We start from the raw sequence: 55,431 nt of genomic DNA on the forward strand, positions 1-55,431 counted from the left end.
CGCGTCCGGCTTATTGGCTCAGGGCAAACCGGAAGCTGGGCCGCCCACATTACTGTGGCGAGCGGGCTTGCTCGCGTTGGGCTGCGAAGCAGCCCCAAAGGTGGCCGATGCAGAGTGCCTGATACACCGCATTCGCCTTTACTGGGGGCGCTTCGCACCCCGACGCGAGCAAGCCCGCTCGCAACAAGCAGCTGCGCAAAAAACACGCAGCCTTACTTGAGTTCTTTCACCAGGTAACTTGCGGAGATCTGCGTGATGCCCGTCAGCGCGCGGCGCAAGGCCTCGGGGTCGGTGCGGTAAACGAGCGGCGTGTAGCCGTAAACATTCTGGCCGTTGAACGGCGTGATCGTCTCAAACGTGCGCCAGAGCATTTCGTCGCCACGGTCCATCTGCGCCAACACGCTGAGCGTCGGGTACACCACGCTGCTGAAACCCTGCGTCAAGCGAAAGCCCCACTCGCTCACCGTCAGTTGAATGTTCGCATCGGCCGGCTCATCGTCACCTACCACCTTGAGTGATGAGGTTTTGCCCAAGGCCTCCACAAAAGCCTGCTTGAGCAACACGCCCACGTCGATATTTTCGGCGTCCATCACGGTAAGGATCGCCGCAGGCGTCGACATCTCGGCCAGTTGCCCGACCTTCATGCCAGCGGCGAAACCCGCGCCGCTCAACGCCGCCGTGCCCAACTTCGACGCGCCGCTGGCCATGCCGACACCCGCGCCAAGCCCGGCGCCCAACGCTGCGCCCCATGCTTGTTCACGGCCCATGTAGACCATGTTTTTCGCCCATTTTACGGGCAGCACTTTGACCGTTTTGACCTGCGCGCGATGCTCGGGCGTGAGAGGGTGGCTGACGCAGCCGCCAAGGATGAGGGCGGAGAGGATAATCAGGAGGAGGTTTTTCACATCAGTCCTTTAATGATTGTGCTGGTTCAAAAAGCCAAGCGGCCGAGCCTGAAGCCCGGCTGCCGCAAGCGCTTTTAACTCACTTGCTTTCTTTGGTCACGGTGCCTAAAGACGCGTCCTTGACCAGGTAACGGCCTTCCAACTCGCTCAGCTTTTTGAGGCTGTTGCGCGCGATGGCGAAGCCCATGTCGACTTCCTGCTTGAGGTACACAACCTCACCGGCTTTGACGTTGATCGGCATGTCAGCCCAGTTTTCAGCTTTGGAGCTGATCACGTGTTGGCCCGGCGTGACGAAGAAATAAATGTACTGATTACCGCGGTTGTAACCCATCTCCGAGTCGGCTTCCTTGTCATCCAGGAACACGTTGAAGCGCACCATCATTCCGACGTTGCTTGGGCGTACGACATACACCAGGCCTTTATCGGCGACTGCAGCCTTGGGCAACGAATAGTTGGCCACGTCCGCCTGCATCTTCTCCACGGACGGCGTCGAGGAGCAGCCGAACAACGCGGCCAGGGACAACACCACAGCAGCTTTGCAGAACAGCTTGATCATGTACTTCTTCCTTGTGGGGTAACGGTAAAACGGGTTGAGAGCGGCGGCGAGTTACCGGCGCGGGTTATGTGATGCGTTTAATCACCGCCAACGTATCGGCAATAACGGTGAAGACATTAGGCAATATTATTATGCCAGCACTGATAGCCAAGGCTTTGAAAAGCTGATCATTCTGGCCGACTTGATCCGTGTGTCTCTTTTGGACGGTCCACTCAAAAATACAATTTATCATTTGCAAATAATGCCGTAATGTTACGTTATTACAATTCACAGGCCTCAGGGTGAGTGGCCTGCTCTCCTTCTCAATGGACTTATTTGATCGAGGAAAAGCAAATGGTGGTGTCACTCAGTCAGCTCTTCAAAACGTTCGATGCGTCCCACCCCTTCACTGTCCCTGCAAATTGGCTACAAGGCCGAACCATCTACGGCGGCTTGACGGCCGCCTTGTCACTGGAGGCTGTACGACAGAGCATCCCGCTTGATTTGCCGCCCCTTAAATCTGCGCACGTCACCTTCATCAGCCCTTCGACGCAAGAACAGGTGTTCTTTTCAAAAGTGTTGCGTCAGGGCAAATCCGTAACAACGGTAGCGGTTGAATGCTTATCGGCTGGCGAATTAACGCTGCAGATGACGATGGTATTTACCGCTCATCGCGAGAGTCCGCTTCAGCACAATTTTTTTCAGCCGCCCAACTTAGAAGCGCCACAGCACTTGGCGTCAGAGTTCGAAAGGCGAAAGGCGCCGCCCTGCGTTTACAACTTTGACATGAGGCCCGCAACCGGCAGTGCGGCGCCATTTTCCGGGGCAAATCATCCCGAACTGCAAGTGTGGGTAAAGCATCTCGACGCGGAGGGCGTTGATCCGGTGGTGGCGTTGATCGCTTTAGCCGATGCATTGCCACCGGCTGCGGTGACGGTTTTGACAGAGCCCGTGCCGCTGAGTACGGTTTCGTGGACATTCGATATCGTCAGCGCGCCCGAGGCCGGTGGCTGGTTTTTATTAAAGTCATCAAGTCAGCAGGCCGCTGGCGGCTATTCGCTGCAAGATATGGAAGTGTGGAGCGAAGCGGGAACGCTGGTACTGAGAGGGCGGCAAACGGTGGCGGTGTTTGCCTGATGCAAGGCGACTGGCCAAGAGACTGCCGCGCCTTCAAATGCAGAACATGGCCTGCCGCTGATTTTGCGGCGATAGGCGAGAAGACAGGGGCATTGTGATTGGGCCAGTAGTTTGATGCCTTGCGTGGGTTTGGGCGCGGGGCTTATAGTCCGGCCGTCGCCCAAATAGGGCGAACGGGTTTGGCGACCCGATAACGAGTGCAAAAACGTTCTGCGTTTTTTTGCAGGCTTTTTTGCACCTGCAGAGTCGCTGTTATGGCGGCTGTGCGCGGGAGACCTTCGGGTCTGCCGGTTTCTCGTTTCCGGTTCGCCAACCTGCGTACGGCTGCCACCCAATTCGTTTGGCGACGAACAGGTGATGGCTCTCATACCATCTAAACGAGGTTTCAAATGACCCAATACATGCCCCTCACGGGCCACGACTGCACCGTCCCCGCACTGCTCATCGACACCAAAGCGCCCCTCGACGTCCTCCACGATGCCGCTGTGTTCAGAATTCGGGCAGTCACTCAACTGCTGGAAAATCTGGCTTTCCGCGAGCAACTCAGCAGCGACGCTGTGGTGCTTCAAGACTTCGCCCATTTGCTGGCTATTCCGCTGCGCGACGGGTGTGATTTGCTGGACGTCATCAGTCGCAGGCTCAATGCCGATCCTTCCTGAGTAACAGCCCGGGCGGCCTGGTTGCCGCCCGATTTGAGCGGGAGAAATAGGCACAGCGAACCAACATTTGTCTTTGCATTAATCGTGTACTGAAGCCTATTTTTCTTATAACCCATACCGCTGTATGGGTCTGTCACTGAATCGCCCAACTCAGAAAGAGCAAGTGAAATCTCACCAAAAAATTCCGGCGACACATCTTTGGCGTGCAAGACCTTAGAATATATTTATTCTTTCAAGACCCAACCTCACCATAACGCTAACAACATTTTCAATTAGCTCTAGATCATAACCATTCCATGCAGACATCAGGCAATTGTAAATTCGCCCTTTGGTGCAGACATTTAAGACCCTATAGGTATGCCACTGCCTTTCACTTAAATCCGACAATAACTTTATAAAGTATTTATTACTAATTATTTGTAGGGCGAGCCCATCTAACAACTCTGCAAACTCAGTATTAAGTTCCTCAATAGTCATTGATTCTGGTAGCGCAAGTTAACCCTCCAGTTTCTTCTGCTCCATTTTAAATCAATAATTTCTCAATGATTTCTGGCAACCCGATAGATATAAAACCCCACTCATGATCATCAAACTCACCGACCTGCTTAAAAAGCAATCCATTTTCTTCGCAGACGTGACAAAAAAGACTAAAATCTTCAGCCACACTTCCAGACCACCCAACATCAAGAATGCGTTTAAATTCAAAAGTCTTGGGTGTTGCGGCAATATATGAACAGCGCTCTTCAATAATTACATCAATGACAGTCGCAATAGATAGTTCTGAAAGACGTACAGCACCGAAAAACTTTAACTTCTCATAAGCCTCTACGACAGATTCTTGCGAGTCACTACCACCCGAAATTTCACTTCCTCGAAACTTCAGCGCCCCCCACAATTTTCGATAGCGTACAATTCGAGTATCTGGCTGCCAAGCAGAGTTACCTAGGAGTAACCAAACATCATACCCGGGTAGTTTTTTATCAATCAGACTATAAATAAAACTCAGCACACCTACAAGTGACGTATTGGACGCATCAGCGACTAAAAAACTAGCTGCTGACAATACTGATCTAAAATCATCACTCGCCCAATGGGGATTAATCACATCGTTAGTAATTGAAATATCAGGCGTACTCACGACTTGAGTATCAATAGTCATAGTGATTTCCAGTTTCATCGTTAAAGTGGGACCCACGATTTTGGGAATTACCTGAACCGAAATCGTGACCTCCTGCATCATCACGGATCCTTACCGTTTTGAGACCCCCACCTGAAGCTGGAACCTCGAACTCATAAATTTTCCCCGGCTGAGGATTACCCCGTTTATCGACATTTGGTAGGATCCGGCTAGGTTGCTGGCTTGTGGGAATGCCTGATTGACGTTTAGCTTCATTAAAAGCTCCACTTCGTCCCGCACCTGTAGGGCTCATATTCTCAGGAATTGTGCCCTTTGTACCTCCGCTAACAACATCCGCCCCGACTGATCTGGGCTCATTACCCACGTAACGCTGCCAATCCGGATCGTAAGGATCAGCCTTCATCTCGTCCGTAATAGTGGTAATGCTAGCCGGTTTGGGAGCCTCCGCTGCCGCTTTCGCATCCAACCCATCACTATTGCTGGTCAGTGGTGGCCTGTCCGTCGAAGCTTTTGCCACCGCCTCGAACTCGGCCTTGGTGACCTTAGCAGTGACCTTTTCCGCCAGCAAGGCGCCGCCCTTCACGACTCCCCCGCCAACTGAAAGAACACCCGCCATATCACTCAACAGCTTTCCAGTTTCAACCCCAGCCAGGTATGAACCACTGGGACCGGCTTCTTCAAACTGTGCCTGCAATGTATCAATGCGGTCGATGTACGTCTGTTTGACCGAATCCCAAACGCCGCCGCTCTCAACCACGGCCTTGAGGGCCGCGTACGTTTCCCTAAGGTTGCCAGCGGTGTGCACGATGCTATCAACGGCGTCATTCAACCCCAACACAGCGCCAGCGGCAGTACCTGCTGTAAAACTGGCGTCTTGCGCGATGTCGATCGCCATCCACTTGGTCGCAGTACCTGTCCGGCAACCCGTGCCCTCGCAGCTGGCCATTTCCGCGTCACGCTGAGCTTTCTGCGCCTTGCTCAGGTAGTTGTTCTGAACAGCATTGCTACCCGCTTGCGCGCCCGTCACTGCGCCGCTCAGGTCACCACCTGCAATCCCTCCAGCCAGCCCGGCAGCCAAACCGGACAGCGCTGAAACCGTCTCTTTTTGCTTCTGCGTCAGGTCATCCGCGGCTATACCCGGATAAAGTTGATGGGCGATTAACTCGCCCGTCGCAGCCCCGGCGCCGCCTGCCAGCGCCGAGTTACCCTGTACCTGCGCAACCACCGCACCCAATACGGCATGCGCCATGGTGTTGAGTGCGAGGTTGTCTCCAGTAGTTTTCTTGATGACTTGCGCCAGGTACGGCGCCGATGCGCCCGCAATGGCTGAACCGATGTCGCCCCCAACCAGCCCCTGCAATGCCGCTGTCACGGCCTGAGCTACGCGCGGGTAGTTACCGCCGACGCCGTAGTCAACCATGACTTTTTTGTACGCAGCGCTGGCAGCGATCTGTTCACTCGTTGGCTTATCAACGCCTTGAGCGGCCAGTTCTTTACGGCCCGCCTCCTGGGCGTTGAGCTCTCCTTGCGTGTGCACAATGTCGACGGTTTGAGTACCAATATCCGCAATCAACTGCACCTGCCGCAGGCGTTTCTGCTCTTTCTCCTTATCGAAGATTGGGCTGATGGCGCCGTTGGCGTGTTCAACGTCGTGGCTCAGCGTCGCCACATCCTGCTGCTGTTTGGCAGGGTCGCGGAGGTCAAGGGTTCCGTTGGAGATCGCCGACGAGGTGGTGCCGCTGTCACTGTCGCCGTGATTGAAGGCGATCAAGGTGCCACTCGGCATATTGCTGATGAAACCTTCAGCGCCATCGCTGCCACTGCTGGCGCTGGCGCTCTGCAACTGGCTTGTGTAGTCAGCCTTGTTCTTTAAAACGCTCCAGCCAAGGGTGTTGGTGCTCAGGCGGTTTTTGTCCGGCGTGGCCGTGCTGGCGATCACACTGCCATCGAGCTGGGTATGGTTGCCCACATCAATTTGGTAGCCGCCTTTGCCGCCAAATAATCCGGTCTGCTCCTGCACACTTTGGTATTTGGAGTCGATTTTGCTTTTGCTGATGCTCAGATTTGCACTGCCACCGCTGCCGATGATGGCAAAACTGACGCCGCCGCTGACATCGGTCTGCTTGGACTTGTAGTTATCGGTGTCTTGCAGACTTTGCAGCGTGAGGTCGCGACCCACAGAGGCAGTAATGTTGTCTGCACTGACCTGCGCACCTTTGAGGGCCGTGTCGCGCCCGCTGATCAGGCTGACTTGCTTGCCTGCGTCCAGCGTCGTTTCTGTCCAGGTGGTGCCGGTACCCTTTTCGTTACCGGTTCCCTTGTTCGCATTGGCGAAGACGCTCAGGCCACTCTCTTGCGAACCTACGCCCACACTGATGCCTACGGCGCCGCCGCTGCTGCTGTTCTTGCCGTCGAGTTTTTGATTGTTAGCCGCAGCTTCCAGGCGAATATCACGCTCTGCCGCCAACTGCATCTCGTTGCCGGCTTGCAGCTTGCTGCCTTGAACACGGATGTCACCCGCAGCACCGGGCGTACCATTGCCGTGCGCGACGATGGTGATGTTGTTGCCCGCCGTCAGGCTGCTGCCCTGGCTGAGTGTCTGCTCCTGGGTTTGTTTGGAGTCGGACTTTTGCGAACCCAGCGAGAGGCTGATCCCCACAAATTGGCTGGCGTTGCCGCTGTTCATGCCGCCGTTCTGTTGCGCCGCTTGCCAGGCCTGCACGCCGGTCAAGCCCGCTTTCACACCTTGTAGCGCCGAGAGGCGGCTGTCGTCCTCGTTCTTGGCTTGCTTGGCGGTCTGGTAAGCGGAATTCACTGCGCTGCCCACGGTGCCGGACAGCGCCAGGGTCAAGCCACTGGATTTGCTCTTGGACGTTTGCTCGCTGCGGTTGTTGTTCTCGGAAGCCAGGATGCTGACATTTTGCCCAACCAGGCTGATGTCCTTACCGGCAACAACGTCGGAACCTCGAAGGGTCAGGTCGTTGCCGGCCTGGACGTTCACGCTGCCAACCACACTGCCGATGTTACTTGCGCGGGTGGTTTCGGTAGTGCTGGTGGAGGTGTTCTTGTTGCTGCTCGAACCCAGGGTGACGCCGATGCCGCCAGTGCTCAGCAGTCCCGATTTTTTGACCGAGGACGAATGGCTTTGCTCGACGGTTTCTGTCGCCCCGTCGATCAGCACATTGCGCCCGGCAATCAAGCTGGTGGCGTTGGTGGACACGACGTCGCTGGCGCGGGTGCCAATGTCACGGCCAGCACGCACGACCACGGTGTCGGCGCTGATGGAAGAACCTTGCTGGGTGACTGAGTTGCTGCTGTCGATGCGCGTCTTCTGGCTGCTGGAGAGCAACCCGCTGCTGGTTTTGGTTTTACGGTAATAGCTGTAGTCGGTGTTTTGTGCGGCGTTCAGCGCCAGGTCATTGCCTGCGTACAGGTAGGCTTCCTTGCCCGCACTCGCGCGGCTGGCACTGACGAGGAGGTCGTTGCCTGCACTCAGGGAAAGGTTGTCACCGGCCACTAATGATGTGCCCGCTTGCTGCACATGGTCTTCCTGACTGGTGACCTTTTTGGAGTTAAACGCCGCATGCTGTTCATTCGCCGCCGACGCCAAGACCACATTGCCCTTGGCCGCTATCGCCAAATCACGCGTTGCATTCAACTGGCTGCCAATCGCGCTGATGTCCCGCGCAGCCACAATTTGAAAGTCGCGCCCTGCCTCCACAACCGTGCCGTACTGCGCCACGCTGCTGCTGCGCGCGTAGGTGCTGACGGTATTGGCATTGCGCTGTTCAGCGGTGGCCAGGTTCACGTCACGCCCAGCTTGTATCTGCGTGTCGGCGCCGCTTTTAAGTGCGCCGCCGCTGCTGTTGACGTCGCGGCCGGCTTGCACGGTCAGGGTGTTGGCGGCTTCGATGCGCGCCGCGTTGTCGACGAAGTCGGTGCGTTCGGTGCGGTAGCCGCTGCTGCTCTGGTGGCGGGTGACACTGCGCTCGTTGAGCACGTCGCCATTCACTGCGCCTACGTTGACGTCGCGCCCGGCGATGATGCCGCCGGCGCGGTTGGTCAGGCTGTTGCCGGCGAGCAGATCAAGGCGGTTGCCCGCTTGGGTAAGGCCGCTGTTGACCATGTTGCGCCCAGCGCTGGCAGCGAGGTTATTGGTGGCGCGCAGGGTGCCGACGTTGTTCAGATCAGCGCCAGACACCAGGCTTAAGTCGCTGCCGGTGATCAGTGCACCGTTGGGCGCCAGGCGGTTGTTGGCCTGGGCCAGGTAGAGCACGGGCACCAGCACTTGCTGGCCGGCGACGGTGGCGTTTTCCATCCACACGATGTCGTGGGTCAGCGCCGCGACTTGTTCGGCGGTGAGGCTCACGCCTACCGACAGGTTGAGTGCCTGTTGGCTGCCGAGGGCGTTGTCCATCAGGTACTTGAACATCGCCGTATCGCTGGTCTGGCCATCAATGAAGCGCTGGCCGGTGCGAGCAATCACGGCCTGCTGGATCAGGCGTTGTTCATAGAGGCCGTCGCCGAGGCGTTTCTGTGCCTGGTCCGGGTCAAAACCCAGCTTGGACAGAATATAATCAGAACTCAAAAACTGGCTGAGGTTGGTCAGCGCCGGGTTGGTTTCGATCAGGTACTTTTGCGGGTTGGAGACGAACTGGCTGTCGGGCAGGCCTTGCACGCGGTTGATCACCACGCCATCGGCCGAAGTGCCGCTACCCGGCACGACTGGGCCGGTAGCCGCCGCGCGGTCGACGGTGCCGCCGCCCAAGGTCCAGGATTGAGGGCCGGTGCTGGCAGGCGCGCTGGCGCTTTCACCACTGAGGCGGAACAGGCCACCCTGCCCGCTCGGCAACGCAAAACCCGGCAAGCTCAGCGGGTTGATCTGCTGTTGGGCCAAGTCAGGCGGCAGTTGCTGATTGAGGGTCACGAGGGTCGAGTAACCGGCGGCGCCACTGGCACCGGTGGCCGCGGTCGCGGTTTTCGCACCCGCGCCAATGTAGTGATAACCCAGGCGTACAACGCTGTTGTCGATACCGGCTTGCGCCTTGACGTCCACCGCGCCAGCGGCCTGAATCACCGCGGCGTAGCGTTGGTCGTCGCTGGCGATTTTGGTGACTTTGCCGAATTGGGTCCTCTCGCTCTCCATCAAACCGATGAAGTTGGCGACGGCCGCTTGCAGGCCGCCGAGGTCATTGGGCGTGTAATCAGGGCTTTTGTACCAATACTTATCGGTCAGGGCGCTGGCGGCGCTGAACCAGCCATCCGGGTGCTTGGTGCGCTCGGAAGTAAACAGCCGATAGGTTTCGGTTTCGCCGGTTTCGATGCCGGTGTTAACCAGGCTGTTCAGGCGTGCGGTGAAGTTGCCACCGGCAGCAATGGAGCTGCTGCTGTTGAGCAAATCGCCGCCGGTCAGCGTCATGTTGCCGCCCGAGGTGATGCTGGAGCCCGCGCTGGCGGCCAATACTTCCAGCTTGTCGCGGGTCACCAGTTCCCATACGTAGTTGCGCGGCGTGCCGCCGGCTCTGCAGTCACCGGCGTTAACCGACTCGATGCAGGTGCCTTCAGTGGCGGAGGCGGTGTAGACGCCCGCGTCATTCACGGTCAGCACCGCACGTTGATTTTTGATCGAGCCCGCAGCGAGGCTCAGGTCGCCGTCACTTTGCAGACTCGACGAGCTGTTGATAATGCTGTCGGCCAAGCCGCCCTTGCCGTCGCGATCGACGCTCAGGTTGCCCATGCTGTAGACGTCGCCGTAGCTGTTGTTCAACGACGCCACACGCAGGCTCATGTCGGCGCCGCTGAAGATCAGGCCGTGGTCGTTGAGCAACGCGCCGGTGGTGGCGGTCAGTGTTTGCCCGCTGCCCAAGGTGGCGTAGTTGTTGAGCGTACCGGCGTTGATCAGCAAGTCGGTGGCCGAGGTCAGGCGGCCGCGGTTGTTCAGCACGCCGCTGATGGTTGCGCTTGTCACGCCACCACCGGCGATGCTGGCGGTGTCGCTCAAGCTCGCTTGGGCAGCCGTAAGGTTCAATTTGCCCAGGCTGCTGATGCGCCCGCTGCTGTTCAGCGCGCCGCTCAAGGTCAGGTCGAGGTCGCCGTCGCTGGCGATCAGGCCGTTGGTGGTCCAGTTGCCGCCGCTGCCGATAAAGCGCCGCGCGCCGAGCAGTTGCCCGGTCGCGGTCTGGTCGAGGGTGTTGACGTTGACCGTCAGTTGCCCGGCCTGGATGACGCTGCTGTTAGTCCAGGTGTCCTGGCTGATGGTCAGGTCACCCCGCGTGACCAGGCTGCCGCCCACGTCGTTGAGGTTGGCGGGGGCTATGCCGAAGTTGCCGGTGCCGACGTGCAGCACACTGCCGCCAAGGTTCTGCAAGCTGCCGGCAGTCAGGAGCAGGTCGTTGTTGGCGGTTTCGAGCACGCCGTTGCGGTTGTCGAACACGCCACCGATGGCGAATTCGGTCGTACCACCGGCGCCCAGCGCACGCAGGCGCCCGGTTTGGTTGTCGAGGCTGGCCGCGTGCACCTTGAGCGTGGATTCGCTTTCCACAATGCCCAAGCGGTTGTTCAGTGCACCGCTCAGGTCCAGATCGATCTGCTTGGCAGCTATCTGGCCATCGTTGTCGCCACTGTTATCGAAGTCGTGCCCGACCACGCGCATAAGGCCTTTGGCATAGAGCCCGCCGTTGCGGTTATCGAAATTGCCGGTGGTGACGAGGCCGTTGCCGCCCTGCGCGGAAATGCGCCCGCCGTAGTTGTCCACGGTGCCTGCTTGCAGGTCCAGGGTTTGCCCCTGCATCACGCCGCCCTGGCGATTGTTGTTGAGGTCGTAGCCGTTGCGCAGCACGCCGACGACTCGGGTCTGCAGCAAGGCTTTGAGGCTGGCGAGGGTGCCGCCCCGATTGTCGAGGCTGGCGGCGCTGACGTTCAGGTCGCCCGCTTGGGCGATCAGCTTGCCACTTTGGTTGTCGACGGCGTCGGCCACGTTCAGGGCCAGGCCAGTTTGGCTTTGCACTGCGCCTGCGCTGTTGTCCAGCCGGTTGGCAGTGAGCGTGAGGTCAGCGTTCTGGCTGTAGATCAAGCCATCGTTGCCGTTCTGCACCAGGCCGCTGGCGGTGATGCTCAGGCGGTCATTGGCGGCCAGTGTGCCGCGGTTGCGGTTATCCAGGCCGCCCGTCAATAAGGTCAGCAAACCCTGGCTGGCGAGTTGGCCACCCTGGTTGTTGACCTGCGCCGCACGGCTGATCAGCAGCGGGCCACCGCTGGCCAATTTGCCGTTGGTGTTGGTCAGGGTGGCAAGCAGGTCCAGACGCGTGGCGGTGCCGCCAGTGATACTGCCGGCGGTGTTATCCAGGTTCTGCGCGTTCAGTGTGAGCGCCGTACCGCTGTCGATCACGCCGCCTTGGGCGTTGTTGAGCAAACCGGCGACGGTGAGCGTCTGGCCGGCGGCGCTGGAAAGCACGCCGTTGGCGCTGTTGTCCAACTGCGCGGCGTTAACGGTCAGCGCTTTCTGGCTGACCAGTGCGCCCGCACCGCTGTTGAGCAGGTTGGCGGTCAGCGTGGCATTCAAGTCGCCATAGCGGCTCGACAGTGTGCCGTTGTTGCGGTTGTCCAGGTTAGCGCCGCTGACGCTCAGGCCTTGCCAGCCAGACATCAGGCCGTTCTGGTTGATCAGGTTTTCGGCAGTGAGTACCAGCAGGTTATTGCTGATCAACTTGCCGCCGCTGTTGTCCAGCGTGCGCCCGCTGAGGTTCACGGTTTGCGCGCTGGAAAGTTCGCCGCCCTGGTTGCTCAAGTCGCGCAAGTGGCTGATGGTCAGGTTGCCTGCGCTGGTGATCAGGCCACCGGCGTTATACAGGTCGCCCGTGGCGTTGCCAAAGTCTAGGGCAATCGCACTGCCCAGCAGTGAGCCGTTCTGGTTGTGCAACTCGGCGCTGTTAAGCGTCAACGTGGTGCCTGCGTTGAGCAGGCCCTGATCGCGATTGGTCAGGCGGCCATCAACGTTGAGCAGCGTGTCGCCACGGCTGGTGACGGTGCCGCCGCTGTTGTCCAGGCTGGCCGCGTGGGCGTCCAGCGAGGCGGCGGCGATCATGCCTTTGACGTTGGCCAGGGCCTGGCCGATGCGCAGGGTCAGCGCGGTGTTGCTGAGCAATTTGCCGTTGCTGTTGTCCAGGTTGTCTGCGGTCAGCGTGAACGCCTGGCTGCTGGAAATCTCGCCGCCCTGGTTATTCACATCCTTAAGCGTGTTGAGCATCAACAGCGGCGCGTTAATCAGCCCGCCCTGGTTATTGAACTGGCCACGGTTGAGTGCCAGGGTCAGGCTGTCGGCGCTGGTGATCTGGCCGCCCTGCTGGTTGTTCAGGTCTGCGGTGGTGAGGTTCGCGGCGTGTCGTGCGCTCAGGGTACCTTGCTGGCTGTTGTCGAGACTCGCGCTGTTCAGGTTCAAGGCGCCGTCGGTCACCAGGCGCCCGCCCTGATTGTCCAGGGCGCCACGCGTGCTGATGGTCAGCGGGCCAGCGCTTGAAAGCGTGCCCGCACGGTTGGCCAACGTGCCCGCCGTCACGCTCAACAGCCCTTCGCTGCTGATCAACCCTTGGTTGCGGTTGAGCAACTGATCCGCCGTCAGGTTCAAGCCGCTGCCGGCAATCACCAGCCCGCCGTCGCTGTTATCCAATTGCGTAGCGCTGACCTGCACGCCCGCCCGGCTCGACAGCTCGCCGTTGCGGTTGTCGATGTTCGCCACGTTCACCTGCACACCGCTGGTCCCGGCGATCAGGCCTTTCTGGCGGTTGTCCAGATTATTCCCGGCGAGGGCGACATTGCCCTGGCTGGTGAGCACCCCGTTCTGATTATTCAAGGCGCCGATGTTCAGGCTCAACGCTTTGCCGGCGGTAACCAGGCCCGCGACGTTATCCAGGGTATTCACTGTGAGTGCCGCAGTGTCCAGGCTCGACACTTCGCCGCCCTGGTTATGCACGTCGCCCACGGCGGCGGTCAGCGCGCCATTGCTGGTGACCAACCCACCTTGCGTGTTCAGTAGGGTGTCAGCCGTGACACTCAGGCTGTCGTTGCTGAGAATGCGCCCCTTGTTCTGGTTGTCGACGGTCGCAGCGGTAATCTGTGTGCGCTGTTTCGCGCTCAAGGTGCCGCCCTGATTGTTCAAGGCGGTGGCATCCACGGCCACTGTACGGCTTGCGATAACGCTGGCGCCGGTGTTGTTGACGGTGTTGGCGCGCAGGCTCACATCGCCGGCGGCGTTGCGGGTGTTATCGGTGTTGACGCCGGCTTCGATAATGTCGCCGTTGGTCAGCGTGCCACCGCTGGACAGCGCAATGCGGTCACGTGCGGCGAGGCTTTTGCGGTTAGTCAGGTCGCCTTGGGTGTGTAGGTCCAACGCGGTGCCCGCGTACACAGGGCCTTGGGCGTCGAGGCTGGCGGCTTTGACGTTGATTGCGCCGCTGGCCGCCGCCTGCGCCATGCTCAAATGCCCATTCGCATCAAGCTGAATATCTCCGCCACTGGCCGCCAGCGTGCCGTCGAGCTTCACGCCCACACCGGCCTCTGTGCCGACCAGTTTGATCGCGCCGGCGTACATGCCGCCCAGCGCCGACGAGTCAATCGCCAGCTCGGGCTTGGCACTGCCATCGTCGGCGCGCGGGGTGGCGGCCAGGGTGTTGGCGTCGACGTCGTTGCGCCCGGCGATTACCGCCAGTTGGCGGGCGTTGATTTGCGCGTTGATCTTGGCTGAGCGGGTGATGATTTCGAAGCGGTCGACGTTGCTCGCATTGAGGCCTTCGCCGTCGATAGTCACGGCGCCGCCGTCGACTTGGTAGCGTTGCAACTGGCCGCTGGCGTCGAGCACCGGTTTGCCGGTGGTCAGGGTAACGTTGGGGGTGTTGATGAAACCGCAGCCGCTGCAGGTGACGCCGTACGGGTTGGCGACGATGACTTTGGCCGACTGGCCGGCCACTTCGGTGTAGCCGCGCAATTGGCTGGGGCTGCCGCCGTTGACTTCGTTCAGGATGACGCTGGCGGCGCCGCCTTTGAGGTTGGGGTTGCCGACAATGTTGCCGCCCAACTGGGTGTTTTGTATTGCGCCGGTGGCGTTGTTGAGGATCACGCCGTTGGGGCCGACGTTGTAGTCCTTGAATTGGTTGTGCGACAAGCCACTGCCATTCGGGGTGGCGACGTTCACCACGGGCACGCCGTTGCCGGCCTGGCCGACGGTGGTGCCGGGCGCGCTGACCGCAATGCCGTCGGCCTGGGCGAGCAACGGCTGCCAGAACAGCGCGTTGGCCAGGATCAGCACCAGGCCGCGCTTGGGCAGGCCAAAGAACGAGTCCCGCGGCTTCAACGCAGCAGAAGGTTGGCGGGCCAGGAAGGCAAAGTGGCGAACATCCATTGTCGAACTCTCGATGTAACGGGGCGTTGATTACAGGAAGAAATCCATACGGAAGTAGATCGGCGCTTCGCGCTCGCTCATCACTGCCGGGCGTTCCAAAGAATGTGCAAAGGTCACGCTGGTGCTCACGTATTTGCCACGGGCGAACAGCTCCAGCGAGTTACTCGACACCCGGCCGTGCACGTCGCCGTTGTAGCGGCCGTTGCTGATCACGCCTTGGTCGTAACCGACGCTGGCGCCGTATTCGACGAACGCCGGGCGCATCCAGTCCAGGGTCACCGGGCGCGCCCAGCGCACCTCGTTGCGCCAGTAGCCGCCGCTGTCGCCGGTCAGTTCCTGGTCCTTGAAACCACGCACCGAGGCCGAGCCGCCGAGGCTGATGCGCTGCGGGCTGAACAGAATGTCTTCACTGCGCTGGCCGGTGGCCAAGCTGGAAAAACTTAACGCCTCGCCCAACAGGCTGAACGGTTGCAGGTAGCTGACGGTGGCCGTGTATTTGCGGTAGCGCGCGCTGGGCTGGCGGTTGCCGTCAGCATCGCGCTCGTGTTCAGACTGGGCGTCGAACGCGCCAATGCCGTTTTGCATGCCCAGGTCGAGGTTGACGAAGGCAGTGCCAATGCGACGGCCGTGGTTGACGCCTAATTGCAGCTCGCTGAGGCGGTTGCTGCTGGTCTGGAGCTGTTCGTCATTGATGTAGTTGTTGGTGCGCAGGTGCGCCACGCCGACGTTGAGCGAGGTTTTGCTGACGTCGTCGCGGTGGATCACGCGTTCGGCGCGCAACTGGTGGTTTTCATTGTCGCCCGACTGCTTGAACTTGAAGGTGTCGGCGTAACCCGGCGCGCGGTAATCGCTCTCGCTGTAGGTGTAACTGAAATTCCACCAACCCCATGGCACGTTGTAGTAAAGCATGCTGTTTTTCGAGGTTTTTTGATGGTCGCTGAGCGCATCGTGGCCGCCGCGCAGCACGAGCTGGTCGGCCAGGCCGAGCGGGCTGTCCCACTCAAGGCCAGCGCCCCATTGCTGTTCGCCGGTGCTTTTTTGCCCGTCGTTATTACGCGACAGGCTGGCGCGCCAAGGCTTTTGCGGGGTGTTTTTGACCACCACGTCGCTGCCGCCGATCTGGCTGCCGGGGGTCAGCTCCATTTGCGCCTGCTTGGACGGCAGACGGTTCAACTGGTCCACCAGTTGTTCCACTTCGCGCAGGTTCAGCGCCTCGCCGACCTTGCCGGGGAAGGCGATGGCCAGTTCACGGTCGGTTACCGTGCTGCCTTCGGCGCCTCTCACGGCTTCAAGTTTGCCCTCCACCACCAACACTTGCAGGTGGCCGGTGGAGAGGTCTTGTTGCGGCAAGTAGGCGCGGCTGGTGACGCGGCCTTTGGCGATGTAGTAATCGGTGATGTTCTTGAGCAGTTCATTCAGCTGCGAGACGCCCAGGCATTGGCCGATGTAGGGCTTGAGCAGGCGCTCGCGGTCAGCGCCCGGCAGGCTGTCGGCGCCTTGCAGTTGCACGTCTTTGATCGGGAAGCAGCGTGTGTCGGCAGGCGTGGCCGGGGCTTGCGGCTTGGCCTCTTTGCCGGGCAGGTCCTTGAGTTCTTCAAGGCGGCGCTGCTGTTCTTCGAGCAGGCGGTTTTGCCGGTCGCGGATCAGGTCCTGATCACCCGGTGTGGGGGCCGCTGCGGCAGTGTTCAGGCTCAAGCAGGCGAGCGTGAGCGTGCACAGCGCAGTCCGAATCCGTGGCAATAACGAAGGCATATCCGATCCATCGAAAATCAGGGGCTGGCAAATTAACACCCAACATGGGCAGATCCAAGAAGTTGGACCAGTGGCCCATTCGTCGGTTTTTAATCTGCAAGCTATTGATTAATAAGAATAATAAAATTATTAAAAAGTGTGACAGCTTGTTTCAGAAGCTTTTATTCCGACAAGCGGCCGCTGTTTTAATAACGATTCGACAAAGGGCGTCTGGGTGCCAGTATTTAGCCACCAAGTTCGCGTCGTGAGGGTTAGTACCGGGGCGTTCAAAAAAGTTCGCGGGTGTTTTGTGAAGAACGGGCTGTTGTGGCGAGCGGGCTTGCTCGCGTTGGGGCGCGAAGCGGCCCCCATCCTGAAGCCGCCGCGTTAGTTCAGACGGTATGCGGTGTTGGTTTTGGGGCTGCTACGCAGCCCAACGCGAGCAAGCCCGCTCGCCACAGGAGCCCGCTCGCCACAGGATGCGGCTGGCCACAGAAGCGCGCTGGGCACAACAGCCCGCTGGCCCTGCAGAAACCCGAGCCTTTAGCCAAGCCTGCCGGGGCGCTCAACGTCGCGGGAAACGTGTGACTTGACCCGCTCCACGCCGCCCTCATCGTCGTTGTGAATCAACAGCACGCCGGGTTTGCGAAACTGCTCAAGGTGGCCGACGCCCAGGTTGAAACTTTCACTCAGGCTTTTATCGCTGAGCGCATTGGCCGCAGCGCGGCGCTGGGCGAACTGACGGCCTCGGCGTTGTTGATAACGCGCCCAACTGATCAGGATCAGCGCATTGCACACGGCAATCCACAGGTAGGTTTGCAAGGTGTTGAGCGCTGCAAAAATCGGCGCTTCCAGGCGTGGGCCACCGTGGGTTTCGAGCATCGCGTTGATCCCGCGAGACAGCAGCCATAACAGCCCGGCCCAGGCCACCAGCGTCAACACCACATCGATAATCCACATCACCACGTTTTGGCGAGTTCTGACCAGTTTCATGACCGCGCTTCCTCTTCGCTGGGTTTGATACCGCGATCCGGGCTGACCCAGCGCGCGCGTTTTTGGTGCTGGTTGAACAGCACTTTGGGAAAGCTGACCAAGGTGGTGAACAAGCTGACCAGCCAGAACACCATCGGGTACCACACGGTCCAGAACAGGGTTTTCCACAGGTCTTTCTCGTAGCGCCGGTCGATCAAAATGCTCACCGCAAATTGCAGCAGGCAGACCATCGCCAACACCAGCCCGGTAAACGCCGGCGGCATCAGCGAGTCGACAGCGATGGCTTGCGGCAGCGGCACCCATTTGCCGACGCCCCAAAAGATCACCGAAAGCAGAAAGGTGAAGGCCCAACCGGTGGACAGGCAGTATTCGAACAGCAGCGGCCACAGGTAGCGATGCCGCCATTGCCAGATGCCCCGGATGTTTTTGAACAGCACTTCGGCGCCGCCTTGCGCCCAGCGCAGGCGCTGTTTCCACAGGCCGCCGACGGTCTCGGGCATCAGAATCCAGCACAGCGCGCGCGGCTCGTAAAAGATGCTCCAGTGATCGAGTTGCAGCTTCCAACTGACATCGATGTCTTCGGTGATCATGTCGGTGCTCCAGTAGTCGATGCGGTCCAGCGCCTTTTTACGGAACGCCACCACCACGCCCGACACCGTGAAGATCCGGCCGAACACCCGCTGGGTGCGCTTGATCAGCCCGATGATCGAGGAGAACTCGCCCACCTGCACACGCCCGATCAAGGTTGAGCGCGTGCGAATACGCGGGTTGCCGGTCACGGCGCCGAGGCGCGGGTTGTCGAGCATCGGCGCAACCATGTAGGCCGCCGCGTTGTTGTCGAGCAACGCATCACCGTCGATGCACACCAGGTATTCACTGCGCGCAGCCACGGCGCCCATGCGCAAGGCCACCGCCTTGCCCTGGTTCTGCGCCAGGTGCAGCACGCGCAGGCGTGGGTGCTGCAACGCCAAGGCATCGAGTACCGCCGCGGTGTTGTCTTTGGAGCCGTCGTTGACGGCGATCACTTCGATGTTCGGGTACAGCTGGCCCAATGCCGCGTGAATGGTTTCGGCGACGTTATCGCCCTCGTTGTAGCAAGGAATAAGGATCGACAGCAGCGGGTGGCCGGCCAGTGCGGGCGCCGGGGTGTCTTTTTCCCAGGGCCAGTGGCGCTCCCAGTGCAGCCAGAAGTACAGCCCGCCGGCTATCCACAGCGCCGACATGAACAGCGGGTAGAAAAACACGAAGTCCATCAGGAACTGCCCGGTGAGCAGGAAGATCAGCCCAAGGGGCACACCCAACACCAGTGCCAACACGAATAAAGCCAGGATTCTGTCGAACATGATCAAGGGTTCCATTGGTTGGAAAGGGCCGGACGCACCGTCTTCAGGTCCGGCGAGTTTTCCAGGAAGTTATCCGGGTAGTAGCCGAAGCTACTGACGCCCTGGCGTTTGAGTACACCCATCCATTCGGCCAGTTGCGCGCCACTGATGTCGGGCGCGTCTTGGGTACGCCAGTCTTTGGCTTGCAGTTCAAACACGCTGCGCTGCAAGGCGCCGGGGCGCGCCTTGAGCGTGGCCACGAGTTTTTCCAGCCAGGCATTCGAGTGCGCAAGCGTTTCGCCTTCCATCAGTGGCATCGCCATCGGCGCGGTCCAGTCATAGGTTTGGAGAAAGTCATCAAGGTTCTGCGCGAACCAGGTTTCGCTGGCCGGGTTGAGCATCGGCTCGGCAAAAATATTGCGCGCGGTCTGCACCTGCGGCCCACGTATCGCGCGCAGCTTGCCGGCCAGCTCCTGCGTGAAGTCGATCAGGTAGCGGCTCTTGAAACGCGTCCAGCGTTGCATCACTGCCGGGTCGGCGCGCAGTGCGGCAATGCTGTTCGGCAGGCCGTTGGCGGCATAGGCCTTGAGCGCTGCGGGGCTGGCATCCTCAAAGTCCGAGAGCACCGCGTCGTCGTGGAACAGCACGCCATCAATGGCGGTGTTGCGCGCCAGGTCTTCGTAGATTTCACCGATTTGCTCGCGCACGTTCGGGTCAAACGGCGACAGGCGTTGGTATTGGTCCGGGTCGACGCCGACCGCAACGGTTTTCGGGTTCATGCGGGTGACACGCGGCAGCGCCGGGTCCAGGGCAAAACTGAGCACCGGCATCCACGCGTAAATCGCCACATGACCCCGCGTGCGCAATTGCCAGGTCACGCGGTTGAACAGGTCGCGGCGCACCGGCAGGTGGCGGTTGGGGAAGTACAGCGAGTGCACCAGGCCGTCGCCTTTGGGGTCGGCGAAGGCTTGTAAAAATACCGTGTTGGCGCCCATGTCGACCACGCGCTGAATCAACTTATCGAGGTTGCGTGCCTCTTGCGCCGGGTCCGCGTCGTAGACGTTGTCCAGGTCGACGTGCAGTACGCGCATCGATTTCTGGGCCTGGGTGCCGACGATGGCGTTGGCGTAGTGCTCGCCATCCGGGTCGGAGGCCACCAGCAAACGCGGGCTGCTCTTGAGGTTGGCGAGGTCGTCGAGGCCGTCGTCCAGGGTCAAAGCCATCTGGTAGCCCTGCTCGCCGACGACCGCGAGCGCTGTGCCGTCGGCGGCGCCATACGGCCACACCCAAACGCGCGGGGCCTTGCCGGTGACGGCGCGCAGTTTGTTCGAGATGGCGGCCACGTCGGCGCGCATCCGCGCCTGAAACTGAGCCTCGGTTTCATACGTGCCGGTGGCCGCATCATAGCGTCGCGTCGCAGCGGCCGGCTCCACGTTGCCCTGCGGGTTAGCCAAAATACCGGTATGGCTGGCATTGGTATGCGCGGCGATTTCAACCAGGCCGGAGTTGGAAATCTCGCGCACCTGCTGCCAGGTCAGGAAGTCGGAACGCGCCCGCGGTGTACCGGCAAAATCCACCGGCTGGTTCAACGGGGTGTCGATCCAATAGCCCACCGGGGCCAATATTGCTGGCCAGTGATAAGCCCGCAGGATCGGCAGCACGCGGGTGTAAAAGCTCGAATAACCGTCGTCGAAGCTGAGCATCACGGCTTTGGGCGGCAGCTCACGCCCACCGCTGCGCGCGGCCAGAATCTGATCGACGCTGACCGGCTGGTAGCCGTTCTCGCGCAGCCAGGCTAACTGGTCGATCAAACGCTCGGTGCGCACCGCCACCACCGCCTGATCGGGGTCGCGGTCTGCAACGTCGTGGTAGGCGATGCCCAGAAAATGGTTCTTCGGCCACGGCGCTTCACGCGCCGGTGTCGGCCGCTCGGCGGGCGGTGTATAGGGCGCGGGTTGCTGGGCGCAGGCGGTGGCCAGCAAAACACACAGGACCCACAAGCAACGGCTGAGAACGGTCATGGTCAGGCTCTTTTAAAAACGGTAAGTGAGGTCGACGAGCAGGCGCAGATCGCGTTCGCGATTGCCGTCATACGTGCGGCTGATCAGGCTCAGGTTGGCGCCGGTTTCCAGCACGTCGTTCCAGCGAAAGCGTTGGCCATAGCCGATCAGGCCGACACCACTGGTGGAATAATCGCGCTGGCTGTACGTACCCGCACCGACCTGGAACTGCTGACTCCACTGGGTCTCGTAGCGGTGATAAAGCACGTGATTGACGGTGAGGGTGGGCAACACGCCGAGTTCCGACTTCGGGTTGAAATACACCGCGTCGTCTTTGGTGTTACGGCTGGCGCCGACTTCCAGGCCCAGGTCCACTTGCACGTGTGGCGAGCTGTAAAGGCCTTCGCGGCCAGTGAGCAAGGCTTCGAGCCGGTCGTTGCCGTCGCTGAAATGCGACGGGCTCAGCGAGAGTTTCCATTCGCGGCTTTCATTCGCGCGCCAGCGGATAAAACCACTGCCGCCGTTGGCCGTAACATCGGCATTCAAAGCCCGCAGCGGCGTGCTGGCCAACAAGTAGCCGAAACTGCCGCCGTATTGCCAGTTATCGTTGATGTCGCGGGCAATCGACACGCCCGCGCCTTGCTTGGCACCATACCCGTAGGAATGGTTGGATACCTCTGCCTGCAAGGTCATGTCACGCGTGCGCCGCTCCACGCCGACACGCTGAAAACGATGCTGGCCAGTGCCTTCGGTAAAGTCTGCGGTGGCGTAACCGGCCCCGGCGAACACGCGCCAGTCTTCGTCGATGGGCGGGCTGTACAGCACGCTTTCGATGCCAAAGTCGCGGCTACCGGCGACCGCGCCGACGTCATCGTTGCCGCCACCGCCGTAGCTTTTACCGGTGTAGGCCTCGACGCGCAGTTCGGCCATGTCGTGCACATCGCGCAACCGGCTGAGGCGCTGCACCTGGCGGTTGTCCGGGTTGCGGGCCAACACGTCATCGGTCAGCGCGTGCAGTTGCCGCCATTCCTGCAGGTCCATGGCGGTATACGCCTGCGATACTTGCAGGCCTATATCACGCGGGGCCTGGGCTTCGATTTGTTTCAGCGAACCTTCAGCGCGGCGCGGCCAATCACGGGCGCGATACACATCGGCTTGGGCAAGGCGCAAGCCGACGTTGCCGGGGGCTTTTTGCGCCAGCGCGTCCAGGCCGGTTTCGCTGCCCGGCAGCTCACCGCCGTAGGTGCCGGCCTGAGCCGCCAGTTGTTGCGCGTCCATCCAACTGTCGCTGGGGTTGCCTGCGGCCAAGCCTTTGAGTTCGACGCGCGGCGGCTGCGTGTTGGCCAGGTGGCTGGCGACGTCGCGCGCTTGCATCACCTTGTCGCTTTCCAACAAGGCGTAAAACAGCGCGGTGCTGTCTTCGACGTGGTCGCCCGGGTTGGCGTCTGCTGCGGTCAAGGCTTGGCGGTACAACGGCTCGGCGTGTTCCGGCTGGCGTTGATCGAGGTACGCGGCGGCTACCCAGCGCACGGCGTACGTTGGCAATTGCACACCTTCGTCTTTAAGCGTGTGGTACTCGCGGATCACCTCAGCGGTGCGCGCCCGCGCCTTCAGGGCGCCGAGACGGTCGATGCGCCAGCGCACCACGTCGTCGTGGGCGCTGGGGTCCGAGGCCCAGCGTGCAAGCAAGGTGGCGTAGTCGTTAAGGGCGCGGTCGGCGATCACGTAGCGTTCTTTTTCGCTGCGCGTGGCGTATTCGGCCATGCGCACGCGCTCTGCGGCGAGGTCGCCTTCAAGGCGGCGCTGGGTGACCGCGTCCAGCACGCCGGGGTGCTTGGCCGACAGGCGCCGCGCCGGTTCCGGCAGGCGGGCTTTTTGCAGAGCAACGATGTATTCGCGGACCACGGCAGGTTTGTCCCCGGCGCGAATAAAGGCCTGGTCAAACTCAAACAGGGCGTCGTAGTTCAAGCCCGCACGGGTCAGCGCATAGCCCAGCGCCATGCGGCGGTTGGGGTCATTGGGTTGCGCCGCCACCAGTGCGCGCGTGCGTTGCAACGCCTCGGCGGTTTGGCCGCCATCGGCTTGGGTCAGGGCTTGGCCCAATTGCAGGTCAACATTATTCGGTTCGCGCAGCAGGGCCTGTTGATAGACCACCAGGGCTTGCGGCCACTGCTTTTGATTGCGATAGGTACGCGCCACGGTGGCCAGCGCCTGCGTGGTCAGGTTGCGATGCTTGCCCGCCGCTTCGTACACCTTCAACACCTCGGCGTCTTGCCCGGCCCAGCCGGCAATCACCAAGTGATCGCTGATTTGGCCTGGCGTTTGGCGTTCGGCAGGCAACTGGCGCAATTGGCTGAGGGCTGGCGTGAAGTTGCCGTTACGCGCCTGGATAATCAGGGCGTCGTAGGCCGGGTCGGCCAAGGCGCACGCGGGCATTAACAAGTGGCTGCACAAGGCGGCCCCGATGAGCAGTCGCAACCGGCCTGAGGCGCTGAAGGGTAGGTTTCGCAGCATATCGAGAGCTTCCTTACACACGGAAAGCTCTGACGATAGGTAGACCTGAGCGATGCGCGTCAGGGTGTCGGCGTCCAGTGACCCAACCTAGCTTTCCTGTAGGAACTATCCCTTACGAATGCAGGGAAAAGACCGATTCAGAACAATTGTTCAGAATTACCCGCTCACAAAAACGAATGGGGGAGCGGCCGCTGCCTCAGGCAACCCCACTCCCCCACGCTTTATTGCTTGCTTGATGCAGGAAACGTTACTGCGCGCCGCTCACAGCACCCAACTTGGCCGTCATCAGGCTAATGAATTGCTCAACGGTCATTTTTTGGCCGTTGAAGGTCACTTCATTGTTGGCGTAATGCAGCTTGGACACCACATCCGTGCCCACCAGTGTCGCCAGCTGAGTGCCGACCGCCATGCCGCTGACCATCTCGGCGGCCATCTGCGACTGCTGCTCGATGGCTTTAGGGTCAGTCACGCCACCCGCCTGCGCTTGCAAGGCGGCCACGTCACCGATCATTGGCTCGGACAGGGTCAGGTTGGCGTCCAGCAGCGCAATGGCCTGCTTGCCCAATTCAACCGGTGGCAGCTCCAGCGATGCCGGTTTGGTCAGGTCGACGACCAGGTTGAATTTGCTTTCGCCATGGGTGGTTTTCAGCGAGAGGTTTTCCACCGCCAGTTGCGGCTTGGCAGCCAGCACTTGGTTGACGTTGGTCTCGGCCAGGGTTTGCTCGGCTTCAGTCAGTTGCAACTCAGGCATCGGTTGGTTCGCAGCGGAAGCTGCCTGCACCGGTTGCATCTTGTCCTGGTACAGCTTGGTCAGTGCCAGCATGCCCGGAATATCGATGTTCTTCATGCTCACGGCCATGGCCGCCGAACCGACAGGTTTGCCCTGATAACCGATCTCGTCGATCTTGTAGTCAACACGGCCTGCCAGGTTGTTGCCCTTGGCCTCGCTGCTGTCTTTTTGCTCGAAGCCCTTGAGCGTCAGCACGGTTTTCTGCGGGCCGAAGGTGACTTTGGTGTCGGTCAGCTCAATGGTGTTTTGCCCGGTGTAGAAACCGAACGTGGATTTTTCCAGGTTGCTGGCCACGGTCAGGCCCGACAGCTCGGCTTCGAACGGCTCGCCTTTGGCGTCGATCAACGCGACTTTAAGGCTATTCATGTAGCCGCTGGCCTTGACCTTCTGGCCTTCGGCGCTGCTGTCGACGTCGAGGTTGGCGCCGGAGAAGCTTACCGAGGACTTGTCGTCCTTGATTTCCAGGGGCAGCAATTCGACATTGCCATTCACCGAGCGGTTATAGCCGATGTTCGCCACGCCTTTGACCGGCGATACGTCTTTGCTCGCGGCGAACCATTTTTCGGTGGTGGGGTTTTTTTCCATCTCGTAATGACTGGTGGCCATGACCGGCAACCATTTCAGCGACACCAGGCGCGAGAACGGCAGCGGGCCGTGTTCAATGTGGTCAACGAACAACAGCTCCGGGTTCGGGTTGGCGTCGCCGAATACACTGCCCTGCCCTTTGAGGCGGTAGTGCGCAGTACTGCTGAACAGGCCACGGTCCAGCGACACCAGCTCCAGGTTCAAGCTGCCATCGGTGCCGGCCATGGACGTTTGCAGTTCCTTGTTAGCGTTCTGGATCGCGGTTTGCAGCACCGGCTCCAGTTGCTTGCCGGTGTACCAGGCGCCGCCTGCACTGACGACGCCGACGGCGACAACGAAACCCAAAAGAACGACTGCTGGCTTATTCATGAAGTGACCTGATCAAATCCTGTGAGAAGTGGGCTGTCTTCCTTGAACCCCGAAAGGGTTGGCTCAAGCCCGCCGAAAACGGGGGAAGATTAGCACTGGCGGCCGAGAACGGCGCAGCTTTTCAGAGGGGGCAGCCTGGCAGTTGGTTCACGGGTACCGCGTTTTGATCTCATCCAGCGGGTGGTCAAAACGCTTCAAACGCGCCGTCCAGGTGTACACCAACACCTCAAACTCACGGTGTGTAACGGCATTGTTCGAGGTAATGGCCTTCAGATCGCAGACGTCCAATGGGTAACGCTCGCGGCCCATGGCAGCGGCCACATCAGACAATTCCCACGCGCTATTCAGCCAATGCCTACCGGACCGCCTGATAAAAAATCAAGGCAGACCACCTTTTGCGGCATCGCTATTGGCTCAGGGTTTGCCGGGCGGTGACGCTTGCGTTCGTGCGCTTTCCCAACCGCCGCCCAACGCCAGGAACAGATTGATCTGGCTCATGGCAACCTGAGTGTTCGCCGCCGCCAGTTGCGCGCGCACGTCGGTGTAGGTGCGCGTGGCTTGCAGGTCGGCGAGGAACGAGGCACGGCCGGCCTGGAAGAAACGGTGCGTCTGTTGCGCAGCTTCTTTGGCGGAGTTACCGGCATCTGCCAGTGCATCCCGGCGCTGCAACTGCGCGGTGTACTGCGCCAGGCCGGTCTGGGTCTCGCGGATGGCGTTGAGCACCACCCCGTCAAAATGCGCCAGCGCGCCTTGGGTGGCAGCTTCGGCTTCGTGAATACGTGCACGCGCGCCGTTGGTTGGCACCGTCCAACTGATCAGCGGGCCAAAGCCCCAGCGATTGGTCGCTGGCGTGCCCAAGTCGTCAAGCAAGCCAACCGTGCCCACGGTGGCGCCGATGCTGATGTCTGGGTACAACGCGCCGGTGGCCACGCCGATACGCGCGGTGGCGGCGGCCAGTTGGCGCTCGGCCTGGCGTACATCGGGGCGGCGCTTGAGCAAGGTGGCGCCGTCGCCCACCGGCAATAACTGGGCAATGTGCGGCAGCTCGGCGCAGCTGTCGGTGCCTGCCGGCAGTTGGTCCAGCGGCGTGGCCAACAGCATCGACAGGCGGAACAGCCCGGCCTGGCGCGCCGCCTGGTAGCGCGGCATGTCGGCGCGCAAGGATTTGTATTGGGTTTGCGAACGGGTCACTTGGGTTTCGTCACCGCGCCCGGCGTCACGCAGGCGCTGGGTCAACTGGGTACTCTGCGCTTGCAGGCCGAGGGACTCGTTGGCAATCGCCAGTTCTTCGTTGGCCGCGCAGACTTGGGTGTAGGAACGCACCACATCGGCTACCAGCGTAATACGCGCGGTATCGGCGGCGGCTTGGGCCGCGTCCGCACTGGCGTGGGCGCTTTCGATGCCGCGCTGCAAGGTGCCGAACAAGTCGAATTGGTAGGACGTGCTGATGCTCGCGGAACCGATGTTGCCCACCGGGACTTTTTCCGTGAGCAAATAGGCTTCGCCGGACTCTTGCAGGCGCTGGGCTTCAGCCTTGGCACCCACGCTCCAACCGCCCGCAGATTCCGCCTGTTGGGTCTGGAAGCGCGCGCGTTGCAGGTTGGCGGCGGCCACGCGCAGGTCGGTGTTCGACGCCATGGCCTGGCGCACCAGCGCATCCAGGCGCGGGTCGTTGTAGAGCTTCCACCAGTCGGCCGGCACCGGCGCCGACACCACGTTGTTACCCTCGCCCGCGAGCTGCCCTTGCAGGTCGTCACGGTTGATGGCGGCGTTTTCCGGCAACTTATAATCCGGGCCTACCGCTTGGCAGGCCGACAGCAGCACACCCAAGCCGACCGTGGCCAGCAACGCCGCCGGTTTCATGGTTTTTCTCCGTCTTTAGCCGTGTCGGCAATGATCGACACGGTGGCCGTGCGCCCGGCGATCATGCGGAAGTCCGCCGGCACCTCATCAAAGGCGATGCGCACCGGAATCCGCTGGGCCAGGCGCACCCAGCTGAACGCCGGGTTGACGTTGGGCAACAGGTTGGAACCGCTGCTGCGGTCGCGGTCTTCGATACCGGCGACGATGCTCTGCACATGGCCGCGCAAGCGCGCGTTGTCGCCGATCACGCGAATATCCACCGCCATGCCGACGTGAATCCCGTCCAGCTTGGTTTCTTCAAAGTAGCCGTCGATGTGGAAGGAATTGCTGTCCACCACCGACAGCACCGGGCGCCCGGCCGTCACGAATTCCTGCGCACGCGGCGCGCGGTCGTTGACGTAGCCGTCCACGGGGCTGCGGATCACCGAGCGGTCGAGGTTGAGTTGGGCGGCGTCCACCGTCACTTGTGCCTCGGCCAACGCAGATTGAGCGCGGGCCACGCGCGACTGGCTTTCTTCCAGTTGCTCGCTCGGCACCAAATTGCCCAGGCCACGGTTACGCTTGTACTCGCGAGTGGCCTGGGCCAGGGTTTCCTGACGGTCAGCCACGGCGGCCTGGGCTTGGCGCAGGGCCAGCTTGAAGCGGTCCTGGTCAACCGCAAACAGCACCTGGCCCTTGGCGACGAGCTGGTTGTCGCGCACGTCGACTTGCTGGATCAGCCCGGACACGTCCGGTGCGATCTGCACGATGTCGGCACGGATGTGCCCGTCACGGGTCCAGGGCGCAAACATGTAATACATGACCATGCGCCACACAACGACGACCGCAAACGTCACGATCAACAGCGTCAGGACGACACGGCCGATGGTCAAAAAAGGTTTTTTCATGTCATGAGGTATCGACTGAGTGAGTCCACCGCGCCCAACAACAGCGCGTAGAGCCCCACATTGAACAATGCCCGGTGCCAGACCAGGCGATAGAAGTGGACGCGGGTTAATAGCCCGTGCACCACCAGAAACAGCACATACGTAATGCCCATCAGCACCAGCAACGTGGGCAGGAACACCCCGCTGATGTCCAGGTCACCGATCATAAAGGCGCTCCATCAGGCAGCGGCGCTTCCAGTTCGGTGCCGCCAATAAATTCCACGCCCGGCAGCAGCGACAGGCGTAAACCGGCCAGTGCATGCAACAGATGCAGGCGGCTGTCGTGTTCGTTTTGCAGGCCCTGGCCGTTGAGGGCGCGGCGCGTGCGGTCGAGTGTCATCAGCAGACCGCTGGGCGCAGGCAAGCGTTCACCCGCTTTGAGGCAGGCCTTGAAGTACCCGCCAACGCCCTCGACCACTTGGTTGAGCAATACGCGTGGCACGCCGTGGATGCGTGGCGAGTAGGCGAGCAGATCAAGCAGGTTCAGCGCCACACGCAAATCGCGCAGGGCGATGCCGGTGTCCTGGCCGATGATTGCCAGGCGCGGCAAGTGTTGCATCAAGCGGTCGAGCATTTGCGCGGCCATGTGCCGGTGTTCGGCGAGGGTCGCAGGTTCGGTGAGGCTGACAATGTCGCGCCAGCTAAAGCGGGTCAGGCGCTTGGCCGCCAGCTCAGCGCCGAAAGGCCGCGCCACCAGCGTCCACACAAACGCAAACAGCAAGCCCACCGGCCCGGCCAGGTTGACGTTGGCGAAGTTCAGGAAGTCTGCGTCATACGCGCCCTGGATGCTGATGAACGACGAGGTGTTCACCAGCGTCAGCAGCATGCCCAAGTAGAAACGCGGCTGCACGGTGAGCGTGCCGATGCAGATAAACGGCACGGCGAACGCCAGCACCAGCATCGGGAAATCATGCAGGTTGGGCAGCACCAAAAACAGATACAGGCTGGCGAACAACACTGACATGGCGGTCCAGAAAAAGAACCGGTAGATCTGCGGCGCCGGGTCGTCCATCGAGGCAAAAAAGCTGCACGCCACGGCGGCCAGAATCACCGCGCTGCCGCCATCGGTCCAGCCCAGCAGAATCCACAATACCGAGGCGACGACAATCGCGGTGACGGTGGAAAACGCCGAATAGAACATCAGGCCACGGTCGAGGAACGGCGTCAGCCGGCCGAGGCGCCAGTGACGGTAAACCGCGCGCCAGGTGTCTTGGCTTTCGCATTGCAGCGCGGCTTGCAGGCTGCGGCAGTCTTGCCACAGGTCGATCCATTCACCCAGCCGATACAGGGCGTTGGAGAACAGCAGTGTGTGCCGGTCGTTCAGCGCTTCGCCGGCCGGTTGCAGGGCGTCGACTTGGTCACGCAGCACGCGCCAGCGTTCCAGCGGTGCGCTTTCGGTGGTGCTTGCAAGCCATTGCTCAGCCGCTTGCAATAGCGGTGCAAGGCGGTCGAGAAACTCCGGCGCGCGATGCTCGACGGCGTACACCGCATCGTCGAGCGCATCGATCACCGGCATCAGGTGAATCATCCGCCCGCGCAGCTCTTTGGTGTTGCGCACCGTTTGCGGCCGCGCGCCTTCGTGCGGCAACTGGCCGATCATCAATTCCAGGGTATTAAAGGTCGCCACCATGGTGCCGCGCAGGTTGCTCACCTCTTCAGGCTGCACGTTGCGCGTCAAAAAGCGCTGGCTGTAAACCTGCGCATCGGCGAACCACTTGGCCACCGAACCATCGAACACCGGCATCAGCCGACGTGGCCAGAACATCGCCCCCACCACCGCCGCTACCGCGATGCCAAGGAAAATTTCTTCGGTGCGCGCCTCGGCCACATCCCACACCGCCAGCGGGTTATCCACCACCGGCAAGGCGATCAGCGGCAAGGTGTAACCGGCGAGCATCAAGGCGTAGTTATTCGCCGTGCGCAGGTGCATCGACAGGAACAGCAAAATGCCCGTCCACAGCGCAATCACCACCACCAGCACATAAGGCGCTTGCACAAACATCGGCACAAAAATCACCGCGGCCGCGGCCCCCATAAAAGTGCCGACGGCGCGGTACAGCGCCTTGGAGCTGGTAGGGCCGACAAACGGGCTGGAGACGATATACACCGTGGCCATCGCCCAGTACGGACGCGGCATTTGCATGAGCATGGCGATGTACAACGCGATCATCGACGCCGCGAACGTACGTACGCCGTAAAACCAGTCACGGGCAGGCGGGAAGCCGCTGAAAAATCCGTTCAAGACGCTGCAACCCCGGCCACTTCAAAGGCCCGCAGTACGCGCAGCGCCGCTTCGAGATCGCTGCGGCAAATGTCCGACAGCACGTCCTGGCGCAGGCGCACCAGTTGCACTTCCACCGCTTGCACCAGCTCACGGCCACGCGCGGTGAGGCTCAAGGCCTTGGCGCGACGGTCGTGGATGTCTTCGGTACGGCACACGTAGCCGCCGCTGCACAGTTGGTCGAGCAAGCGCACCAGCGACGGGCTTTCAATTCCCGAGGCCTGGGCGACTTTTACTTGATGCACACCGTCGCCCAAGCGGCCGATCATCAATAACGGCACGGCGCAGGCTTCGGAAATACCGTAGCTCACCAGCGTGGTCTGGCAGATTTTGCGCCAATTACGGGCGCCCACCACCATGCTGCTGCTGAGGTTCATGTGGAGTTGTTCGAGGGTTTGAGGCACAAGACAGTTCGCATACAGTTAGTTTGCTAACTATCAATATGAGGGAGTGATCCAAGTCAGTCAAGTTTCGAAACACATTCGCTGATCGGTGGCGGGTTTCGACGCAGGCTGATAGAGCTGTTGTGGCGAGCGGGCTTGCTCGCGTTGGGCTGCGAAGCAGCCCTTTTAATGAGGAATGCAATAGTGCAGGCACTCCGCAGCGTCTGGTTTTGGGGCTGCTACGCAGCCCAGCGCGAGCAAGCCCGCTCGCCACAACGGGCCTGTTACCTTGGCGCTGGCTTCAGCTTTGCTGTTCGGCCTGCGCATCCAGGCGGCGCTGGATTTCGCCCATCATGTCCAAGCCATCTCGCAGCGAGACCAACGCCGCCGTCACCAGGTGCTGGCGGTTTTGTTCGTCGGTGGTTGAGGTGAGTGTGTCGAGCAGCTCAGTGCCGATACGCACGCGACTGCGGGCGGTTTCGTGCAGCAAGTGCGAGGGGGCGAAGGTGTTGAAGGTCAGCACGGGAACGCTGGTCGGGTTGCTTTGAAACGGCTTGTATTGTTCCATCGATAAAACCTCACAGATAAGAGTTTGAACCACTCGATCTTGTCGCCAAACAAGAAAGGTGGCAGCTGTACGCAGGTTGGCGAACCGGTTATCTGTGAAACCCGGCAGATCCGAAGATCTCCCGCGCACAGCCGCCATAGAGCCCAGCGCCTTCATCCAAAGATGAAAAAGCACGGGATATGAACGCTGAAACGCGTCACAGAAACTCGGATCGCCAAATCCGATCGCCGATAGGCGGCGATGGGGCGAACTATAGGTGGGATGGTTGAGGCTGTGCAACCGCTACCGCGTTAGCTGATCACCTTCCCCGCTTCGACCTCGATAAACTCAAACACCTCATCCGGCACACTGTACTGAAACTGCTTGCGACGGTGCTTCGACACCTCGGAAAAAGTTCACTCAGGCGATTAAAGCCCAGATTTTTTCAACCATAACCAGATTTTTTCAAGTTATGGCTTTTTTCCCAAGTTTTTTACACCCCTCGCCGGGCTCGCAACAACATTGCATGAGCGGCTCCCGAGCAGTAACGAATCCACTGAGCCTAGCGGCAGCCCTCAGGATGCGGTTGCGGCCCGTTGCACACGACGAACAAACGCGCCCTGGCACCGCCGCCATCTTGCCGGCTCAGCTCGCGCCAGCCTTCGGGCAGCGGGGCAAAATCGTCCGGCGCCTCAACGCTGCTGATCAGCCATACGCGGTGGGTATCGGCGGGCAATGCCGCCAGTCGGTCGAGGTAGATGCGCCCGCCGTCCTGGTCCACCAGCGTGCCGAAACCATAGGCATTCGGGCGGGTGGGCGTACCGTCCGGTTTAGGCGGGGTGTAAAGCTGCAGTTGGGCGTCGGTCTGGTCGTAATACACGTAGCTGAGGTACCACATCATGTCGCTGAGGACGATGCGGTCGTCTTCCTGGTAATTGCGGTTGACGAACTCCACCGGCACGTTGAATTGGTCTTGCTCATCCACGCTGAAATTGTTTTTCAACCCCAGTAGCTCCACCCCGACGAACAGCACGAACAACGCTGCTCCCAGCAGCGACAGGCGCGATGGCAGGCGGTCGATGGCCAGGGCCAGGAGGATCGGCAACCCAAACGCGTAAACAGTGAGGTAACGCTCGATAAACACCGGGGACAGAAACGACACTGCGTACACCAACAGCAGTGGCAGCAAAAAGAACAGCGCCAGCAAGCTGGCTGGCCGGTAACGCTCGCGGTCCCGCCAGGTGGTGACGCCGACGATGCTCACCAACAGTATCGGAAACAGCCAGAACAGCGGCTGCCAGAAGCCAATACCTTCATCCTGCAGCACGAATTGCCAGACCATGGATGGCAGGGAAAACACGTTGACCGGCTCTTCCCAGCCAATATCGCCGCCTACTTTCAACTGTTCCACGTGTTGCACCAGGTCCAGCAGGTTCGGTAACCAAGGCAAGTACAGCAGCACAATCGTGACGTTGGTCAGCCACCAGGCAGGGCGCAAAATCAAACGCTGGCCCGGCGCACGGGATGCGCTCAACACCGCAAGGTAAGCCCAATGCACCAGCACGCAGAGCGCGGTGAAGTAATGCGTGTAGAAGCCTGCGGTCATCAGCAGCCCATACGCCACCAGGTAGCGCGTGCGTTCGGGCTGACGCACCCAATACACCAGCGCCAGCGTGGCGCCCAGCAGCCACACGCCGAGCAGTGAATACATGCGCACTTCCTGGCTGTAGCGTACCGCCGTGGGCAGCAGCGCCAGCAGAATCCCCGCCAGCACCGCCGCACGCCGAGTGGAGAGTTGCCGCGTCAGCCAGATACCCAGGCCCACGGCGACCACGCCAGGGATTGCGCTCATGCCGCGAATCGACCAGATGCTGTCGCCGAACAGCTCGATCCAGCCACGCAACATGAAAAAATACAGCGGCGGGTGCACATCGTGCGCCGCGTGAAACCACAGGTCGCCCGCCGCGTATTCGCTCAATAGCAGGCTAGAGCCTTCGTCGCCCCAAATTGCCGACGCCGTGAGGTTGTAAAAACGCAGGGCCATGGCCAATGCCAGGATCGGCACCCACCATAATTGGCTGATATAGCTGGCGCCTTCCCAGGAAAAGCGACTGAATGCGGGTAACCCCCCAAGCTTTTTGTTTTGCTCTACCACAGACCGATGCACCTCAATTCCCCTGCCATTACCTGAATCACCTGACGCAAACACCGCCACTCTAGGACAAAAGCCTGTGATTCGCTTCTGGAATCGGACAAAGCCTTGATCCTGCATTGGTCGCAAAAGTTCTACGTCCAACTGCTGGAACCGAGTGAATGGTTTGGTGGGGAATGGGGTGTTTTGCTGAATCGTTGATGGGTGGGCAATTTTCGTGTGGGAGCGGGCTTGCTCGCGATGGCGTTGGATCAGCCAAAAAATAGTAATCTGACACACCGCTATCGCGAGCAAGCCCACTCCCACACATTTGACCGAGTTCGGCCAAAATAGAACTCCCAGATTGGAGCTGTGCTTAGCCAGCAGGGTAAACCGACTGCCAGCCGCCGCCCAATGCCTTGTATAAGCCAACCATGGCCAGTGACACGCTGGTGGAGCTTTCCACCCACTGTTCCTGCGTCGCCAGCAGGGCGCTTTGTACGGTGAGTACGTTGACGAAATCGGCTACGCCTTCGACGTACTGATGTTGCGCGGTGGTGAGGGCGATCTGGTTTTGGCGTACCGCCTCGGCGAGGCTGTCGCGGCGCAATTGGCTGGCGTTGTAGCGGGTCAGTTGGTCGTCGATTTCATGCCAGGCACGCAGCACGGTTTGCTGGTAGGCCAGCGCGGCTTCCTGTTGCTGGGCTTCGCGCAGGTTCAACATGCCTTGCAGGCGCCCGCCATTGAACAGCGGCAGGCTGAACTGCGGGCCGAAGGCAAAGGCGCGCGAGCCCCAGGAGCCGAAATCCGACAGTTGCAGGGCTTGCGAGCCGAGGCTGCCAGACAAGGTGATGCGCGGGTAGAAGTCGCCTTTGGCCACGCCGATATTCGCAGTGGCCGCGTGCAAACGCGCCTCGGCCTGGCGAATGTCGGGGCGGCGTTCGGCGAGTTCCGACGGCAGGCCGATGGTGACTTGGCGCTGGGCCTGCGGCACGGCGGCGTCTTTGGACAACTGCGCGTGCAGCGCTTGCGGCGGCTCGCCCATCAACAGGCTCAGGGCGTTGATCAACTGGTCCTGGCGCTGCTGCAAATCAGGCAGGCGCGCTTCGATGGCGGCCACCTGCGCGGCGGCTTCGGCCACGTCCAGGTCGGTCGCCACGCCATCGGCCAGGCGCAGTTGCGAGAGCTTGAGGCTGTGGCGGGCGACGTCGAGGTTTTGCTCAGTAACGACGCGGGTGTTCTGCACGCCGCGCAACTGAATGTAATCCTGAGCGGTGTCGGCGAGTACCGATAACAGCACGGCGCGGCGGTCGTTTTCGGCCACTTGCAGCGTGGCGTCGGCGGCCTCGGTTTCACGTTTGACGCGGCCCCAGAAGTCCAGCTCCCAAGCGGCCGAGAAGCCTGCGTCCCACTGGTTGAACGCGGAACGGCCATTTTCGCCAGACGGATCATTCAAGCCTTTGCCGCTGTTGCGTTGGCGTAGGTAATCACCGCTGGCATTGAGGTTGGGGTAGCGCTCGGCGGTGGTCACCTGGCGTACGGCGCGGCTCTGTTGCAAACGGCTGCCGGCCAGTTTCAGGTCGAGGTTATCGCTGAGGGCGCGCTGCGTGAGGGCTGAGAGCTGCGCGTCATGGAACACTTCCCACCAGCGCTCCTGCAACGGGTCGTTGACCGCGCGGCTGGCGGCCTGTCGCCCTTGTGGCTCGCTCCATGGGTTGACGGGCGAGCCTTGCGGCCGCTGGAAATCCGGGCCGACGGTGCACGCACTCAGGCTGATCAGGCTCAAGCTGAGCCAGGCAAATCGCTTCATTGCTGGGCCACCTCACGCGGCTGCGTGATCGGCTGGGTGTCGACGCTGGCTTCCACCGACATGCCGACGCGCAGCCGTTCGGTCAGCGGCTGATTGGGCTCCAGCACAATCTTCACCGGAATGCGCTGCACCACCTTGGTGAAATTGCCCGTGGCATTGTCGGGTTTGACCGACGCGAAGGTCACGCCGGTGGCCGGCGCCAGGCTTTCCAAATGGCCGTTGAGCAGTTCACCGTCGAGGCTGTCGACGCGCACTTGCACGGCTTGGCCGGCGTGCATGTGCGACAGCTGAGTCTCCTGGAAGTTGGCCACCACAAAGGCCTCGGTCAACGGCACCACCGCGAGTAGTTTGCTGCCCGGCGTCACATAGGCGCCAACCCGCACCGCGCGCTCGCCGACCATGCCATCCATCGGCGCGACGATGCGCGTGTAGGACAACTGATAGCTGGCCATTTCCAGGGCCGCCTGCGCGCGTTTAAGCCCACCTTCGGCGGCGTCACGCTGGGCGCCGAGAATTTCCACCTGCTTGCGTTCGGCCGCCAGCACCGCGGTGGCATTCGCCAGGCGCGCGGTGGCCTGGTCGATGCGGGTTTTGGCTTGTTGGGCGTTCTGCACAGTGCCCGCGCCCACACCGGCGAGGTGGTTGTAGCGGTTCAGTTCGTGTTCGGCGAAGGCCACCTCGGCGCGGTCTGCTGCGACGCTGGCTTGCGCTTGGGCGATCACCGAGCTTTGCCGCTCCAGGGTTGCAGTGGCGTTTTTCAATTGGGCCTGGGCGACGAGCGTATCGGCGTCGGCCGCTTGCGCGGCGGCGCGAAAATCGCGGTCGTCGATCAGCGCCAACAGTTGGCCGGCTTTGACGCGCTGGTTGTCCTCCACCAGCACTTCCTTGATGAAGCCGGCCACGCGCGGCGCCACCAGGGTGAAGTCGGCGGCGACGAAGGCGTCGTTGGTGGTCTGGCGCGTGTTGCCCAAAAGGCTCGGCGCAACCCGGTACGCCAACACCGCGACGGCGAACACGGCGATAGCGGAAAGGGCAATTTTGTCTTTGCGTTTCATCAACAATCCTTTTGGCTCAGTGAGCAATCAAGTCGGTGCGCGGGGCGGAAAGATCCGCGTGGGCATCCAGAAGATCAGCAGGATCAACGCCACCGCGACAGCCGCCATGACGTAATAAAGGTCTGCAGACGTCAGCACCACGGCCTGCTCGTGCAGCCGGTGCGCCAGGCCAGGCGCATCGCCGTCGGCCAGCGGCGAGTTGCCCAAACGGTCCACCAACATGCTTGAGTGGAAGTGCAAACGCTGAGTGGTCAGCACCTCCAGCAGCGCCGTGGCGACCACGGCGGCGAGGCCTTTGACGGTGTTGAACCAGGCCGAGGCAAACGGGCCGTCCATCGGCTGAATGCTGCCGGTGGAGAGCATCAGCAGCGGCAGCACGGCCATCGGTTGACCGAAGATTTGCAGCAGGTACAAGCCATAGAAATCGTCGCGAACCCATGCTGATGTCAGGTGCGCGCTGCCCACGCAACACAGCGCCAGCATGCTCAAACCGAGCCCCAGCACCCAACGGCAGTCGACCCAGCGCAGGTTGCACAACGCCGCCACCAACGGCAGCGCAATCAACTGCGGCAGCGCCATCAGCAGCATCACCGGCGCGGTTTGCAATGGTCGATAACCTTGCACCTGCGCAAGAAAACTCGACGGAATGATGATCACCGAGGTCAGCACCATCAGTACGCCTGCCAGCACGATCAAGGCGAACGCCAAGTTGCGCAGGCCGAGCATCTGTAACTTGAAAAACGGGATCGGCTGCGACCACTCGTTGACCAGAAACAGCACCAGCAACAATGTGCCGCCGCTCAGCAGAAAGGTGATCAGGCCGGACTCGAACCAGTCCAGTCGGTTGCCTTGCAACAGGCCGATCACCAGCATGCAGATCGCCGGGAACCCCAGCAGCAGGCCGCGCCAATTGAACTGCTTGAAGCGCTCCAGGCGCAGCGGGTCTTGCGGCAAGCCGTAGGCCACCGCAGCCATCGCCAGCAAGCACGGCGCGACGATTTGCCAGAACGCCCATTGCCAGCCGACGTATTCGGTCCACAGCGCGGCCAGCGGCGTGCCCAGGCTGGGGCCGAACGTTGCGGTGAGCGCATAGCCGGCCAGGCCGTACAGTTTGACGTTGGCCGGCAGGAAGCGCAGCGCCACGGTCATCAGCATCGGCGGCAACGCACCACCGGCCAGGCCCTGCACGGTGCGCAACAGCAGCAGGCTTGGGTAGTTAGGCGCAAACGGGCACAGGATGCCCAGCACGGTAAACAACCCGATGGCGCACAGGGTGAAGCGGCGCAGTGAAAACGTCACCGCACACCACGGCGCAAAGGCCATGGCCGCGACGGAGGTGGCGGTGTAGGCGGCGACCAGCCAGGTGCCTTCGTCGAAGCCTATGAACAGCGCGCCGCGAATATCAGCGAGGGCGACCTTGGTGACCATCTCGTTGAGGCCGGACACCAACACGGCCAGCAACACGCCGACCAGGCCTGTGATGATGCGTGGGCCAAATACAGGCGGGCTGAGGGCAGTGGGTGTGGCTGCGGCCTGTAAGGCGGGGGCAGCGAGCGATGTCATCAACACGTAACTCAGGATTAAAAATACCCGAGCAGTTTAATCAGGCACATGCATGACAAAAAGTTACTTACCCGAAGCTTATAAGTGCGCCAGACGCAATCCATATGGTCCGCAACACCGTCTGATCGTTCCCACGCTCTGCGTGGTAATGCCGCCTGGGACGCTCTGCGTCACGCGCTCAAGGCCTGCGCAAGGTGACGCGGAGCGTCACGGGATGCATTCCCACGCGGAGCGTGGGAACGATCACCGGAGCGTGGGAACGATCACCGCGGAGCGTGAGGACGATCAGGTGGGTTGGGCTTGCAGCCAAGTGGCGTGGCAACTCTCGCGCAGGGTTTCGCGCAGCCATTTGTGGGCCGGGTCTTTGTCGAAGCGCGGGTGCCACGATTGAGCGAGCACCAGCGTGGGCAAGGAGATGGGCAGCGGGAATGCGCGCAACGGCAACTTCAGGCGCTTGGCGCTGTAGAGCGCCTCTTTGGGCACCGGCAGGATCAGGTCGGAGTCGGGCAGCATGAACATCGCGCCGTGGAAACCCGGGGCGATCATTGCCACGCGGCGCTCCAGGCCTTGGGCATTCAATGCGGTGTCGATCGGCCCGCGGGCGATGCCGCGCCGCGAGATGCTGATGTGCGAGTAGCTGGCAAACCGCGCGGCGGTAATCTCTTGGTCAAACAACGGGTGATCTTCCCGCGCAAGGCCGACGAAGGTGGTGGAGAACAGGTTCTGCACCTTGACTTCGGGGCTGACGGGCATGGTGTTGCTCACGCGCAGGTCGAGCCGCCCTTCGCGCAGTGCTTCATCGTCGGTGTCACCTTCGGGCACGAAACACAGCTCGCACAACGGCGCCATGCGCTCCATGGTGTCGAACAAACGACCGCCATACACGCCGATAAAAAAGTCGTTGGCGCGCACACTGAAACGGCGGCGCAGCGTGCTCAGGTCGACTTGGTCGGCCGAGCGAAACAGCAACGCCGCCTGCTCCACGACGTTGCGCACCTGGCCCTGCAACTCCAGGGCCTTGGGCGTCGGCACCAAACCGCGACCGGCGCGCACCAGGATCGGGTCACCGACCGCCTCGCGAATACGCGTGAGGGTGCGGCTCATGGCGGCCGGGCTGAGGTTCATGCGCCGCGCCGCGCCGACCACGCTGCCCTCGTCGAGCAAGGCGTCGAGGGCGACCAGCAGGTTCATGTCCGGTAGTTGCATGCCAAGCACTCGTGATCAGTCGGGAGTGAACTGGGCGCAATCGTAGCAGCAATCGTGTTTAGCGCTGCATGCCCCAGCGTTTCACCGTAAGCCGCTCAAAGGTGTCGAACACCAGGTTCTCGACCAGCAAGCCAATCAGAATCACCACGGCCAAACCTGCAAACACCTTGTCGGTGTACAGCTCGTTGCGATTCTGGAAGATGTACCAGCCCAACCCGCCCTTGCCGCTGGTGGCGCCGAACACCAGCTCTGCCGCGATCAACGTGCGCCAGGCAAAGGCCCAGCCGATTTTGAGGCCGGCCAGGATCGACGGCAGCGCTGCCGGGATCAGAATGAACAGCACAAAACGCATGCCTTTGAGGCCGTAGTTGCGCCCGGCCATGCGCAGGGTTTCGGACACGCCGAGAAACCCCGAATACGTGTTCAGCGCCAAGGCCCACAACACCGAATGCACCAACACAAATATCAGGCTGTTTTGCCCAAGACCAAACCACAACAGCGCCAGCGGCAGCAGCGCAATGGCTGGCAGCGGGTTAAACATGGAGGTCAGTGTGCTGAGCAAGTCGCGGCCCAACTGCGTGGACACCGCCAGCGTGGTCAGGGCGAACGCCAGCACGATGCCGATCAGGTAGCCCTTGATCAGCACCACCAGCGAGATGCTGACTTTATCCAGCAGTTCGCCACTGAGCAGGCCGTCGTAGAGCGCCGCTGAGGTTTGCAAAAAGCTCGGCAGCAGCAAGTCGTTATTCTGGTAACGCGCCACCGCTTCCCAGAGGATCGCCAGCACGATGAGGATCAGGCCCTTGCGCAGCCAGCCTTGTTGCCATAGGCGTTGACGCAGCGGTAGCTCGCGTTCCACAGGCACGCTGAGCAGCGGTTCGAGGGTAATTTCGTATTCCTGGCGCATGGGCGGCCCCTTCAATAAGCGATGCGGATGTCGGCGAAACCCAACTCACGTTCGGCCTCGGGCGCTTCATCGAACAGCAGGCGATGAATACGCCGCGCCGACGCCTGGAATTCCACACCGCCGAGGCTGTGCAGGTCGTATTGATGGCTGTGAATTTCGGCGCGCACCCGCCCCGGATGCGGTGACAGCAACAGGATGCGATTGCCCACCACCAACGCCTCTTCGATGGAGTGAGTGACGAACAACAGGGTGAAGCGCACCTCCTCCCAGAGCAGCAGCAGCTCTTCCTGCATCTTGCGTCGAGTCAGGGCGTCGAGCGCGGCGAAAGGCTCATCCATCAGCAAAATTTTTGGCTGCATGGCTAAGGCGCGCGCGATCGCCACCCGCGCTTTCATGCCGCCGGAAAGGGTGTGCGGGTAAGCGTCGGCAAAGGCGCTGAGGCCAACTTTATCGAGGTAGTGCAGCGCGCGTTCTTCTGCTTCGGCGCGCTTCAATGTTTTTGATGCGAGCAGCGGGAACATCACGTTTTGCTTGACGGTTTTCCACGGCGGCAGTTGGTCGAATTCCTGGAACACCACAATGCGGTCCGGGCCGGGCTGCTCAACTTTTTGCCCGAGCAAGCGGATCTCGCCTTCGCAGGGTTTGATAAACCCGGCGATGGACTTGAGCAAGGTGGATTTACCACAACCCGAAGGGCCAAGCAGCACGTAGCGGTCGGCCGGGTCGATCTCGAAACTCACCTGGTGGGTGGCGCGCACCACACGCTCCGGCGTGCGGTATTCCAGGCTGACGTGGTCCACCGCCAGCAACGGCTCGGTGGTGTGCAGGTTGCTGGCCGTGTGGCCTTGCAAGGGCGCGTTCATCTCAACTTCCTTGCAGGGGCTTGGCGTCCTGGAAGAAGTAGTCCTTCCACGATTCAGGCTTGTTTTTGATGGCGCCGACGCGGTACAGAAATTCCGCCAGCGGGTAGGTGTTTTTCGGCGTCACGCTGAATTCGAACTCGGGGTTTTCGATGATTTTCAGCAGCGCGGCCCGGTCGATCTTGGCCTTGGTCACACGGATGTAGGTGTCGGCGGCCGCGCCTTTGTCGTTCTGCGCGAACTGCGCGGCTTCGGTCAATGCTTCGACAAAGGCCTTGTAGGTTTTCGGGTTGTCGTTGCGAAACTTCTCGGTGGCAAACAGCACGGTCGGTGAGTTCGGGCCGAGAATGTCGTACGAGTTAAGCACCACGTGCACGTTGGGGTTGGTCAGCGCCTGCTCCTGAAACGGCGGGTTGGAAAAATGCCCGCTCAGTTCGGTACCGCCAGCGATCAACGCCGCAGTGGCGTCAGGGTGTGGGACGGCCACGGTGTATTTATCGAGGCGATTGAATGCCTTGTCACCCCACTGCTTGGCAGCGGCGTACTGCAAGAAGCGCGACTGCACTGACACGCCCACCGCCGGCACCGCGATGCGGTCTTTCTCGGTGAAGTCGGCGATGGTCTTGACGTTCGGGTTGTTGCTCACCAGGTAGTACGGGAAGTTGCCCAAAGACGCTACGGCCTTGACGTTCTGCCGGCCGTGGGTGCGATCCCAGATGGTCAGCAGCGGGCCGACGCCGGCACCGGCAATGTCGATGGAACCGGACAGCAGCGCGTCGTTGACCGCTGCGCCGCCGGAAAGCTGGGTCCAGTCGACCTTGATGTCGAGGCCTTCCTGCTTGCCGTATTTCTCGATCAGGTGCTGGTCACGCACCACGTTGAGCAACAGGTAAACGATGCCGAACTGCTCGGCGATGCGAATCTCGCCTTCGGCCTGCGCGGCGGCCGGTGCGACCAGGCTGCCGGCCAGCAGGCTGACACCCAGGCCGATGGTCGCAGCCATGCGTGCAAATGCAATGTGTTTGGACATGCTCGTGCTCCGAATCAGAAAGGCGCGTCGCCCTGGATGGTGGTGCGAAACAGCTTGCGGCGCAGGTGGCTCGGGCAACCGGCAGCCAGGTGGATCAGCGAGCGGTTGTCCCAGAACACCAAATCGTGGGGCTGCCACGTGTGGCGGTAGATGTTGTGCGGCAGTACGCTGTGGGCGTAGAGCTGGGCCAGCAGGTCGCGGCTTTCGTCGTCCGGCAGGCCAACAATGCGGGTGGTGAAACCTTCACTGACGAACAGCGCCTTGCGGCCGTTTTCCGGGTGGGTGCGCACAATGGGGTGCACCACTTCGGCGACTTGGGCGAGTTGCTCGGGCGTCAGCGTCGGGCGCCAGTTGCCTTCGAATTTGGTTTCGCTGTAGCGCGCCGTGTAGGAATGCGCAGCGCTGCGACCTTCTACGGCCTTGCGCAGGTGTTCGGGCAGTTGGTCCCAGGCTTTGTGCATGTCGGCGAACAAGGTATCGCCGCCCTCGGCGGGCAATTCCTGCGCGTGCAGCATCGAACCCAGGCTTGGCAGCTCTTTATAGGACAGGTCTGAGTGCCAGAATTTGCCCGCGTCACCCAAGCCGATGGATTGGCCGTTTTCGATGATGTTGGAGACGATCAGGATTTCCGGGTGGTTGGCCAACAGGAACTGTTTGAGCACGTGAATTTGCAACACACCGAAGCGGCGGCTGAAGGCGATCTGTTGTTCGGGGGTGATGCGCTGGTCACGGAACACCACGACGTGGTGGTCGAGGTGCGCGCGGTGAATGCGCGCAAAATCCTCGTCGTTGACCGGGCGGGTCAGATCCAGGCCGATAATCTCTGCGCCGACGCTGCCGGGGAATGGACGAATTTCAAATGTTTGGGCGGTGGGGGTCGCTGTTGGAACAGTAGAGGTGGCGGACATGAGGTCACTCCCGGTCGGACAGGGGAGTGACTTTATAGATATAAGAACGCGCGATTAAATACCGTTAGTGCATATCGATATGCATTAGGGCTGGGGTTTGTGGTCGGGCTGATGGCCTCATCGGGAGCAAGCCCCCTCCCACATTTTGATGTGTGGACACATTTAAAATGTGGGCTCGCTCTACACAAGCATGCAATTGAGTGTGGGAGGGGGCTTGCTCCCGATGAGCGCCTTGCAGGCACTACAAATCACCGCTCGTGCAACGCCTCGGCCCGCGCCTTGATGATCGGCTTGAGCAGGTAACTCAGGATGCTTTTCTTGCCGGTGATGATGTCCACCGACGCGACCATGCCGGGAATAATCAACAACGGCTTCTCATCAGTGCCCAAGTGGCTGCGATCGGTGCGCAAGGTAATCATGTAATAGGTGGTTTTTTTGTCTTCATCGGTAATGGTGTCGGCACCGATGCGTTCCAGCTTGGCCTTCAGGCCGCCATAGATGGTGTAGTCATAGGCGGTGAATTTGACGATCGCTTCTTGCCCAGGGTGCAGAAAGGCGATGTCTTGCGGGCGGATCTTCGCTTCCACCAGCAAGGTGTCGTTGAGCGGCACGATTTCAACCATGTCGCTGCCCGGCTGGATCACGCCGCCGACGGTGTTGACCAGCAACTGCTTGATGATCCCGCGCACCGGCGAGGTCACCAGCGTTCGGCTGACGCGGTCTTCCAGCGCGCGGCCGGTGGATTCGGCCTTGTTCAGTTCAGTGCGGGCTTCGTTGAGCTGGGTCAGCGCCTCGCTGCGGAACTTGCCACGGGTTTCGTCAATCTTGCGCTGCACTTCCTTGATCGCCGATTCGGCGCGGGGAATCGCCAACGTGGTGGCGTCCAACTGCCCACGGGTTTCCATCTCGGCGCGCTTGAGGCGCAACACTTCCACCGGCGACACCGCACCCTGCGCCACCAACGGCTCGGACATGTCGATCTCTTGGCGCTGCAACGACAACTGGCTGCGGTACTGGCTTTGTTTGGAGGTGAACTCGCGCAGTTCCTGTTGGCGCTGCACCAGTTGCTCCTGCAAGCCGCCGACTTCGTCTTTCAATTGCTGGCGGCGGCTTTCGTACAACGAGCGCTCGCTGGCGGCCTGGCTCGGCGCGGCTTTGAGCACATCGGCGGGGATGTTCAGCGGGCGATCATCCACCTGCGCGCTCAAGCGCTCGACGCGCAGTTGCATGGACAAGCGCAAGGCTTCGGTCTCGCCGGCGTTGGAAACAAAACGCGTGTCGTCGAGGCGAATCAACGGCGCGCCGGCTTCTACGATCTGGCCTTCCTTAACGTACAACTCGGAGACGATACCGCCTTCCAGGTTCTGGATTTTCTGCAGCTTGGAAGAAGGAATCGCCTTGCCATCGCCACGGGTGACTTCGTCGATGCTGGAAAAACCGGCCCACGTCACCAGGAACAGAAAAAACGCGATGATCGCCCAGATGGTCAGCCGAATAACGCGCGGCGCATCTTCGATCAGCGCTTTGTTGACCTCGGGCAAGGGCTGGCCCTGCAGCGAGTCGGAGCCTTTGAAGTAGCGCCCGACCGCGCCCTTGATGGAATTAAGCAACACTGATCTGCCCCTTTTTCAACGCTTCCATAACCACGGCTTTCGGGCCGTCGGCGATGATCTGCCCACGGTCGACCACCAGCAGGCGGTCGACCAGCGAGAGCAGCGAGGCGCGGTGCGTGACCAGCACCACCGTCTTGTTTTGCACCACCGATTGCAGGCGTTGTTTCAAGCGTTCTTCACCGGTGTTGTCCATGGCGCTGGTGGGTTCGTCCAGCAGCAGGATGGGCGGGTTGAGCAGCAGTGCGCGCGCCAGAGCAACGTTTTGACGCTGGCCGCCGGACAGGTTCTGCCCACGCTCGCCGACTTGCAGCTCATAGCCTTGCGGGTGCAGGCGCGCGAACTCGTGCACGCCAGCCAGTTCTGCGGCCTGCAAGACCATTTCGTCCTCGACATAGCGTGCGCCGGACACCAGGTTGTCGCGCAGCGTGCCTGCGAGCAATTGGATGTCTTGGGCGACATAGCCGATGTTGTGGCGCAGTTCGCTGACGTCGATTTGGCGCACGTCCACGCCGTCCACCAGCAAGGCGCCGGAGTCCGGCTGATACAGGCCGACGATGAGTTTGGCGAGGGAGCTTTTACCCGAGCCGCTGCGGCCAATGATGCCGATTTTTTCGCCCGGCTTGATCACCAGATTGACGTTTTTCAGCGCGGCATTCTGTTGGTTCGGGTAGGTGAAGTTCAGGCCCCGGCACTCGATGGCACCTTGCAAGGTGCGGCGGCTCATCGGGCGCTCTTCAAAATTGCGCTCTTGCGGCAGCTCCATCATCTGGTCCACCGAGGCCATGGTGACCTTGGCTTGCTGGTAACGCGTGAGCAGGCCTGACAGCGAGGCCAACGGGCTCAACGCGCGGCCACTGAGCATGTAGCAGGCAATCAGGCCGCCCATGCTGAGGTTGCCGTCGATGATCTGGTACACGCCGAAGACAATCATGATCACGCCGGCCAATTGCTGGATCAGCAGGGTCATGTTCATCGACAAGCCCGACAGCAACTTAACCCGCAGTTCAAGCCGGCTGAGGGTGCCGATGGTCTGTTCCCAGCCGTACTGGCGCTCGCTTTCGGCGTTGTTGACTTTGACCGCGTCCAACCCGGCGAGGGTTTCGATCAGGCTCGACTGGCGCTCGGCCGCCAGCGACATGGTCCGTTCCATGGTCGCCACCAGCGGTTTTTGCAACGCATAACCAATGCCCAAGGCGATTGGAAACGCGAGTACCGGGATCCACACCAGATGCCCGCCGAGCATGGCGATGACCAGAAAAATCAGCAGGGTAAACGGCAGGTCGATCAGGCTGGTGAGGGTCAGCGACGCGAGGAAATCGCGCAGGCTTTGAAATTCATGGATGTTCTGCGCGAAGCTGCCGACCCGCGCCGGGCGGTACTTCATCGACATGCCGACAATGCGCTCGAACAGCGTGGCCGAAATGATCAGGTCGGTTTTTTTACCGGCCAGGTCCAGGCACAAGCTGCGCAGGCTTTTAAGAATCAGGTCGAACAGGTACGCGCCACAGATGCCCACAGCCAGCACCCACAAGGTGGCCGTGGCCTGGTTCGGCACCACGCGGTCATACACGTTCATCACAAACAGCGGCGCGGCCATGGCGATGATGTTGATCAAAAAACTCGCGGCGATGGCGTCGGTGTAAAGCCAGCGCGAGCGCTTGAGCGTGTCACGAAACCACGAACGCGCCCGAGGAATCAGGGTGCCGTGGTTAACGTCGAATTTGTGCTGCGGCTGGGCGAAGAAGACCTTGCCGATGTAGTCGTCGGCCAACAGCTCACGCTTGATCAGCACCTCACCGCCGTCGCTTTCACTCAGCAGGATGCGCGCGTGGTCCTCGCCCTGCCACCCCACCAGCACGGTGCTGCGGCCGTCTTTGAGCAGCAACAGTGCCGGCAGTGCAATCACCGGAATCTGTTCCAGTTTGCGTTGCAGCACCCGGCCTTGCAGCCCGGCCCGTGCAGCGGCGCGTGACAGCAAGTCGGCACTCAGGCGTTGCGCCGGCAGCGGCAGGCCGGTGGTGAGCATGGCCGCGCTGGCAGGCTTTTGATGCAGTGCGCAGAGCGCCAACAGCCCGTCGAGTAACGGGTCGTCATGCAGCGTGCGTGGATCATGACTGAGATGAACTCGACTGACTTCGGATTCCACGCGGTGCACTCTCGACTAGCAGATGGGGCTATCTATAGGGGGTGACTCAATTCATCCCGGGCAGTTGGACTTTAGGCTTCACGTCGTTCTGCACCACGGAGGCCATGGGTGCGACTACGCCTTGGCTTTTGAGCAATTCGCCCATGGTCGCCTTGATTCGATATTGAGTAAATAACTGAATGTTCTTGATCTCTTCCAGGCGACGAGAAGCGGTGAACAATTCGTTCTCGCTGTCGAGCAAATCCAGCAGGGTACGTTGGCCCAGGCCGAACTGTTGCTGGTAAGAGGTGCGCACCCGGGTGCTGTGGTCCACGTATTGCTGGGCCACCGGCAACTGCGCGTTGGCGTTGTTCAAGGCGTTCCAGGCCAGGCCCAGTTCTTCATTGAGTTGGCGCAAGGCATTGTTGCGAATGTCCAGGGCCTGGCTGGCCTGGTACGACTTCGATTGCAGGTCAGCCTTGTTGCTGCCACCGGCGAACAGGTTGAAGCGCATGCGCACCATGGCTTCCCAACCGTTGCTGTGGCTGGCCTCACCCGAGACGTTGTTGTCGGCATTGGTGCCAAGCTCGGCGTCAAAGCGCGGGTAGAACGTCGACTTGGCGGCTTCGTACTGGCTTTCGGCGGCGGAAATATCCGACTCGGCCGAGCGCAATACCGGGCTGTTATCGAGCATCTGACGACGCGCTTCGTTGAAGTCCGCCGGCAGCATGGCCATGAACGGTGCCGGGCGCTCGAGCTCGTCGGGCATCTGGCCGACGGCGCTGAGGTAGTTGACCTGGGAGTCGGCCAGGTTGGTCTGCTCGGTGATCAGGTTGTTGCGAGCCTGGGCCAGACGCGCTTCGGCCTGGTCCTGGTCGGCACCGTTGCCGACACCGCGCTGGGTGCGCAACTTGATTTGGTCGTAGATGCGTTCGTGGTTGCGCAGGTTTTCTTCAGCCAGGCGCACGAACTCGCGACGCGCCAACACATCCAGGTAAACCTGAGCGACGGTCAATGCGGTGCGCTCGGACGTGCCGAGCAAGGAGTAAGCACGCGAGTTGACGTTGGCTTGTTGGCGCCCGACTTCGCTTGAGGTGGCGAAGCCGTCAAAGATCATTTGTTGCAGGCGCAGGCTGGATTCGCCGCGGTTGAGCGTATCCCATTGGTCGCGGTTTGCACCGTTTGCAACGTTGGCGGCGCGGGTGGTGGAGTTGTTGGTGCCTTCGCGGCCATAACCGGCGTTCAAGTCCACCCGCGGCAGGTAGCCGCCTTGCGCCGCACGCAGTTGGTAATCGGCGGCGATGCGGCTGTTCACACCGGCTTGAATTTCCGGATGCACATCCAGCGCCTGCTGCATCGCCTGGGGCAATGTTTGGGCGTGTACGAAACCGGCGGCGAGAACGAACGGTATTGCCATAAGCAGGTGCAAACGCATCTAAAAAATCCCCAGGACTTCTTGTTTCAACTCACAGCAATTCACGTCGCTGCGCCGGAAAATGGTTAGCGTAATGACCGTACGTCGGATAGTTCAAAAGAGGAACTGCTTCGCATATGTAGGACGGTTCGCCGCGTAAATATCAATGTGACATTACGGGGGCGATTGTTTAGGATGGCGACCGCAAGGTCAATAGTTTGGCATAAACTAGATAACTAAAAGTTCTAGCCAATTATTTGACGTCATTATTTTATTAGACTACGCCCCTCCGACTTGGCGCTCTATGTGTGAGCCGCCATACGGAAATCATCAAAATGCATCGCCGGAGAAATCTTAATGAGCAGTGTTGTTGCCATCGTCAAAAGCATTGTTGGTCAAGTTTTCGTTATTTCTCCGGAAGGCGCGCGGCGCGTCCTCATTGAAGGCGATCGCCTGTTCGCGGGCGACCAAGTCGATACCGGCCTGTCCGGCTCAGTGACCCTGGAACTGGCCGACGGCCGCACGCTGGACCTGGGCCGAGATACCCAGTGGAGCGCCGACACGCCTGACTCCAGCCTCGACCTGGCGGCTGCCACCGAGCAGGCCGCGCCGTCGGTTGCCGAACTGCAGCAAGCCATCGCCGCCGGTGCCGACCCGACCACCGACCTGGAAGCCACGGCCGCAGGCCCAGCCGCTGCCGGTAATGGCGCAGCGGGCGGTGGCCATAGCTTCGTCGTGCTGGACGCAACCGCCGGCAGCGTCGACCCGACTATCGGCTTCCCGACCGCCCCAATCGGCCAGGCCAACACGACGCAGACTCAGCTCGCCGGCGCCCAGGCCACCACCGGCACGGGCAACCAAGCCTTGCAGGCCTCGACCCTGAGCCTGAGCGCGACCCCGACCATCACCGAAGCAGGCGGCGTACTGACCTACACCGCCACCGTGACACAGGCGTCGACAAGCGACCTCAACATCACCCTCTCCAACGGCGCGGTGATCACCATCACCGCCGGCCAAACCACCGGCACCGTCAACGTGCCGCTGGCTGCGAATGACAGCCCGTACATTGATGCCAGCCAGATCAGCGTCACCGTGACCGGTACAACCGGTGGCAACAATCTTGCGCTGACCACCGACACTACCCCGGCCGTTACCCAGGTTACCGATACGATCGACACCACCACCGTTACGCTGACGGCCGGGCAAACTGTGACCGAAGGCGGTCAGATTACTTACACCGCGACCTTGACCAATCCTGCGCAAACGCCCGTGACTGTCACCTTGAGCGATGGCTCGGTGATTACCATCAAGGCTGGGGAGTCGGTGGGTACGGTGGTCGTGGATACACCGGCTAACGATGTTTACGCTAATGGCTCGACGGTCAGCACGACTATTACGGGTGTGACTGGCGGCAATTTTGAAAATCTGGTGCCTGATCCAGCGCCTGCTGTAACCACCATTGCCGACTCGATCGATACCACTACCGTTACGTTGACGGCTGGCCAGACCGTTACTGAAGGCGGGCAGATTAGTTACACCGCGACCTTGACTAATCCAGCGCAGACGCCGGTGACTGTCACCCTGAGCAATGGCTCGGTGATCACTATCAAGGCGGGTGAGTCGGTTGGCACTGTTGCCGTGGATACTCCGGCTAACGATGTTTACGCTAATGGCTCGACTGTCAGTACTACGATTACCGGTGTGGCTGGCGGTAACTTTGAGAATCTGGTTCCGAATCCAACGCCTGCTATTACCACCATTGCTGATTCGATCGATACCACTACCGTCACGCTGACTGCGGGCCAGACCGTTACTGAAGGCGGGCAGATTACTTACACCGCTACGCTGACTAATCCTGCGCAAACGCCAGTGACAGTGACGCTTTCGAATGGTCAGACGATTGTTATTGAGGCAGGTAAATCCGTTGGTACTGTAGTTTTCGAAACTCCCGCCAATGATGTTTACGCCAATGGCTCGACGGTCAGCACTGCGATTACCGGTGTTACCGGCGGCAACTTTGAAAACCTGGTGCCTGATCCAGCGCCTGCTGTTACCACCATTGCTGATTCGATCGATACCACTACCGTTACGTTGACGGCTGGCCAGACCGTTACTGAAGGCGGGCAGATTACTTACACCGCTACGCTGACTAACCCAGCGCAAACGCCAGTGACTGTCACCTTGAGCGATGGCTCGGTCATTACCATCAAGGCTGGGGAGTCGGTTGGTACGGTGGTCGTGGATACCCCGGCCAACGATGTTTACGCCAATGGCTCGACGGTCAGCACGACTATTACCGGTGTGACTGGCGGCAACTTTGAGAATCTGGTTCCGAATCCAGCGCCTGCTGTAACCACCATTGCTGATTCGATCGATACCACTACCGTTACGTTGACGGCTGGCCAGACTGTGACCGAAGGCGGTCAGATTACTTATACCGCTACGCTGACTAACCCAGCGCAGACGCCAGTGACTGTGACCTTGAGCAACGGCTCGGTGATCACTATTAAGGCTGGTGAGTCGGTTGGCACTGTTGCCGTGGATACCCCGGCCAACGATGTTTACGCTAATGGCTCGACGGTCAGCACGACTATTACCGGTGTGACTGGCGGCAACTTTGAGAATCTGGTTCCGAATCCAACGCCTGCTGTAACCACCATTGCCGATTCGATCGATACCACTACCGTTACGTTGACGGCTGGCCAGACTGTGACCGAAGGCGGGCAGATTACTTATACCGCCACGCTGACTAACCCAGCGCAAACGCCAGTGACTGTCACCTTGAGCGATGGCTCGGTCATTACCATCAAGGCTGGGGAGTCGGTTGGTACGGTGGTCGTGGATACCCCGGCCAACGATGTTTACGCCAATGGCTCGACGGTCAGCACGACTATTACCGGTGTGACTGGCGGCAACTTTGAGAATCTGGTTCCGAATCCAGCGCCTGCTGTAACCACCATTGCTGATTCGATCGATACCACTACCGTTACGTTGACGGCTGGCCAGACTGTGACCGAAGGCGGTCAGATTACTTATACCGCTACGCTGACTAACCCAGCGCAGACGCCAGTGACTGTGACCTTGAGCAACGGCTCGGTGATCACTATTAAGGCGGGTGAGTCGGTTGGCACCGTGGCCGTCGATACTCCGGCCAACGACGTCTACAACAACGGTTCCACCGTTAGCACCACAATTACGAGCGCTACCGGCGGTAACTTCGAAAACCTGGTGCCGAACACTGCACCGGCTGTAACCACCATTGCCGATTCGATCGACACCACCACCGTCACACTGACCGCAAACAACTCGGTCACCGAAGGCGGTCAGATTACTTACACCGCTACGCTGACTAATCCTGCGCAAACGCCAGTGACAGTGACGCTTTCGAATGGTCAAACGATTGTTATTGAGGCAGGTAAATCCGTTGGTACTGTAGTTTTCGAAACTCCAGCTAACGACGTTTACGCCAATGGCTCGACGGTCAGCACTGCGATTACCGGTGTTACCGGCGGCAACTTTGAAAACCTGGTGCCTGATCCAGCGCCTGCTGTAACCACCATTGCTGATTCGATCGACACCACCACCGTCACATTGACCGCAAACAATTCGGTCACCGAAGGCGGTCAGATTACCTACACCGCTACTTTGACCAATCCTGCGCAGACGCCGGTAAACGTGACACTGAGCAATGGCTCGGGGATCACTATTAAGGCGGGTGAGTCGGTTGGCACCGTGGCCGTGGATACTCCGGCCAACGATGTTTACGCCAACGGTTCCACCGTCAGCACTACGATCACCAATGCCACCGGCGGTAACTTCGAAAATCTGGTGCCGAACACCGCACCTGCGATCACTACGATTGCTGACTCGATCGACACCACCACCGTCACGCTGACCGCAAACAACTCGGTCACCGAAGGCGGCAACATCACTTACACCGCTACGCTGACTAACCCAGCGCAAACGCCGGTCACCGTGACATTGAGCAACGGCCAAACCATCGTCATTGAAGCGGGCAAGTCCGCTGGTACTGTGGTTTTCGAAACTCCGGTCAACGACGTCTATAACAACGGCTCCACCGTTAGCACCACAATTACGAGCGCTACCGGCGGTAACTTCGAAAACCTCGTGCCGAACACTGCACCGGCGATCACTACGATTGCTGACTCGATCGACACCACCACCGTTACACTGACCGCAAACAATTCGGTCACCGAAGGCGGTCAGATTACCTACACCGCTACTTTGACCAATCCTGCGCAGACGCCGGTAAACGTCACCCTGAGTAATGGCTCGGTAATTACCATAAAGACCGGTGAGTCGGTTGGCACCGTGGCCGTGGATACTCCAGCCAACGATGTTTACAACAACGGTTCCACCGTTAGCATCACGATTACGAGTGCCACCGGCGGTAACTTTGAAAACTTGGTGCCGAACACTGCACCGGCAATAACCACCATCGCCGACTCGATCGACACCACCACCGTTACGCTGACCGCAAACAACTCGGTTACCGAAGGCGGTCAAATCACTTACACCGCTACGCTGACTAACCCAGCGCAGACGCCAGTAACCGTCACCTTGAGCAATGGCTCGGTGATTACTATCAAGGCGGGTGAGTCGGTTGGTACTGTGGCGGTGGATACCCCGGCCAACGATGTTTACAACAATGGCTCGACCGTCAGCACTACGATTACGAGTGCCACCGGCGGCAACTTCGAAAACCTGGTGCCGAACACCGCACCTGCGATCACTACGATTGCTGACTCGATCGACACCACCACCGTCACGCTGACCGCAAACAATTCGGTTACCGAAGGCGGTCAAATCACTTACACCGCTACCCTGACTAACCCAGCGCAGACGCCAGATCGATCGACACCACCACCGTCACGCTGACCGCAAACAATTCGGTTACCGAAGGCGGTCAAATCACTTACACCGCTACCCTGACTAACCCAGCGCAGACGCCAGTGACTGTCACCTTGAGCAACGGCTCGGTGATCACTATTAAGGCGGGTGAGTCGGTTGGCACTGTTGCCGTGGATACTCCAGCTAACGACGTTTACGCCAATGGCTCGAACCTTGAGCAACGGCTCGGTGATCACTATTAAGGCGGGTGAGTCGGTTGGCACTGTTGCCGTGGATACTCCAGCTAACGACGTTTACGCCAATGGCTCGACTGTCAGTACTACGATTACGAGTGCCACCGGCGGCAACTTCGAAAACCTGGTGCCGAACACTGCACCTGCAGTCACTACGATTGCTGATTCGATCGACACCACCACCGTCACGCTGACCGCAAACAATTCGGTTACCGAAGGCGGTCAAATCACTTACACCGCTACCCTGACTAACCCAGCGCAGACGCCAGTGACTGTCACCTTGAGCAACGGCTCGGTGATCACTATTAAGGCGGGTGAGTCGGTTGGCACTGTTGCCGTGGATACTCCAGCTAACGACGTTTACGCCAATGGCTCGATTGTCAGTACTACGATTACCGGTGTGGCTGGCGGTAACTTTGAAAACTTGGTGCCGAACACTGCGCCTGCAGTCACTACGATTGCTGATTCGATCGACACTACTACCGTCACGCTGACCGCAAATAATTCGGTCACCGAAGGCGGTCAAATCACCTACACCGCCACGCTGACTAACCCAGCGCAGACGCCAGTAACGGTCACCTTGAGCAATGGCTCGGTAATCAATATCAAAGCCGGTGAGTCGGTTGGCACTGTAGCCGTCGATACCCCGGCTAACGACGTTTACGCCAATGGCTCGACTGTCAGCACCACGATTACGTCGGCTACCGGCGGAAACTTTGAAAACCTGGTGCCGAACACTGCGCCTGCTGTAACCACCATTACCGACTCGATCGACACCACCACCGTTACTCTGACCGCAAACAATTCGGTCACCGAAGGCGGTCAGATCACTTACACCGCCACGCTGACTAATCCAGCGCAAACACCAGTAACGGTCACCTTGAGCAATGGCTCGGTGATCAATATTAAGGCGGGTGAGTCGGTTGGCACCGTGGCCGTGGATACTCCGGCCAACGATGTTTACGCCAACGGTTCCACCGTCAGCACTACGATTACCAACGCTACCGGCGGTAACTTCGAAAATCTGGTGCCGAACACTGCACCTGCAGTCACCACCATTACCGATTCGATCGACACCACTACCGTTACTCTGACCGCAAACAACTCGGTCACCGAAGGCGGTCAAATCACTTACACCGCCACGCTGACCAATCCAGCGCAGACGCCGGTAACTGTCACCTTGAGCAATGGCTCGGTAATCACTATCAAGGCCGGTGAGTCGGTTGGCACCGTGGCCGTGGATACTCCAGCTAACGACGTTTATGCCAATGGCTCGACCGTCAGCACTACGATCACCAACGCTACCGGCGGCAACTTCGAAAATCTGGTGCCGAACACTGCACCTGCAGTCACTACGATTGCTGACTCGATCGACCCTACCACCGTTACCCTGACCGCAAATAATTCGGTCACCGAAGGCGGTCAAATCACTTACACCGCCACGCTGACCAATCCAGCGCAGACACCAGTGACTGTCACCCTGAGCAATGGCTCGGTGATTACCATCAAGGCCGGTGAGTCGGTTGGTACTGTGGCCGTGGACACTCCGGCCAACGATGTTTACAACAACGGTTCTACCGTTAGCACCACGATCACCAACGCTACCGGCGGTAACTTCGAAAACTTGGTGCCGAACACTGCACCGGCTGTAACCACCATCGCCGACTCGATCGACACTACTACCGTGACGCTGACCGCAAACAATTCGGTCACCGAAGGCGGTCAAATCACTTACACCGCCACGCTGACTAATCCAGCGCAGACTCCAGTGACTGTCACCTTGAGCAATGGCTCGGTGATTACCATCAAAGCGGGTGAATCCGTTGGTACTGTAGCCGTCGATACACCAGCTAACGACGTTTACGCCAATGGCTCGACCGTCAGCACCACGATTACGTCGGCTACCGGCGGAAACTTTGAAAATCTGGTGCCTGATCCAGCGCCTGCTGTGACCACCATTGCTGATTCGGTCGATACCACTACCGTCACGTTGACGGCTGGCCAGACCGTGACCGAAGGCGGTCAGATTACTTATACCGCTACGCTGACTAATCCAGCGCAGACGCCGGTGACTGTCACCTTGAGCAATGGCTCGGTGATCACTATCAAGGCCGGTGAGTCGGTTGGTACTGTGGCTGTAGATACACCAGCTAACGACGTTTATGCCAATGGCTCGACCGTCAGCACTACGATCACCAACGCTACCGGCGGCAACTTCGAAAATCTGGTGCCGAATACTGCACCTGCAGTCACTACGATTGCCGATTCGATCGATACCACTACCGTTACGCTGACCGCAAACAACTCGGTCACCGAAGGCGGTCAGATCACTTACACCGCCACGCTGACCAATCCAGCGCAGACGCCGGTAACTGTCACCTTGAGCAATGGCTCGGTGATCAATATTAAGGCGGGTGAGTCGGTTGGCACCGTGGCCGTGGATACTCCGGCCAACGATGTTTAACCTTGAGCAATGGCTCGGTGATCAATATTAAGGCGGGTGAGTCGGTTGGCACCGTGGCCGTGGATACTCCGGCCAACGATGTTTATGCCAATGGCTCGACCGTCAGCACTACGATCACCAACGCTACCGGCGGCAACTTCGAAAATCTGGTGCCGAACACTGCACCTGC

The 55,431-nt window shown here is 60.3% G+C and carries 30 protein-coding genes and 2 pseudogenes (1 of these 32 only partly in view); 3 read left to right on the top strand and 29 right to left on the bottom strand.

Annotation, left to right across the window (positions count from 1 at the left end):
* Positions 1-212: 212 nt before the first annotated feature.
* Together AO240_RS18470 and AO240_RS18475 are read right to left on the bottom strand one after the other, a co-directional pair.
* Positions 213-905: a hypothetical protein gene (locus tag AO240_RS18470; RefSeq protein WP_099238140.1), complete on the bottom strand. Its 693-nt coding sequence runs from the start codon at positions 903-905 to the stop codon at positions 213-215.
* Between the two features lie 79 nt (positions 906-984).
* Positions 985-1,377, bottom strand: a complete 393-nt coding sequence (locus AO240_RS18475) for a DUF2846 domain-containing protein (protein WP_172979664.1) — start codon at positions 1,375-1,377, stop codon at positions 985-987.
* 399 nt (positions 1,378-1,776) lie between these two features.
* Here AO240_RS18475 and AO240_RS18480 point away from each other — a divergent pair, with 399 nt between their 5' ends.
* Positions 1,777-2,577: a thioesterase family protein gene (locus AO240_RS18480; RefSeq protein ID WP_256585995.1), complete on the top strand. Its 801-nt coding sequence runs from the start codon at positions 1,777-1,779 to the stop codon at positions 2,575-2,577.
* 401 nt (positions 2,578-2,978) lie between these two features.
* Positions 2,979-3,236: a hypothetical protein gene (locus tag AO240_RS18485; RefSeq protein WP_058413019.1), complete on the top strand. Its 258-nt coding sequence runs from the start codon at positions 2,979-2,981 to the stop codon at positions 3,234-3,236.
* Positions 3,237-3,759: 523 nt separating this feature from the next.
* Here the strand turns inward: AO240_RS18485 and AO240_RS18495 are convergent.
* The 27 genes and pseudogenes from AO240_RS18495 to AO240_RS18635 form a co-directional block, all read right to left on the bottom strand.
* Complete coding sequence (locus AO240_RS18495; protein WP_256585996.1) at positions 3,760-4,395, bottom strand: hypothetical protein; 636 nt, start codon at positions 4,393-4,395, stop codon at positions 3,760-3,762.
* On the bottom strand, positions 4,385-14,767 hold the full coding sequence (locus AO240_RS29020; RefSeq protein ID WP_256585997.1) for a hemagglutinin repeat-containing protein: 10,383 nt from the start codon (positions 14,765-14,767) through the stop codon (positions 4,385-4,387). The genes AO240_RS18495 and AO240_RS29020 overlap by 11 nt, the downstream gene beginning before the upstream one ends.
* A gap of 30 nt (positions 14,768-14,797) precedes the next feature.
* Complete coding sequence (locus AO240_RS18515; protein ID WP_099238148.1) at positions 14,798-16,519, bottom strand: ShlB/FhaC/HecB family hemolysin secretion/activation protein; 1,722 nt, start codon at positions 16,517-16,519, stop codon at positions 14,798-14,800.
* Between the two features lie 522 nt (positions 16,520-17,041).
* The gene (gene pgaD, locus AO240_RS18520) at positions 17,042-17,491 is read right to left on the bottom strand and encodes a poly-beta-1,6-N-acetyl-D-glucosamine biosynthesis protein PgaD (protein ID WP_099238150.1); all 450 of its coding nucleotides are present in this window, start codon (positions 17,489-17,491) and stop codon (positions 17,042-17,044) included.
* The gene (gene pgaC / locus AO240_RS18525; RefSeq protein WP_099238152.1) at positions 17,488-18,834 is read right to left on the bottom strand and encodes a poly-beta-1,6-N-acetyl-D-glucosamine synthase; all 1,347 of its coding nucleotides are present in this window, start codon (positions 18,832-18,834) and stop codon (positions 17,488-17,490) included. The genes pgaD and pgaC overlap by 4 nt, the downstream gene beginning before the upstream one ends.
* A 2-nt stretch (positions 18,835-18,836) precedes the next feature.
* A complete protein-coding gene (pgaB, locus tag AO240_RS18530) occupies positions 18,837-20,834 on the bottom strand; it encodes a poly-beta-1,6-N-acetyl-D-glucosamine N-deacetylase PgaB (RefSeq protein ID WP_099238154.1) in 1,998 nt (665 codons plus the stop codon).
* Between the two features lie 12 nt (positions 20,835-20,846).
* Entirely contained in the window at positions 20,847-23,327 is a 2,481-nt protein-coding gene (gene pgaA / locus AO240_RS18535) for a poly-beta-1,6 N-acetyl-D-glucosamine export porin PgaA (protein ID WP_099238156.1), read from the bottom strand.
* 247 nt (positions 23,328-23,574) lie between these two features.
* Positions 23,575-25,071, bottom strand: a complete 1,497-nt coding sequence (locus AO240_RS18540) for a YdgA family protein (protein WP_099238158.1) — start codon at positions 25,069-25,071, stop codon at positions 23,575-23,577.
* A gap of 147 nt (positions 25,072-25,218) precedes the next feature.
* Positions 25,219-25,431: pseudogene (locus AO240_RS18545) on the bottom strand (NADH:ubiquinone oxidoreductase subunit N); the annotation flags it as partial.
* Between the two features lie 54 nt (positions 25,432-25,485).
* Positions 25,486-26,934, bottom strand: a complete 1,449-nt coding sequence (locus AO240_RS18550) for an efflux transporter outer membrane subunit (RefSeq protein ID WP_099238160.1) — start codon at positions 26,932-26,934, stop codon at positions 25,486-25,488.
* Positions 26,931-27,821 carry an efflux RND transporter periplasmic adaptor subunit gene (locus AO240_RS18555; protein ID WP_099238162.1) on the bottom strand — a complete coding sequence of 297 codons (891 nt, stop codon included), beginning with the start codon at positions 27,819-27,821 and terminating at the stop codon, positions 26,931-26,933. Before AO240_RS18555 ends, AO240_RS18550 begins: the two co-directional genes overlap by 4 nt.
* A complete protein-coding gene (locus tag AO240_RS18560) occupies positions 27,818-28,027 on the bottom strand; it encodes a DUF1656 domain-containing protein (protein ID WP_012721577.1) in 210 nt (69 codons plus the stop codon). Before AO240_RS18560 ends, AO240_RS18555 begins: the two co-directional genes overlap by 4 nt.
* A complete protein-coding gene (locus AO240_RS18565) occupies positions 28,024-30,102 on the bottom strand; it encodes an FUSC family protein (protein WP_099238164.1) in 2,079 nt (692 codons plus the stop codon). Before AO240_RS18565 ends, AO240_RS18560 begins: the two co-directional genes overlap by 4 nt.
* Positions 30,099-30,518: a MarR family winged helix-turn-helix transcriptional regulator gene (locus AO240_RS18570; protein WP_099238166.1), complete on the bottom strand. Its 420-nt coding sequence runs from the start codon at positions 30,516-30,518 to the stop codon at positions 30,099-30,101. The genes AO240_RS18565 and AO240_RS18570 overlap by 4 nt, the downstream gene beginning before the upstream one ends.
* A gap of 307 nt (positions 30,519-30,825) precedes the next feature.
* Positions 30,826-31,092 (bottom strand): hypothetical protein, encoded by a 267-nt coding sequence (locus AO240_RS18575; protein ID WP_099238168.1) that lies wholly within the window; start codon positions 31,090-31,092, stop codon positions 30,826-30,828.
* A gap of 541 nt (positions 31,093-31,633) precedes the next feature.
* The gene (locus tag AO240_RS18580; protein WP_099238170.1) at positions 31,634-33,238 is read right to left on the bottom strand and encodes a glycosyltransferase family 39 protein; all 1,605 of its coding nucleotides are present in this window, start codon (positions 33,236-33,238) and stop codon (positions 31,634-31,636) included.
* A gap of 340 nt (positions 33,239-33,578) precedes the next feature.
* Positions 33,579-35,012: an efflux transporter outer membrane subunit gene (locus AO240_RS18585; protein WP_099238172.1), complete on the bottom strand. Its 1,434-nt coding sequence runs from the start codon at positions 35,010-35,012 to the stop codon at positions 33,579-33,581.
* On the bottom strand, positions 35,009-36,067 hold the full coding sequence (locus AO240_RS18590) for an HlyD family secretion protein (protein ID WP_099238174.1): 1,059 nt from the start codon (positions 36,065-36,067) through the stop codon (positions 35,009-35,011). Before AO240_RS18590 ends, AO240_RS18585 begins: the two co-directional genes overlap by 4 nt.
* A gap of 27 nt (positions 36,068-36,094) precedes the next feature.
* A complete protein-coding gene (locus AO240_RS18595; protein ID WP_099238176.1) occupies positions 36,095-37,630 on the bottom strand; it encodes an MFS transporter in 1,536 nt (511 codons plus the stop codon).
* Positions 37,631-37,915: 285 nt separating this feature from the next.
* Positions 37,916-38,836 (bottom strand): LysR family transcriptional regulator, encoded by a 921-nt coding sequence (locus AO240_RS18600; protein ID WP_099238178.1) that lies wholly within the window; start codon positions 38,834-38,836, stop codon positions 37,916-37,918.
* A 58-nt stretch (positions 38,837-38,894) separates the two neighbouring features.
* Positions 38,895-39,743 carry an ABC transporter permease gene (locus AO240_RS18605; protein ID WP_099238180.1) on the bottom strand — a complete coding sequence of 283 codons (849 nt, stop codon included), beginning with the start codon at positions 39,741-39,743 and terminating at the stop codon, positions 38,895-38,897.
* 11 nt (positions 39,744-39,754) lie between these two features.
* Positions 39,755-40,606 (bottom strand): ABC transporter ATP-binding protein, encoded by an 852-nt coding sequence (locus tag AO240_RS18610; RefSeq protein ID WP_099238182.1) that lies wholly within the window; start codon positions 40,604-40,606, stop codon positions 39,755-39,757.
* A gap of 1 nt (position 40,607) precedes the next feature.
* Positions 40,608-41,633, bottom strand: coding sequence for an ABC transporter substrate-binding protein (locus tag AO240_RS18615; protein WP_099238184.1), 1,026 nt, complete (start codon positions 41,631-41,633; stop codon positions 40,608-40,610).
* Between the two features lie 14 nt (positions 41,634-41,647).
* Positions 41,648-42,541 (bottom strand): TauD/TfdA family dioxygenase, encoded by an 894-nt coding sequence (locus tag AO240_RS18620; protein ID WP_099238186.1) that lies wholly within the window; start codon positions 42,539-42,541, stop codon positions 41,648-41,650.
* A gap of 248 nt (positions 42,542-42,789) precedes the next feature.
* Positions 42,790-44,154: an HlyD family type I secretion periplasmic adaptor subunit gene (locus tag AO240_RS18625; RefSeq protein ID WP_058412996.1), complete on the bottom strand. Its 1,365-nt coding sequence runs from the start codon at positions 44,152-44,154 to the stop codon at positions 42,790-42,792.
* Positions 44,144-46,300 carry a type I secretion system permease/ATPase gene (locus tag AO240_RS18630; protein ID WP_099238188.1) on the bottom strand — a complete coding sequence of 719 codons (2,157 nt, stop codon included), beginning with the start codon at positions 46,298-46,300 and terminating at the stop codon, positions 44,144-44,146. The genes AO240_RS18625 and AO240_RS18630 overlap by 11 nt, the downstream gene beginning before the upstream one ends.
* Before the next feature lie 46 nt (positions 46,301-46,346).
* Positions 46,347-47,714, bottom strand: a complete 1,368-nt coding sequence (locus AO240_RS18635) for a TolC family outer membrane protein (protein ID WP_099238190.1) — start codon at positions 47,712-47,714, stop codon at positions 46,347-46,349.
* A 336-nt stretch (positions 47,715-48,050) separates the two neighbouring features.
* Between AO240_RS18635 and AO240_RS29380 the strand changes: the two are divergent.
* Positions 48,051-55,431 (top strand): annotated as a pseudogene (locus AO240_RS29380) (retention module-containing protein); its annotated part runs 2,929 nt beyond the window's last position; the annotation flags it as partial.

The sequence above is a fragment of the Pseudomonas sp. ICMP 460 genome (assembly GCF_002723595.1).
Taxonomy (GTDB): Bacteria; Pseudomonadota; Gammaproteobacteria; order Pseudomonadales; family Pseudomonadaceae; genus Aquipseudomonas; species Aquipseudomonas kitaguniensis.

Excerpts from the sequence above, each read along its gene's own strand:
- AO240_RS18475 (WP_172979664.1), bottom strand. The coding sequence starts at position 1,377 with ATGCAGGCGGACGTGGCCAACTATTCGTTGCCCAAGGCTGCAGTCGCC.
- AO240_RS18485 (WP_058413019.1), top strand. The coding sequence starts at position 2,979 with ATGCCCCTCACGGGCCACGACTGCACCGTCCCCGCACTGCTCATCGAC.
- AO240_RS18495 (WP_256585996.1), bottom strand. The coding sequence starts at position 4,395 with ATGACTATTGATACTCAAGTCGTGAGTACGCCTGATATTTCAATTACT.
- AO240_RS29020 (WP_256585997.1), bottom strand. The coding sequence starts at position 14,767 with ATGGATGTTCGCCACTTTGCCTTCCTGGCCCGCCAACCTTCTGCTGCG.
- AO240_RS18515 (WP_099238148.1), bottom strand. The coding sequence starts at position 16,519 with ATGCCTTCGTTATTGCCACGGATTCGGACTGCGCTGTGCACGCTCACG.
- pgaD (WP_099238150.1), bottom strand. The coding sequence starts at position 17,491 with ATGAAACTGGTCAGAACTCGCCAAAACGTGGTGATGTGGATTATCGAT.
- pgaC (WP_099238152.1), bottom strand. The coding sequence starts at position 18,834 with ATGTTCGACAGAATCCTGGCTTTATTCGTGTTGGCACTGGTGTTGGGT.
- pgaB (WP_099238154.1), bottom strand. The coding sequence starts at position 20,834 with ATGACCGTTCTCAGCCGTTGCTTGTGGGTCCTGTGTGTTTTGCTGGCC.
- pgaA (WP_099238156.1), bottom strand. The coding sequence starts at position 23,327 with ATGCTGCGAAACCTACCCTTCAGCGCCTCAGGCCGGTTGCGACTGCTC.
- AO240_RS18540 (WP_099238158.1), bottom strand. The coding sequence starts at position 25,071 with ATGAATAAGCCAGCAGTCGTTCTTTTGGGTTTCGTTGTCGCCGTCGGC.
- AO240_RS18550 (WP_099238160.1), bottom strand. The coding sequence starts at position 26,934 with ATGAAACCGGCGGCGTTGCTGGCCACGGTCGGCTTGGGTGTGCTGCTG.
- AO240_RS18555 (WP_099238162.1), bottom strand. The coding sequence starts at position 27,821 with ATGAAAAAACCTTTTTTGACCATCGGCCGTGTCGTCCTGACGCTGTTG.
- AO240_RS18560 (WP_012721577.1), bottom strand. The coding sequence starts at position 28,027 with ATGATCGGTGACCTGGACATCAGCGGGGTGTTCCTGCCCACGTTGCTG.
- AO240_RS18570 (WP_099238166.1), bottom strand. The coding sequence starts at position 30,518 with ATGAACCTCAGCAGCAGCATGGTGGTGGGCGCCCGTAATTGGCGCAAA.
- AO240_RS18575 (WP_099238168.1), bottom strand. The coding sequence starts at position 31,092 with ATGGAACAATACAAGCCGTTTCAAAGCAACCCGACCAGCGTTCCCGTG.
- AO240_RS18585 (WP_099238172.1), bottom strand. The coding sequence starts at position 35,012 with ATGAAGCGATTTGCCTGGCTCAGCTTGAGCCTGATCAGCCTGAGTGCG.
- AO240_RS18590 (WP_099238174.1), bottom strand. The coding sequence starts at position 36,067 with ATGAAACGCAAAGACAAAATTGCCCTTTCCGCTATCGCCGTGTTCGCC.
- AO240_RS18595 (WP_099238176.1), bottom strand. The coding sequence starts at position 37,630 with ATGACATCGCTCGCTGCCCCCGCCTTACAGGCCGCAGCCACACCCACT.
- AO240_RS18600 (WP_099238178.1), bottom strand. The coding sequence starts at position 38,836 with ATGCAACTACCGGACATGAACCTGCTGGTCGCCCTCGACGCCTTGCTC.
- AO240_RS18605 (WP_099238180.1), bottom strand. The coding sequence starts at position 39,743 with ATGCGCCAGGAATACGAAATTACCCTCGAACCGCTGCTCAGCGTGCCT.
- AO240_RS18610 (WP_099238182.1), bottom strand. The coding sequence starts at position 40,606 with ATGAACGCGCCCTTGCAAGGCCACACGGCCAGCAACCTGCACACCACC.
- AO240_RS18615 (WP_099238184.1), bottom strand. The coding sequence starts at position 41,633 with ATGTCCAAACACATTGCATTTGCACGCATGGCTGCGACCATCGGCCTG.
- AO240_RS18620 (WP_099238186.1), bottom strand. The coding sequence starts at position 42,541 with ATGTCCGCCACCTCTACTGTTCCAACAGCGACCCCCACCGCCCAAACA.
- AO240_RS18635 (WP_099238190.1), bottom strand. The coding sequence starts at position 47,714 with ATGCGTTTGCACCTGCTTATGGCAATACCGTTCGTTCTCGCCGCCGGT.